This is a genomic window from Qipengyuania proteolytica (assembly GCF_019711565.1).
Taxonomy (GTDB): domain Bacteria; phylum Pseudomonadota; class Alphaproteobacteria; order Sphingomonadales; family Sphingomonadaceae; genus Qipengyuania; species Qipengyuania proteolytica.
This window is the reverse complement of record NZ_JAIGNN010000002.1, coordinates 952,079-1,008,017: the sequence shown is the minus strand read 5'-3', so window position 1 is coordinate 1,008,017 and position 55,939 is coordinate 952,079. Positions and strand designations below refer to the sequence as shown.

The window sequence follows — 55,939 nt, the reverse complement described above, 5'->3', positions numbered from 1 at the left end:
CGGCTTCTGGCCCTGCGCGCGCGACGGCGACGACGTGACTCTCCACCTTGCCGACCGCGAGGAGCGGGTGATCCTGCCTTTCCTGCGCCAGCAGGTAAAGAAGAGCCGCGAGCGGGCGAACATGTGCCTCGCCGATTTCATCGATCCGGCGGGCGACTGGATCGGCGGCTTTGCCGTCGGCATCCACGGCATCGAGGAGCATTCGAAGCGTTTCCTTGCCGACAAGGACGATTATTCGGACATCCTGCTGAAGGCGCTCGCCGACCGCTTTGCCGAGGCCTTCGCCGAACGGCTCCACCAGCATGTCCGCACCGATCTGTGGGGCTATGCCCCGCAGGAACAGCTGACCAACGAGGCGCTGATCAGGGAAGAGTACCGCGGCATCCGCCCGGCGCCGGGCTATCCTGCCTGCCCCGATCACAGCCTCAAGCCGATCCTGTTCGACCTGCTCGACGCGCCGAGGAATGCTGGTCTTACCCTGACCGAGAACTTCGCCATGTATCCTACCGCAGCGGTGAGCGGCTTCTACTTCGGCCATCCCGAAGCGCAGTATTTCGGTGTCGCGCGCATCGGGCGTGACCAGCTGGAGGACTATGCGCGGCGGCGCGGCGTGGATATGGCGACCGCCGAACGATGGCTGAGACCCAATCTGGATTGAGCGCGCTGCCGCAAGGACTGCTGGTGTGGATCGGCGGCGGCATCTTGCTGCTGGCCTTTGCCGCGCTCTGGGCGCTGGTGCCTTACGATGCGGAGCTGCTGTCCCGCCTGTGGTTCCTGCCGGGGATCGGGGTCGTCGGCGCGATCATCGCCAACACCTCGGGGACCGGCGGCGGGGTGGTCTTCGTGCCGGTCTTCAATGCCTTGCGCGAATGGGGCGTGATGGATCTCCAGCCGCTGCAGGTGGTCGGCGTATCGATGGGCATCCAGAGCTTCGGCATGACGATGGGCGCGCTGCGCTGGACCGACCGGCTGTATCACCAGCCGCCGCCCGAGCCCTTGCATGCCGCGGTGCGCCCACGCGATTTCTTCACCGTGGCCTTCGCGGTGCTGGCGCTGTCCCTGCCGGCCATGCTGGCGACCCAGCGCCTGACGGCCTTCGACCAGCATGCGGTGCTGATGGGCTACAAGGCGTTTTCCATCCTGCTCGGCATCGCGCTGATCGCATCGACCTGGACGGTAAATCTCGCCCGGCCCGAGAAAGCCAGGCTCGAGCGCGGCGACCTGGCCGTGCTGCTCCTGCTGGCGGTGCCCGGCGGCATATTGACCGCGCTGTTCTCCGTCGGGATCGGCGAGCTCGTCGCGCTCTATCTCTTCATCCGCCATTACCCGGTGCTGCTCTGCACGGGCGCCGCCTGCCTCATCTCCTCGATCAGCGTGATTGCCGGAGCATTCTGGCATGTCGAGGCAGGCACGATCCAGTGGGAGATCGTGTTGCTCGCAGGGCCCGCGGCGGCGCTGGGCGGCTTCCTCGCGCGGCCCATCGCGCTCTGGCTTGGCGCGCGGCGGCTGAAGACCCTCGACGGGAGCTGGATCGTGCTCTCGGCCCTTTACCTGCTGTGGCTCAACTGGCGCTGATTGACAGGTCTGCCCGGCGCGGCGATCTTTCGGCGATGCGCCCGATCCTCCTCGCACTGGCTTCGCTGGCGATGGCGTCATGCGCCACGCTGCGGCCTACCGCGGAGCCGCAACGCGCGGCTGTCGCCGTGGTCTTCGACCGCGAGACGATAACGCCGGTCATTGTCGAGGGCCTCGCCGACCGCGCCACGGGCAGGGCGGTCGAAGCGAACGACCCGGTGCGGATCGCCAGCATCTCCAAGCTCGTCATGGCGCTCGCGACGCTGCGCCTGGTCGATGAGGGTAAGGTCGACCTGGGCACCGACGTCTCGACCTATCTCGGCTGGTCGCTGCGCAATCCCGCCTATCCCGATGTGCCTGTCACGCTCGGGCAACTGCTCCGGCATCGCTCGGGCCTGCGCGATGATGCAGGCTACGTTATCCCGCTGGGCGAAAGCCTGCAGGCGAAGCTTTCCGATCCCGAGGCGTGGTACGCCGGCGCGCCGCCCGGCGATGCGCCGTTCGAATATGCCAATCTCGGCTCGCCGGTGGTGGCGACCGTGCTCGAAGCAGCGAGCGGCGAGCGCTACGACCGGCTGGTCGAGCGCGCTGTGTTTGGCCCGCTCGGCATCAAGGCCTGCCTCAACTGGATCGGCTGCTCGCAAGACCAGGCCGACCGCGCCGTGGTCCTCTACCGCAGCACCGGCGAAGTCGCGCGCGACGATGCCGCCGACCGCCCGCTCAATTGCACCCTCCCGGTTGCCGAGGACGTCGCCTGCTCGCTCGATGATTACGTGCCCGGCACCAATGCCTCGATCTTCTCGCCGCAGGGCGGGGTGCGCATCGGCATGATCGATCTTGCTAAGATCGGGCAGGCGATACTGGGTGAGGACAATAGATTGCTCAGCCCGCAAGGCTTCCGCCAGCTGAAGCGTAGGTTTCCGCCGGTCGAAGGCAGTGCGCCCAACTTCTGTTTCTACGGTTTTGGCGTGCACACGCTGTATCCTGGGCTGGTGGGCTGCAACGACGTTCTATTCCAACTGGGCGCGCGATGGTACGGGCATGCCGGCGAAGCTTACGGCCTCCGATCCGGCTTGTGGATGGAAGAGGACGAGCGGTCCGGCATCGCCTATTTCGTCACCGCCGTCCCCGACCGCAATGCACCCGACGAAGGCGGTTTCGCGCCCGAGGAGATCGAGCTCGTGGGACGCGCCATGCGGATGGTGGAATAACCCTTTTGGCAATTGACGGTTAGCGGGGAATGCCGCAGTGCAGCACCCGTCGGCCGCGGGAGCGATTCTGCGGCGGGCGCGCACGGGAGAGCGTGCGGGGCGCCGTCCCCGCACCGCCGAAGGAGCAACCGCCCCGGAAACTCTCAGGCCACCGGACCGTGCGGGCCATCGACACTCTGGAAAGCGTCGCGCGCACCTGCATGCGGCCACCGAAGGGGTAAGCCTGCCCATCCGCAGGCCAGTCTCTCAGGTTTCCCGACAGAGGGGGCATGGAATTCACAGCGCCTCGTCCGGGGCGGCCATGCTGTCGGGATTGTTGATGAGCGAAGACCACGAGATCGAAGAGACCGAAACCGGCACGCTGCCGCTCGATGCCTGGCATCGCGGCAAGGGCGGGCGGATGGTCGAATTCGCCGGCTACTGGATGCCGATCCAGTACGAAGGCATCGTCGCCGAACACGAATGGACGCGCACCAATGCGGGCCTGTTCGATGTGAGCCACATGGGCCAGCTGATGGTCACCGGCGAAAAGGCGGCGGAGGAGCTGGAGAAGCTGCTGCCGGGTGCCATTTCCACGCTGAAGCCGGGGCGAGTGCGCTATTCGCTGCTGCTGAGCGAAGAGGGCGGCATCCTCGACGACCTAATGGTCACCAACGCCACGCCGTGGATCGAGGGCGATGAGGAGGCCGGCACCGAAGGCCATTGGGGCGAGCCTGCCTATTACGTCGTCGTCAACGGTGCGATGAAGTGGGATGATATCGCCCACTTGCGCGAGTTCCTCGATGACGAGGTGACGCTGACCCACATGGACGAGCATGCGCTGGTCGCGCTTCAGGGCCCTAATGCGGCGACCGCGCTCAACCGCGTCATGCGCGGCGTGCCGGAACAGCTCGTCTTCATGCAGTCGATGGAATTCCAGTTCGGCGAATGGCCGCTGAGGATCACCCGCGCAGGCTACACCGGCGAGGACGGGTTCGAGATCTCGGTCCCTGCCGAGTACGCCGAGGCGCTGTGTGACCGGCTGTGTGCCGAAATCGAGGTGCGCCCCGCGGGCCTCGGCGCGCGCGACAGCTTGCGCCTCGAAGCGGGGCTCCCGCTCTACGGCCACGACATGACCGACGCCGTCGATCCGGTCAGTGCCGACCTTGCCTTTGCGCTCACCAAGAAGCGCCGCGAGACCGGCGGCTGGATGGGCTTCGAGGCGGTCAGCGCGGTGCTCGAATCCGGCCCGAAGGAACGCCGCGTCGGACTCGCTATCGAAGGCCGCATGCCGGCGCGCGAAGGCGCGGAAATCTTTGCCGGCGAGCGCAGGGTCGGGCGCGTCACCAGCGGCGGCTTCTCGCCCACGCTCGGCCGTCCGATCGCGATGGGTTACGTCGCAACGGAGCATGCAGCCGAGGGAACCGAACTGGAGATCGCGGTTCGTAACAAAAGACTTCCGGCGAAGGTGGTGAGCCTGCCTTTCGTCCCCCACAACTACTATCGAGGGAGCTGACCAGATGGCGCGTTATTTCACCGACGAACATGAATGGATCGACGTCGAAGGCGATACCGCCACCGTCGGCATCACCGATTACGCGCAGGGCCAGCTGGGTGACATCGTCTTCGTCGAACTGCCCGAAGTCGGCAGCGTGATCGACAAGGGCAAGGACGCCGCCGTGGTCGAAAGCGTCAAGGCGGCGAGCGACGTCTACGCCCCGATCAGCGGCGAGATCATGGAGACCAACGAGGCGCTCGAAGACGATCCGGCGCTGGTGAACACCTCGCCCGAGGAAGACGGCTGGTTCTTCAAGATGACCATCGGCGACAAGGGCGAGCTCGAGGGCCTGATGGACGACAAGGCTTACAAGAGCTTCTGCGACAGCCTCTGATGCGCGGCGCCCCGCGGGGCCTGAAGGGACTATTATGCGCTACCTACCCCTGACCGATGCCGACCGTTCGGCGATGCTCGCCAAGATCGGTGCGAGCGATATCGACGCGCTGTTCGTCGACGTGCCCGAAGAGGCGCGGCTGACCGGCCCGATCCATGGCCTACCGATGCATGCCAGCGAGATGGCGGTCGAAAGGCACATGCGACGGCTCTCGAAGAAGAACCTCGCGGCGGCCGATGCGGCGTTCTTCCTCGGGGCAGGGGCCTACAAGCATCACGTCCCGGCCAGCGTCGACCACATCATCCAGCGCGGTGAGTTCCTGACCGCCTACACGCCCTACCAGCCGGAAATCGCGCAGGGCACGCTGCAGATGCTGTTCGAGTTCCAGACGCAAGTCGCGCGGCTCTATGGCTGCGCGGTGGCCAATGCCTCGATGTACGACGGTTCGACCGCGTGCTGGGAAGCGGTGGCGATGGCGAGCCGGATCGCACGCGGCAAGAAGCGCAAGGTCGTGCTCTCGGGCGCGCTTCATCCGCATTACGCCGAGGTCGTGAAGACCATGGCCAAGTTCACCGATGACGAGATCGCCGGTGCGCCGCCGAGCCTTACTGCGATGCCCGACGACGATGGCCTGATCGCCCGGATCGACGACAACACCAGCTGCGTGGTGGTGCAGTATCCCGACATTCTCGGCCGCCTGCCCGACCTCGCGAAGATCGCCGATGCGGCGCATGCGCAGGGCGCGCTGCTGATCGCGGTCAACACCGAGCCGGTGGCGCTCGGCGCGGTAAAGTCGCCGGGCGAGCTCGGCGCGGATATCGTCGTGGGCGAAGGCCAGGCGATCGGCGTCGGCCTGCAGTTCGGCGGCCCCTACCTCGGCCTTTTCGCCGTGCGCGACGAGAAGCATGTCCGCATGATGCCCGGACGCCTGTGCGGCGAGACCGTGGATGCGGAAGGCAAGCGCGGCTTCGTCCTGACGCTGTCGACCCGCGAGCAGCATATCCGCCGCGAGAAGGCGACTTCGAACATCTGCACCAACTCGGGCCTCTGCGCGCTCGCCTTCAGCGTGCACATGACGCTGCTCGGCGAGGCGGGTCTCAGGCAGCTTGCGGCAGAGAACCACCGCCTCGCCTGCCTCGCTGCCGAGCGGCTGGCGAAAGTGCCCGGCGTGACGGTGCTCAACGACCAGTTCTTCAACGAGTTCACCGTGCTGCTCGACGGAGACGCGCGGGCGATCGTGCGCCAGCTGACCAGGCAGAACGTGCTCGCCGGCGTCTCGCTCGGCCGCCTGTTCCCGGGTGTGGAGGGGTTGGCCAACGGGCTGCTCGTCGCGGTCACCGAAACCACCACCGAGGAGGACATCGAAACGCTGGCCTCCGCACTCGAGGGAGTTCTCGCATGAACGCGCCGAACCAGTCCGGCTGGAAGCCCGGCACGCCCGTCGATGGGCACAACGCCATGAGCGGCCCCGATACTGCCACCGGCAACCGCGCGCTGATGCTGGAGGAGCCGCTGATCTTCGAGATCGGCTCGACCGAGACGACCGGGGTCGACTTCGACTTCGCCGCTAGGCTCGACCTTGCCGGCGTCGACCAGCCGGCCCCGCCGACGCCCGCGCCCGCCAGCCGCCTCGGCAGCTTCGCGCGGACCGAGGCGATCGGCCTGCCGGGCCTGACCGAGCCGGAGACGGTGCGGCACTACACGCGCCTCAGCCGCCAGAACTATGCCATCGACCTCGGCCTGTTCCCGCTCGGCAGCTGCACGATGAAGCACAACCCGCGCCTCAACGAGAAGGTCGCGCGGATGCCCGGCTTTGCCGACGTCCACCCGCTGCAGCCGGTCGATACGGTGCGCGGGGCGCTGGAGGTGATGAACGAACTCGCCTTCTGGCTGATCACGCTGACCGGCATGCACTCGGTCGCCATGAGCCCCAAGGCGGGCGCGCATGGCGAACTGTGCGGTATCCTGTGCATCCGCGCCGCGCTCGAAGCCCGGGGCGATGCGCGCAAGGTGATCCTCGTGCCCGAGAGCGCGCATGGTACCAACCCTGCCACTGCCGCCTTCGCAGGCTACGAGATCGAGGACATTCCGGCGAATGCTGATGGCCGCGTCGATCTCGATGCGCTGAAGGCCCGGCTCGGCCCGGACGTGGCGGGGGTGATGATCACCAATCCCTCGACCCTCGGCCTGTTCGAGCGCGACCTCAAGGCGATCTCCGATGCGGTCCATGCAGCGGGCGGCTTCGTCTATTGCGACGGGGCAAACTTCAACGCCATCGTCGGCAAGGTGCGCCCGGGCGACCTTGGTGTCGATGCGATGCACATCAACCTCCACAAGACCTTCTCCACCCCGCATGGCGGCGGTGGCCCGGGCTCGGGCCCGGTGGTCTTGTCCGAAGCGCTCAGCCCCTTTGCGCCGCTGCCCTATACTGCGCGGACGAAGGATGGCGTGGTGCATCTGATCGAGGAAGAGGGCGCCGACGCCTTCTCCGAAGAGTATTTCGGCGGGCGCATGGAGCACTTCGGCCGCATGACCGCCTTCCACGGGCAGATGGGTATGTTCAGCCGTGCGCTGACCTATATCCTCAGCCACGGCGCGGACGGATTGCGGCAGGTGGCCGAGGATGCGGTGCTCAACGCCAATTACGTCCTGCGCAGCCTCGAAGACGTGCTCGACGCGCCCTTCGGGCACAGCGGTCCGTGCATGCATGAGGCGCTGTTCAGCGACAAGGGCTTCGCGGAAGGGCTCTCGACGCTCGATCTCGCGAAGGGGCTGATCGACGAGGGTTACCACCCGATGACCATGTACTTCCCGCTGGTGGTGCATGGCGCGATGCTGGTCGAGCCGACCGAGACCGAGAGCAAGGCCGCGCTCGACCAGTTCATCACCGCGCTGCGCAGCGTGGCCGGCCGGGCGAAGGCAGGCGACGAGAGCCTCAGGACCGCGCCGCATTACGCCCCGCGCCGCCGCCTCGACGAGACGCTCGCGGCGCGGAAGCCGGTGCTGGCCTGGCAGGCGCCCGAAGCGCCCGCAGGAACGCCGGTCGCAAGCGAGATCGGCGGGGCCTAGGCTTCGCTTTCGGGCTTGGGCTTCACGGTGATGGTGATCTGGCTGAGCGAGATCACCGCCACCCAGAAGCCGATCACCGACAGCGCGCTAGACCCGAGCACGGTGAAGGCCGCGCCCTTCAGGCCGTTCCAGTCCATCGCGACCTGCAGCAGCGAAAGGCCGATGACGGTCGGTACCGCGCGCATCACGAAGGCCGTGCCCGCACGCCCTGCGCTCACCAGCAGCGATTCGAGGCTGGCGCCGACGAGCTCGATCGCACCGGCGATGGCGAGGATGACCATCGCCCAATAGACCACGCGAAACTCCGGTCCGGCAATGAGCACGAGGCCCGGGCGACCGAGGAAGATCGCCACCAGCACCGCCAGTGCCCCGCCGACGAGCGCGATATTCGCCATGCGGCGCGCCATGTCGTGCGCGTCGTCGCGCGCGTGGACGAGTTCGGGGTAGATCGCCTTGGACACGGTTTGCGCGAGGCTGACGAGCGCCTGTCCGAGCTGGCTGGCGACACGGAAGCCGCCAGCGAAGGCTTCGCCCCCGATCGCCCCGACCAGCAGGATCAGCACCTGCTTCGATCCGACATTGAGGCTGCCCGTAAGATTGGTGGACCAGACGAACCGCCAGGCGCCCGAATGGTCGCGCGGCAGGCGCAAGAGGCTGATCTGCGACAGGTCGATCCGCTCCGTTCGTCCGGCGGCGAACCACAGCGCCGCCGCCACGGCGACCTCGGCGGCGGCCCAGGCGAGAATGAAGCCGGTAACCGTCGGCATGAACACGGCGGCGAGGACCGCGCCGGCCGCGCGGACGATCGGCTGGACCGCTTCGGCTGCGGTGGCCCGACCGTATTCGAAGCGCAAGCGCAACAGGCCGGTCGGCGTGGTGCGGATCGCCAGCAGCGAGACCATGCAGTAGCCGAAGGCGAGCCAGAGCAGGTCGTCCGGCAGCGGAAGCCAGAACTGGGCCGACCAGCACAGTGCTGCTGCCAACACTGTCCCGAGTGCGATGGAAAGCATGTCGAGCGCGATGGCGAAGCCCGTCGCCTCGGCAGGGCCGTCCTTGCCGGCGCCCCAGCGGACCACGAATTGCCAGGTCTGGAAGTTGGCGAGACCGGTGACGGTCTGTCCCAGTGCCACGATCAGCGCGAAATAGCCGAAGCCGTCAAGCCCCAGCGTGCGGGTGGCGAGCGCGAGGTAGACGAGGCTGAGCACGGCATTGACGCCGCGACCGCTGAGCAGCCAACCGATATTGCGGATAAGGCGTCCCATCGCGCAGTTCGCCGCCTCAGGCGGCGGCACCCTCGCGCCTGGCGAGAAGCTTTTCGGTGATCCTGAAGGAGCGCTCCTCGTCGACGTCGATCGCGAACTCGCCGTTCGACAGGACGATGGGGACCAGCTTGTAGCCGAACCGCTTCGAGATCTGTGCGAACAGCTGCTCCTTGTCGCCCCAGCCGAAATAGAAGCGGATGAGGTTCATCAGGCCGAAGGCCTTGGCGATGCGCGAGGGGTATTTCACGAACTGGCCGCCGCTGCGCAGGATCTCCGCCGCGCCGAGCGCGTCGCGGCTGCCGATCCAGTAGGTATTGCAGTTCGAATAGCCGCCATCGGTGAATTCGTAGAACTTCTTCTGGCCTTCGGGATCGGCTGCAATCACGTCCTCCTTGCGGGCCAGCGCGGCGGCCGCGCCCGCCTGTTCGGCCAAGGCCTTCTCGACGAATTCGGCATAGCCTTCTGCGGTCACCAGGCAATTGTCGGAGGTGGTGATGAGAACGGGAAAGTCGGCGTTCTCGGTACCCGCGAATACGCTGTCGACCAGATTGTGGCGGCCCTCTGCGAAGCGCAGCCGTCCCTCCGCGGAGAGCTGGGCGACCAGCGGAATGGCGGCGATTTCGTCCGGTTCGTGAGCGACAATGCGAATCTCGCCGATCCGGTCGCACGCGGCGAGCGCGGCGACCACGTGTTCGATCATCGGCTTGCCATGGACCGGCACGACGCTTTTCTGCGCGACCCCTGCCCGCTCGGCAAGCGGGTCGAGCTGGCCGGAACGCTTGCCGGCCATGATCAGGGCGGTGACTTTTGCTTGGGTCTGGGTAGCCATGGCGCGCCATGTAGGCAGGATGACGGGACTTGTCACGATGCACCCGCGCGGGCAGCGGGGCGTGCATGCGGATTATCTTCAGTCGCAAGGGCTTCGACAGCGCGGCGGGCGGCGGCCCGTCCCCGATCGTCGGGGGGAGGCCGGTGAGCCTGCCGATCCCGGCCGGTGCCGCCTCGCGCACCCGATACGGCGATCTGGGGCTGGGCGAGCATGCTGCCGCGGCGAGCCGAGGCAGGCTGGGCGGCGATGCGCTCTGCCATCACGATCCGATGTTCGTGGAGGACGGGCGGTGCCTGTTCGGCCAGGTCGGCGCGGCACAGACCCATTTGTCGAACCGGGGTGTCGGCAGGGGGGACGTGTTCCTGTTCTTCGGCCTGTTCCGCGAAGCGGGCGGCGATCCGCACCACCGGATTTTCGGCTATCTCGAAGTCGAGGACATCATTCCGCTGGCAAGTGGCGCGCCCCAATGGCTGGTTGAGCGCGGCCACCCGCATGCGCTGGCGATGCACGGCACGAACGACACCATCTACGCCGGCCCGGGCCGCACCGCGAACAAGGCCTGCGACGCGTTGCGGCTGACGGTGCCCGGAGGCCCGGCGAGCCTGTGGCGACGGCCCGCGTGGCTGAGCCCGGGCGGGCTGAGCTACCACGACCGCGCGGATCGCTGGCTTCCCGCCAAGCGCCTGCGCAGCGTGGCGCGCGGGCAGGAATTCGTTGCCGATATCGGCCGGCGGCAGGCCCCGCGCGCCTGGCTCGCACGGATCGTCGAGGAAATCAGAGCGTCTTGATGATCGCGCTGAAGTCCAGCCCGCCGTTCTCCTCGGCGAACTTCTCGTAAAGCTCGGCCGCGGTCGAACCCAGCACGGTGGTCGCATCGACGCTGCCCGCCGCTTCCATCGCCAGCCGCAGGTCCTTGAGCATCAGCGCAGTCGCGAAACCGCCCTGGTAGTCGTTGTCGGCAGGACTTTGTACGCCAACGCCGGGCAGCGGCGTATAAGCATTGAGCGACCAGTTGTAGCCGCTCGACACGCTGGAAATCTCGTAGAATTTCTGCGGATCGAGGCCGAGCTTCTGCGCCATCGTCATCGCCTCTGCCGTGCCGATCATGGTGATGGCGAGCAGCATGTTGTTGCAGATTTTGGCCGTCTGCCCCGCGCCCGCATCGCCCGCATGGATCACCGCCTTGCCCATCGGATCGAGCACCTCGCTGGCCCGCGCGAACGCTTTGTCGGTCCCGCCGACCATGAAGGTCAGCGTGCCGCCGTTGGCCGCCGCGATCCCGCCGGAGACGGGCGCATCGACCATGTCGTATCCGGCGGCCTCGGCCCTGGCGATCACCTCCTTGGCGGTGGCGACGTCGATGGTCGAGCAGTCGAGCAATACCGCGCCAGCCGGGGCCTTGCCGATCACGCTGCCTTCGTAGACCGACTTCACGATCGCGCCATTGGGCAGCATGGTGACCACGCCGTCGACTCCCTCGACCGCCTCGGCGGCATCGGTGAAAGTCGCGCAGCCGTTCGTTTTGGCCGCCGCGAGCGCCTCTTCGCTGAGGTCGAAGGCATTCACCTCATACCCCGCCTTGACGAGGTTCGCGGCCATTCCGCCACCCATATTGCCGAGGCCGATGAAGGCGATTTTCATATGTTCATCCTCTCACTGTCGCTCAGGGCGACGTTCCATAAGGCGACAAGGCGACAAAGGCGACTCGGTGTCGCTTTCATGTTTCTCTTTATGTTTCAGTGCCTTGCTGCGTGTTTCGCGCCGCAAGGCGACACTCGGGCCGGTTTCGGAAAAAATCCCGCATATTGGCTGCGTTCGATCCGCTCCTCCCGTCCCTAGCGACTGTCAGCACCTGTAGGAAAGGCCGCTTGCGCTGCCCCAAGCACGCCCGTCAGCACAAGGCGCGTATCGCCATCGTGTTTCCATGCGAGCCAGGTCAGATACGGCAGCAGGAAGCCTGCCCCTCCAAGGAAGGCGAGGAGAGCCAGCCCGATACCCGCTGGCGAAAAGCCGTTGCGCCAGGCCGTCCAGCTGGCGGACAGGAACAGCATCATCAGGAAATCGAGGTTGAACTGGCCCGGCCAGGTCCAGCTTGCGATGTCGCCCAAGAATATCTCCAACAGGCCCATGCCATGATTGCTGATCACATGACCGGTGTAGAACGCCAGCGCGCCCCACAGGACCATCAGCAGAAGGTAGAACGCCTTCACCTCAGCGTCCCTTCCACTTGCCTTCGCGCTTTTCGACGAAAGCGGCCATGCCTTCCTTCTTGTCCTCGCTCGCGGTGAGGATCTGGAAGATGCGGCGTTCGACGATCAGGCCCTGATCCAGCGAGGTCTCGAAGGCGGCGTTGACCATCTCCTTGTTCGCGATGGCGGCCATCGGCGGCATGCTGGCGATCTGCGCGGCGGTCTTCATCGCCTCGTCGAGCAGGCTGTCATGCGGCACCACGCGCGCGACGAGGTTGCTGCGCTCGGCTTCCTCCGCGCCCATCATGCGGCCCGTCAGGCACATTTCCATTGCCTTCGACTTGCCGATGGCCTTGGTCAGGCGCTGCGATCCGCCCATGCCGGGCGCCACGCCCAGCTTGATCTCGGGCTGGCCGAACTTGGCGTTCTCCGAAGCGATGATGAAGTCGGCCATCATGGCGAGTTCGCACCCGCCACCCAGTGCGAAGCCGTTGACCGCGGCGATCCACGGCTTGCGGGTCTTCTTGACGATCTCGCTGGTCCAGGGGCTGAAGAAATCGTCGAGATAGAAGTCCGCTGCGGCCTTTTCGCTCATTTCCTTGATGTCGGCGCCGGCGGCGAAAGCCTTGTTGCCCGATCCGGTGATCACGGCGCACAGCTGGCTGCCGTCGGCCTGATAGGCGGCGAAGGCCTCGATCAGTTCCTCGAGCACTGTGCTGTTCAGCGCATTCAAGGCCTGCGGGCGGTTGAGCGTGATCAGCGTAACCGCATCGCGGGTTTCGACGGTGATGGTTTCGTATGAACTCACTTCAATTCTCCGGTTTGTCGCCATCGCTCGGACTATCGACATAAATGGGTTCGCCATCCAGGATTACGCCCCATCCATAGGCATACCTGCGATCGCATTTCACGTCGGCGGGATTCTCGAAACTGGCTCGCCCGAGCAATGGCAAGTCCGCGCGCTCTTGGCTGAGCGCGGTGCCCCTGACCATCACCCGTGATGGCGTGGAAAGGCCATCCGTGCGATCGAGACCTTCAAGCTGGTAGACCGTATCCACACTCTTTCGGCGGATACGATAAATTCCCATGTCGTCCCTCACGACGATCGGCCGGGAGCGGCGGGAGCGCTGGTCGCGAGAAATTTCCCCATCGGTGAAATCGACATAGGTGCCATCCGCGAGGGTGAGGCGAAGCGTGCCGCTATGGATGCCCGAATAGATCAACTGCACCGACTGGCCTTCGAGGGGCCGCAATACCAGTTCCCTCATGCAGACGGTTGCCGGTCCGAAACTGGTAAACTGGTCCTCGGTGCCGAGTTCAATCCCGTTCACGGTTGTCGGTGTATCAGCATGTGCGCCAGACGCCAGACACAAGCAGAGCGGCGCAAGAAGGCTCGCATGCCTGACAGGCTTGCGCGTCCGCCGGTTCACAGCGGTTTCCATTCCTCATCGGCGGGAAGCGGGGCGAAGATGGCGTCGAGCAACTCATCGCTCACGCCCTCGGGCGTAGCCGGGTCCCATTTGGGGTCGTTGGTCTTGTCGACGATCACCGCGCGCACGCCCTCGGCGAAGTCGGGGCGGGTCAGGACGCGCGATGCGATGCGGTATTCCATCACCATGTTGTCGGCGAAATCGTCCAGCTTCGCGCTCGTCGCCAGCTGCCGCAGCGCGACCTTGCAGGTCTGCGGGCTCTTGGTGCGCAGGGTGGCGAGTTCCTTGGCCGCCCACTCGCTGTCCTCGGCTTCGAGGCTGGCGAGGATGTCCTCGTAGCGGTCCGATGCGAAATGCCGCGCGATCTTCTCGGCATTGGCCTCGATCCGCGCTTCGGGCGGGGTGACCGAGAGTTCGGAGAGGATGCCCGCAATCCGGTCGGGATGTTCGGCGATGCGCGCCTTGGCTTCGGCGAGCTTTTCGGACGGCAGGTAATGCGTGGCGATGCCCGCCCAGAGGGATTCCGCCCCGTCGAGCCGCGCCCCGGTGAGCGCGAGGAACTGGCCGAGCCTGCCGCCAAGGCGCGCAAGGTGCCAGCCGCCGCCCACGTCGGGGAACAGGCCGATGCCGGTCTCGGGCATGGCGAAGCGCGTGTGCTCGGTCGCCACGCGGAACCTGCACGGCATGGCGATGCCCACGCCGCCGCCCATGGTGATGCCGTCCATGAAGGCCACGATGGGCTTGGCATAGGTCATCATCTGGTGGTTGAGCTGGTATTCGTCGTGGAAGAAGGCGCGGCCCGATGCGCCGCCGTCGGTCAGCGCCGAGTTGCGGAGGAGGTTGATGTCGCCGCCGGCGCAGAACCCGCGGCCTTCCGCATGGTCGAGGATCACGGCCGCGACCGCGTCGTCGCCGGCCCAATCGGTCAGCGCCGCGCTCATCGCGTGGCACATGTCGAGCGTCAGCGCGTGGAGCGCCTTGGGCCGGTTGAGCGAGATATGGCCGGTGCGGCCGTGGGTGTGGATGAGGACCTCTTCGGTCATGCTGCTTTCCTGTGTTCGATCAGGTCCCACGGGTTCCCCCAGGGATCTCTGAAGACCGCCACCGTGCCATAGCTTTCGTGGCGGGGTTCTTCGGTGAATGTGACGCCCCAGGATACCATGCGCTGGTGGTCGGCGGCGAAATCGTCGGACACGAGAAACCAGCCGACGCGCCCGCCCGCCTGATTGCCGATGGCCGCCTGCTGTTGTTCGTTCGCCGCGCGGGCGAGGAGCAGCTTGCCGCCGCTCGTTCCCGCAACCACGACCCAGCGCTTGCCGCCACCAAGGTCGCTGTCTTCGAGCAGTGCGAAATCCAGCGCGCCGCGGAAGAAGGCGATGGCCTCGTCGTAATCGGGGACGAGGAAGGTGGTGAGGGCAAGCCCGCTCACTGCCGCAGCAGGTCCCGGCCCACGATCATGCGCATGACCTGGTTGGTGCCTTCGAGGATCGAATGCACGCGCAGGTCGCGCCAGAAGCGTTCGATCGGGTATTCGCGCAGGTAGCCGTATCCGCCGAACAGCTGGAGCGCGTCGTTCACGATCTTGCTGCCGCTGTCGGTCGCGAGGCGCTTGGCCATGGCGGAGAAGCGGCTCTTGTCGGGCGCGTTGTCGGTGACCTTGGCCGCCGCGAGGTAGAGCAGCGCGCGCGCGGCCTCCAGCTCGGTCGCCATGTCGGCGAGCATGAACTGCGTGTTCTGGAAGTCAGCGATGGGCGTGTCGAACTGCTTGCGGTCCTTGGTATAGGCGATGGCCTCGTCGAGGCAGCGCTGCGCCCCGCCAAGCGAGCAGGCACCGATATTGAGGCGGCCGCCGTCAAGGCCCATCATGGCAAAGCGAAAGCCTTCGCCCTCGTCGCCGACCCGATTGGCCACCGGCACGCGGGCATCCTCGAAGATCACCTGCGCGGTGGGCGAGGCGTTCCAGCCGAGCTTCTTCTCCGGCTTGCCGAAGGAGACGCCAGGCGTGTCTTTGTCGATCACGAGGCAGGTGATGCCCTTGGTCTTGTGTTCGCCGGTGCGGACCATGGTGACATAGACGTCGTTGAAGCCGCCGCCCGAGATGAATTGCTTGGTGCCGTTGAGCACGTAATGATCGCCGTCCAGCACCGCATTGGTCTTGAGGCCCGCCGCGTCCGAACCGCTGCCCGGCTCGGTCAGCGCATAGCTGGCGATCTTCTCCATCGTCACGAGGTCGGGCAGATATTTCGCCTTAACCTCGGCGCCGCCGAACTGGTCGATCATCCAGGCGGCCATGTTGTGGATCGAGATATAGGCGCTGGTCGCAGGGCAACCATAGGCCATCGCTTCCATGATCAGCGCGGCCTCGAGCCGGCCGAGGCCGATCCCGCCGCTTTCTTCGGAGACGTAGATCGCCCCGAAGCCGAGCTCGGCGCTCTGCTTGATCACGTCGCGCGGGAAGTGGCTCTTCTCGTCCCACTCGGCGGCGTGCGGGGTGATGGCGTCGGCAGTGAAGCGCTGCGCCATTTCCTGGATCGCGAGCTGCTCTTCGGTAAGCTGGAATTGTCCGGTCATGGCGCGGGCTCTAGCGCCGCTGGTGACGCTAGGGAAGAGGGTGGGGAGGTCAGCCGCGAACGATTGCCTCGGCCTCGATTTCGACTTTCCATTCCGGTCGGCAGAGCCATGCCGCGCCTACCATTGTTGCGGCGGGGCTCGCGTCGCCGAAGAAGCGGGCGTGCACCTCGCCCAATGCGTCCTGGTCCGCCGGATCGGTCAGGAACATGCGGGTGCGCACGACGTCGCTGGCCGCGCCACCCAGTTCTTCGATCGCCCGCAGGATCAGCGTGCAGCAGCGTGCCGCCTGCTCGGCCGCGCCGCCTTGCGTCGAACTGGCGTCGTCCTCCACCGGGCCCGTGCCGGCGACGATGATCCGGTTGCCCTCGCGCACCGCGCGCGCGAAGCCGAATTGCGCCTCGTAGGGCGAGCCGGTGAAGGCACGGCGGCGCTCGCTCATCCGCAGGTGACTTCGGTGATCTTCATCGCCTCGTCATAGCGCACGTTCACGCGGTCCTGCCGGTAATCCATCGTCCAGGCCGAGTTGGGCGGACCCCAGCGCAGCGTTGCGGCTCCGCTGTCCTTGAGGATGGCGGCGCCCATCGCCGCGGTCGCGTCGTGGCCGATATGGCCCTGCGCTGCGGCGGCATCGCACAGGCCGCCCGAGGGAGCCTCGGCAACCTCGTCGGCTCCATAGGTGGTGGCGCAGGCGGCAAGCGGCAGTGCCGCCGCAATCGTCAGTATCTTACGCATCGTCGGCATCCTCCATTCCACACTTGGTATAGACCAGCGGTTCGGCCAGGGCATCCTCGCCATATTCGGTCCGCGTCAGCGCGCTGCCGTCATCGGAGACGGCGAGCTGCATGTCGCGGCGCCATTCCTGCCCTTCGCCGGTGAAGGCATAGGTGGCGCGGAAGGTGCCGGGATCGCGCTCGCCCTCGGCCAGCGTGTCGAGCGTGCCGGTCGCTTCGTAGAACCGGATCGCCTCGCCCGTGATTTCGATCAACCCCTTGGCGTCGCCGCGGGTCGAGGTGCAATCTGCGGGCACCAGGCCCCAGCGGCCCTGCATTTCCTCGGGGATCGCCAGCACCGCAGCGGGCAGGGGTTCCGCACCATCGCCGATGCCGGCATCGGGCTCGACGGGGAGGATTTCCTCCTCATTGGTGGCCGAGCGGTCGATCGGCTCGGCGCAGGCCGAAAGCAGGAACAGTACGGCGGTCGCGGTTATCATATTGCGCATGGGTCTACTCCGGGCAGCGGCGGTATTGGGTCACGTTCATCGCACCATCGCCATCATCGGCGTTGACCGCAAGCGTGCCGTCGGCTTGCAAGGCAAAGTCGCGGCGTTCGCTGGTGGGCGTATCGGCATAGGTCGTGTCGAAGGTGGCGTCGATCATGTCGTCGGTACGTGCATGCACCTCCATAATGCGGCCGCCGGTTTCGAAATTGCTGTAACCGGTCTCGCGCACGGTCAGAACCTTGCCGAAATTCCGGTTGGTCGATGAGGTCTGGTTGCAATCTTCCGCGGTCGGAGGCCGGCCAAGGTCGTCCTGCCGCCAGGCCCCGTGCAAGGCCGCCGGCATGGTGCTGGCGAGGGACGGCTGCCCTTCGCCCGCCGGAGTGGGGGCGGGCAATTCGTCGGCCTCGAGCGGCGCCTGGTCCGGCAGCCGGCTGGCGACCTCCTCGCTCGCGCGATCGGAGGCGGACCCGCAGGCGGCGAGCAGCACGGGCAGGGTCAGGAGAGCGAAGCGGGGGAGCGATGTGTTTCTCATACGCCCCCAAACGCTTCGCAATTCCATCCTATCCCATCGTCGGGATGACGAAGGCGTTCGACCCGTCGCCGCCGCCGTCGGGCCAGCGCTGGGTAACCTTCTTGGCCTTCGTCCAGAACTTGAGGCCTTCCATACCGTACTGGTCGATGTCGCCGAAGCCCGAGCGCTTCCAGCCGCCGAAGCTGTGATAGCTGACGGGTACTGGGATCGGCACGTTGATGCCGACCATGCCGACGTTGACGCGGCTCGCGAACTCGCGCGCGGCGTGGCCGTTGCGGGTGAAGATGGCGACGCCGTTGCCGTACTGGTGCTCGCTCGGCAGGCGGACCGCATCCTCGAAATCCTTCGCGCGCACGATTTGGAGCACCGGGCCGAAGATCTCTTCCTTGTAGCTTTCCATGTCGGTGGTGACCCGGTCGAGCAGGGTCGGGCCGACGAAGAAGCCGTCCTCGTGGCCCTGCAGGCTGAACCCGCGGCCATCGATCACGACCTCCGCGCCTTCCTTCTCGGCGGTGTCGATCCAGCCTTCGACGCGCGCCTTGTGTTCGGGCGTGACGACCGGGCCGTAATGCGCATCGGGGTCGTTCGAGACGCCGACGCGCAGCGCGTTGATCGCAGGGATGAGCTTTTCGCGCAGCTTGTCGGCCGTATCCTCGCCCACCGGCACCACGACGGGCAGCGCCATGCAGCGCTCGCCCGCCGAGCCGAAGGCGGCCCCGGCAAGGTCGTTCACCACTTGGTCGAGATCGGCGTCGGGCATCACGATGCCGTGGTTCTTCGCGCCGCCAAAGGCCTGCACGCGCTTCGCATTCGCGCTCCCACGCGAATAGATATAGTGCGCGATGTCGGAGGAACCGACGAAGCTGATCGCGGGAATGTCGGGGTGGTCGAGGATCGCATCGACCATTTCCTTGTCGCCGTGGACGACCTGCAGCAGCCCTTCGGGTGCGCCCGCTTCGAGGAAAAGCTCCGCAAGGCGCACCGGCACGCTCGGATCGCGTTCGGAGGGCTTGAGGATGAAGGCGTTGCCCGCCGCGATCGCCATGCCGAACATCCACATCGGGATCATCGCCGGGAAGTTGAACGGCGTGATGCCCGCCCCGATGCCGAGCGGCTGGCGCATCGAATACACGTCGATGCCGGGACCCGCGCCTTGGGTATATTCACCCTTCAGCGCCTGCGGAATGCCGCAGGCGAACTCGATTACCTCCAGCCCGCGCTGCACGTCGCCATGCGCGTCTTCCACGACCTTGCCGTGTTCGCTCGACAGCAGTTCGGCGAGCTCCTGCTTGTGCGCTTCGACCAGCCGCTTGAATTCGAACATCACGCGGGCGCGTCGCTGCGGGTTGGTCGCCGCCCATTCGGGCTGAACCTTCTTCGCCGCATCGACCGCCTGCTGCAGAAGCGCCGCATCGCCCAGCGCGACCTCGGCCTGGACTTCGCCGGTCGAGGGGTTCCAGATCTTGTGCTTGCGGGTGGGCGTCGGGCTCGTGCCGACGATGAAATGGTCAACCTGACGCATGGGAAAATCCTCTCTTTTCTTGCCAACAGCCTTGGCAAGCGGAGGCTCCGAAATCAACCGGTATCAAATGAAACCGGCCCCGATTGCGCCTAGCCGACCGCTGCCATCATCTGTGCGCACAGGATCGCGCCGTATGTACCCAGGGCATAGCCCAGAACGGCGAGCAGCACACCCACCGGCGCGAGCGCCGGGTGGAACGCCGCTGCCACCACCGGCGCCGACGCCGCGCCGCCCACGTTCGCCTTGCTGCCGACTGCCACGAAAAAGAACGGCGCCCTGATCAGCTTGGCCACCGCCAGCAGCAGGATGGCATGAAACAGCATCCAGATTAGACCGACGGCCATGAAACCGGGCGCTTCGCCCAACTGGGTCACGTCCATCTTCGTACCGATGACTGCAACGAGCAGGAAGATGAACAGCGTGCCGAACTTGCTCGCGCCGACGCCTTCGAGTTCGCGGGCGCGGGTAAAGCTGGCGGCAAGGCCGAACGTGGTCGCAATGACCACGACCCAGAAGAACCCGCTGGCCAGAGTCGCATCCTCGCCCTGCAAATCGGCGAAGAAGCCGCCCAGCGCATTGCCGACGAGGTGGCACAGGCCGACGACGGCCAGGGTCACGCCGAACAGCAGGACATAGTCGTTGGCCTTGGCCACCCGTTCCACCGAACTGGTGTAATCGGCCATCTTGTCGCGCAGCGCGTCGATCGCGCTGCTGTCCGCGCCCAGCCAGCGGTCGACCTTGTCGCTCGCGCCGGCGCCGTAGAGCAGGAACACCATCCAGATATTGGCGACGATGATGTCGACCGCGATGAGCGCCGAGTAGCGTTCGATATTGTAACCGTAGACTTCCAGCATGGCGGTCTGGTTGGCGCCGCCGCCTATCCAGCTGCCGGCCAGCGTCGCAAGGCCGCGCCAGGCGGCGTCGTCTCCCGCACCGATGATCGAAGGGTCGAACTGCGCGACGATGAACAGTGCGACCGGGCCGCCAAGCACGATGCCGAGCGTGGCGGTCAGGAACATGATGATCGCCTTGCTGCCGAGGCCGAGGATGCCCTTGAGGTCGATGCTCAGCGTCATCAGGAACAGCGCGGCGGGCAGGAAGAAGTCCTTGGCCACGGTCCACAGATTGCTCTCGGTGACGTCGATCAGGCCGAAGGTGACCATGAGCGACGGGACGAGGTAGCAGACGAGGATGATCGGCACGAAGGTGTAGAATTTCTGCCAGCCGGGCCTGTCGCGCGTGGCGAAGACGAATGCCAGGACGAGGCCCAGCAAGCCCAGGATGATCCGGTCGTCGGTAATCACGTAATGCTCTCCTCGGGGGCGGCAGGCTATCCGGCGGCGAAGGTGCCGGTTTCGAAGAAATGCGCGATCTTCTTGCGCTGCGGCGTCACGTCGAAGCCCTTCTGCGCCAGCCAGCCCTCGTCGAAGATCGTGTCGGCATAGCGCGCGCCGTCGTCGCACAGGATGGAGACGATCGAGCCCTTAAGCCCGCGCTCCGCCATGTCGGCTGCGATCTTGGCGCAAGCCCAGACATTGGTGCCGGTCGACCCGCCGCAGCGCCTTCCCAGGCGTTCGCTCACCTCGTGCGCTGCGGCGATGGAGCAGGCGTCGGGTACCGCCTCCATCCGGTCGACCACGTCGGGCAGGAAGCTCGGCTCGACCCGTTGGCGGCCGATACCCTCAATGCAGCCCGCGGAATGCTCGACCCGGCTGATCGAGCGGTCGGCCCAGTGGCGGTGGAAGACCGAGCCTTCCGGATCGGCCACGCAAATCCTTGTGTCGTGGCGGTTGTAGCGCGCGAAGCGGCCGATGGTGGCGGAGGTCCCGCCCGTGCCCGCGCCGCAGACGATCCACTTGGGCACCGGGTGCGGTTCGCGCGCCATCTGGGCGAAGATCGATTCGGCGATATTGTTGTTCGCCCGCCAGTCGGTCGCGCGTTCGGCAAAGGTGAACTGGTCGACGTAATGGCCACCGAGATCGTCGGCGAGCGATTGCGCGGCCTCGTACATCTCGGCCGGGGTGTCGACGAAGTGGCACTCGCCGCCGTGGAAGGCGATGGCGTCGACCTTGGCCTGCGCGGTCGATTTCGGGACCACGGCGATGAAGCGCAGGCCGAGCATGCGCGCGAAATAGGCCTCGGACACAGCGGTCGACCCGCTAGAGGCCTCGATGATCGGCGTGCCTTCGCAGATCCAGCCGTTGCACAGGCCATAGAGGAACAGCGAGCGCGCGAGGCGGTGCTTGAGGCTGCCGGTGGGGTGGCTCGATTCGTCCTTCAGGTAGATCGCGATGTCGGGCAGCGCGGGGACGGGCAGGGGCATGAGATGCGTATCGGCCGAGCGGGTGAAGTCCGCTTCGATCCGCCCGATCGCCCAGTTCACCCATTCGCGCTTGGTCGCCATGGCGCCCGTTCTATCGCGCTGGCGGGCAAGGGGAAGCCTCGGGGCGAGGCTTTTCCTCTCCTGTCGATTGCGCCGTCGCCGGAATGTATTGACCGCCGCGCGCCAACCGTGGCAAGCGCCCGCTTCCTCGCGCGGGTGTAGCTCAATGGTAGAGCAGCAGCTTCCCAAGCTGACGACGAGGGTTCGATTCCCTTCACCCGCTCCAGCTTCTCCGCAGATACGCTTGCAAAGCGCCTGTCCCTCGCCAATGGTAGCAGAATGCAACCGGGTTTGGGGACAGCTTGAGCACTATCGCATCACCGGGCCCGGATTTCGACGGCACCTTGCTGGGGCGCTTCGGTGGTGCAAGGCCGCCGGCGGAGCCATGGTTCCTGGCGGCTATCGCGCAGGCGCCCGAGCGCAGCTTCTTCACCGTCGAGGGAGCAAGCATCGAGCTGCTGACGTGGGGTGAGGTCGGCAAGCCCGGCCTGCTGTTCCTCCATGGCAATGCGGCGCATGCCGACTGGTGGAGCTTCCTCGCACCGCACTTCGCCGGTGACTATCGCTGCGCGGCGATTTCGTGGTCGGGTATGGGCAAGTCGGACTGGCGCGAGGCCTACGACATCCCGCTGTTCGCGGCGGAAATCCTCGGGGCGATCACGACGGCGGGGCTCGCCGCATCGGGCGCCCCGCCGGTGGTGATCGCGCATTCCTTCGGCGGCTATCCGGCCCGTTTTGTGAGCGCGTACCACCCCGATGCCATCGCGGGCGCCATCCTCGTCGATTCGGCGCCGCCGCAGCCCGAGGGCGGGCCGCCGCCGCGACTGGCGCAGGGGCGGAGCCGCAACCCGCGCTATCCCTCGCTCGCCGAGGCCTTGCGGCGGTTCCGCTTCCTTCCCGAACAAGACGCCGGCCTGCCCGAGATCATCGACTGGATGGCCCGCGGTGCACTCCACCAGTTGCCCAAGAGCGACGACGATCCGGGCGGCTGGACCTGGCGCTTCGACCCGCAGTTCTGGACCAAGTTCGAGCGCCGCGAATTCGACGCCCGCCCGCAAACCCCGGTCGGGGTCATCTATGGCGAGCACTCCAAGCTGTTTCCGGAAGGCCGCATCGAACAGCTCGTCGCCGGGGTCGAGGACTGCCGCTTCGTCACGCAAATCGCCGGCGCGCACCACCATATCCTCGTCGACCACCCGCTCGAGTTGGTGGCCGCGATCCGTGAGGGCCTGCCGAAGCTGGCGTGATCCTATTTCGGCGGCATCCGGATCGCCCCGTCGAGGCGGAACTGGTGGCCATTGATGTAGCTGTTGCGCGCGATCTCGCAGATCAGCGAGGCGAATTCCTCCGGATGGCCGAGCCGCTTGGGGAAGGGGACGCTGGCATTGAGCTGGTCCCACATCTGCGGGTTGCGGTCCTTCATCCCCAGCATCAGCGGGGTCGCGAAGATGCCCGGCATGACCGAGTTCACGCGGATGCCGATGTCCATCAGGTCGCGCGCCATCGGCAGGACGAGGCCGTTCACGCCCGCCTTGCAGCTGCCGTAAATCACCTGGCCAATCTGCCCGTCCTGCGCAGCGACGCTGGCGGTTAGCGTGATACAGCCGCGCTCGCCGTCCTCGTTCAGCGGCTCGCTGTTCGCCATGCCGAGCGCCGAGTGGCTGGCGATGCGATAGGAGGAGACGAGGACGCCCTCCGCCCCGAAGGCATAGTCCTCGGTGGCGAGGCGCTTGTAGCGGCCCGTCTCCTTGTCCCAGCCGAGTGTCTTGCCGCGGCGGCTGGTCATCGCGCAGTGGACGGTGACGCGCTCCTGCCCGTGCGCGTCGCGGGCACGGTCGAAGCCTTCGACCACCGACATCTCGTCGGTGATGTCGACCCGTGCGAAGGTGCCGCCGATGGCCGCGGCGTGCGCCTTGCCGCCCTCCTCGTCGATATCGAAGATTGTCACCTTCAGGCCGAGATCGGCCAACGCCTGCGCGCTCGCCTTGCCGAGACCCGATGCGCCGCCGGTGACGACGGCCGCCATGCCTTCGCAAAGTTCCATGATGCTCTCCCACGCTTTGCTTGTCTGCAAGCCGTGCTATCGCATGCCGCAGCCGCAAGCCAGAGGAGCCGGTTTTCGCGTGACGCCTTTCCTGTTCGCCATGGTCGCCAGTTTTGTTGCCGCGACGGGCTCGCGCGACCAGTTGCTGGTTGCGGGGCTGAGGGCGCGGCTCGGGCCGTCGCTGCCGTTGCTATTGATCGCTGTGGCTAGCGCCGCCATGACGGCGTTTATCGCGGCGTGGTTCGGCGGGCGGCTGGCGCAGGACCTGTCGCGCGATGCCTCGACCATGTTCGTCGCCATCGCGATGCTGCTGGCCGTGTTCGAGTGTGCCTGGCCCAATCGCGAGACGACCCCGGTCGAGCCGACCCGTTCGCTGTTTGCGGTCGCCCTCGTGCTGTTCCTGCGCCAGCTGACCGATGCCTCGCGCTTCCTCGTCGCCGCCTTTGCGGTGGCCTTGGCCTCACCCATGCTGGCCGGGGCGGGGGGCGCATTGGGGGGTGCGGCGGCTGTCGCGGTCGGCTGGGCGCTGGGCGGCGCGCTATCGAGCCGCCTGCCGCTGCGCGCGTTGCGGCTCGGCCTTGCTGCGATCCTGTTCCTGCTCGCGATCTGGCTCGCCCTGACCGCGCGGGGACTGATCGGATAAGGCGATCACGGCGACAGGCTTTCGTCGGGAAACCTGAGGGCGTCCCTCTCGTTGTTGCAGTGCACACATATTCGAAAAAGGGAAATCATCATGGCCGAACTCGGCAACAACGCAAAAGCCGGTCTCGTGACCGCTCTCAATGGCGCGCTCGCGGATACGCTGGCGCTCTACATGAAGACCAAGAACTTCCATTGGCACGTCGCAGGCCCGCGCTTTCGCGATCTTCACTTGCTGTTCGACGAACAGGCCGCGCAGCTTATCGGCACGGTCGATGCGATCGGCGAGCGCGTGCGCAAGAACGACGAATACACGCTGACTTCGATCGGCACGATCGCGTCCCAAACCCGGATCAAGGACCAGGACGACGTGACGATCACCGCCGACGTGATGGTCGCCGAACTGCGCGACGGCAACATGCTGCTCCACAAGCGCCTCGGCGAGGTGAAGGAGGCCGCGGAAGAGGTGGGCGACAACGCCACTAGCGGTATCGTCGACGACTGGATCGACCAGACCGAAGAGCGGATCTGGTTCCTCAACCAGACCTCGAAGTAAGCGAATAGCTATGCGTCAGGCCGCCTTCGCTCTTGGGCGCGGGCGGCCTTCGTGTATCAGGGCGGCATGGCTGACGTAACGATCATCGAGAACGCGAGCGACGCCGACATCGCCGCATGGTTTGCAGAGCGGCTCGGCGCCGCCATGGCCGCGCGCGAGGGGCCGGTGACGATCACCGTGCCCGGCGGATCGACGCCGTTCCCGATCATGGAGAAATTGCTCGAGGCCGATCTCGACTGGTCGCGGCTTGTGGTCTGGCCGGGGGACGACCGGATCGTGCCCGAGGATCACGAGGCCTCCAACACCGGCAAGCTGCGGGCGCTGTTCGAACCGGCGGGGGCGGAAGTGGTGACGCTGAGCGTGATGGAGGCGGTTCCGCATTTCGACCTCGCCTGGCTCGGCATGGGCGCCGATGGGCATATCGCCTCGCTGTTCCCGAACACCGACCCGCAGGTCGACGATCCGCGCGCGATCCTGCGCCTCACGCCCGACCCGCTGCCGCCCGAAGCACCGTTCGACCGCATCAGCCTGACCATCCCCGCGCTGCTCGACAGCGACGGGATCGTCTTCGTCATGCGCGGGGCCGACAAGCGGGCCGTGTTCGATGCAGCACTTGCCGGAGACAGCGACCTTCCGGTTGCGCGCCTGCTGGGCGCGGCCAGTCAGCCGGTGACATGCTTCGCCTGATCCCCGCGCCGCTCTATCGGACGGCGCTCAGGATCGCCCATCGCCTGCGCCATCACTGGCGCAAGTGGCGCGGCGTGACGGGGGAGGGCGTCAGCGTGATCGCGCGCGACCTGGACGGCCAGATCCTGTTGGTGAGGCACAGCTACGGCCCGGCCGGCTGGTATTTCCCCGGTGGCGGTATCGGCCGCAAGGAAACGCCCGAAGACGCCGCCCGCCGTGAACTGCGCGAGGAGACCGATTGCGCCGTCGAGGGGCTGCGACTGCTCGGTGTGATCGAGGAGGAGCTTTCCGGCGCTCCGCACCGCGCGCATATTTTCGACGGCGTGGTCGATGATATGCCCCGGCCCGACGGTCGCGAGGTGATTGAGGCGCGCTTTTTTCCCGTGCATTCGCTGCCCGAACCGCTCGGCCCGCGCACCAGGGCGAGGCTCGCGCTGTGGCAGGCGCGAAGGACCTAGAGCAGCGAAAGCTGTGCGTCGGGTCGCCGCTCGTCCCGCTCGTTCGCGCCTTCCAGCTTCGACAGGGTCAGCCCCATCAGCCGGATCGGCATGGGGAGAGGCAATACGTCTTCCAGCAATCCGCGGCCGATAGCGGCGAATTCGGCCTTGTCTGCGATCAGCCGGTCGACCGTCTTCGCGCGGCTGAAAATCTGGAAATCGGTGTATTTCATCTTCAGCGTGACCGTGCGCCCCCTGGCTTCGGCCCGCTCGATATATCCCCACACGATGTCGATGATGTCCTCCATCGTCTCGCGAAGCTCGCTGCCCGACGAAAGGTCGCGGCTGAAGGTGCGCTCCCCGCCGACGGACTTGCGGATGCGGCTCGATCGCACGGGTCTGAGGTCGATGCCGCGCGCTGCGCGGTAGAGGTAATCTGCAAAGCTGCCGAAATGGGCGCGCAGCCACTCGATGTCCTTCTGCGCGAGGTCGCCGCCGGTCTCGATCCCCAGCCGCGCCATCTTCTCCGCGCCCTTCGGTCCGACGCCGTGGAACCGCCGGATGGGAAGTCCCGCCACGAACTCCGCGCCTTCGCCCGGCCGAATCACGCACAGGCCGTCGGGCTTGTTCTGGTCGCTGGCGATCTTGGCGAGGAACTTGTTGTAGCTCACCCCGGCGCTGGCGGTGAGCTTCGTCTTGGCGCGGATTTCCTGCCGGATCAGCTCGGCGATGCGGGTTGCGCTGCCGATGCCGAGCTTGTCCTCGGTCACGTCGAGATACGCCTCGTCGAGGCTGAGCGGTTCGACGAGGTCGGTGTGGTGGCGGAAAATCGCGCGGATCTGCTGGCTGACCTCGCGATAGGCATCGAACCGGCTCTTCACGAAGATCAGGTCCGGGCACAGCCGTTTGGCGGTGACCGAGGGCATGGCGCTGCGCACGCCGAACTTGCGTGCCTCGTAACTGGCGGCGGCCACTACGCCGCGCCCGCTCGACCCGCCGACGGCGACGGGCTTGCCCTTCAGGTCCGGATTGTCGCGCTGCTCGACGCTGGCGAAGAAGGCGTCCATGTCGACATGGATGATCTTGCGCAGGCCGTCCGCCTCGCCTTCGTCATCGCTCTCGACCCGGTCTGTCATGCATGAAAGATAGGCGAACGGGTTGCAAAGCGGAACCTTGTGCGGCACCCGGCATTTTGTGCAGGTGCGAAATGACCATTACGCTTCCGGCGAAGCCATGCGGGCGCCTTCCAGCGCGGCCAGTCGTACGCCCATCGGAGAGCGCGAGCTGATCTGGATGATGGCGCTGCTGATGGCGTGCAACGCCTTCGGGATCGATGCCATCCTCCCGGCGCTGGACGTCCTTGCGGGCGATCTCGGCGCGCAGGGTAACAACCGCCAGTTCGTGGTCGGGGCCTATCTTCTGGCCGCCGGTATCGGCACGCTGGTGCCCGGCGCCTTTGCCGACCGCTACGGACGCCGGCCGGTCCTCTTCACCGCGCTGTTCTTCTACATCACGCTGTCGATCGCCTGCGCTCTGGCGACGAGTTTCGACATGTTGATCGTGCTGCGGGCGTTGCAGGGGTTCTTTGCCGCCGGCATCATCGCATTGCCGCCGGCGATCATCCGCGACCGTGTGGGCGGCGACAAGATGGCGCGGCTGATGAGCCTGATCTTCGTCATCTTCCTGCTGGTGCCTGCGGTCGCGCCGAGCATCGGGCAGGGCGTACTGATCCTGTTCGGCGACTGGCGCCATATCTTCGGGGCCATGGCGGTGGCCGGCGTGGCGATGACCGCGTGGGTCTATGTCCGCCTGCCCGAGACCCTGCATGAAGAAGACAAGCAGGAGATCCGCATCCCCGTGATCGCGCGCAACATGAAGGCGGCGATCACCCTGCGCGAGACGATCGGCTACACGCTCGGCAGCGCGCTGGTCTTCGGGGGGCTGTTCGGTTTCATCAATTCCTCGCAGCAGCTGATCGGCGAGGCCTTCGGCGCGGGCGACCGCTTCCCGCTGATTTTCGCGATCTGCGCTGGCTGCATGGCAATCGCCAACTGGTCGAACAGCCGTATAGTCGAGCGCTTCGGCGCCCGCCGCGTCAGCCATGTGGCGCTCTTCGCTTTCATCGCCGTGGCGGCAGCGCAACTCTATTACGCCAACCAGCCCGACGAGACGCTGTGGACCTTCGTGCCGCTCATGGCCGCGAACATGAGCCTGCTCGGTTTCATCGGTGCGAATTTCGGCTCGATCGCGCTTCAGCCGTTCAAGCACATCGCGGGCGCGGCCTCTTCCGCGCAGGGCTTCCTGCGAATGACCAGTGGCGCGGCGCTGGGTGCCTACGTCGGCTATCTCTACGACGGGACCGCCCGCCCGCTGGCGACGGCGCTGCTGGCCACCGCCGTGCTCAGCCTGGTCTTCGTGCTGTTCAGCGAACGCGGATCGCTGTTCGGCCCGCCCGAGCCCGAAGAGGCTTAGTTCTCGCTCTCCAGTCTGCGCCAGGCCAGCCCGGCGAATTCGCACAGAAGCGGGCGAGTGTCGCGCGGGTCGATGATGTCCTCGACATTGAAGCGTTCCGCGCTGCGGAAGGGTGAGGTGACCTTGTCGAGCCGTTCGCGGATGGCGGCCAGTTGGGCAGCGGGGTCCTCTGCGGCTTCGAGTTCGGACTTGTAGGCGACCTCCAGCCCGCCCGCGATCGGCAGGCTCCCCCAATCGCCCGATGGCCAGCAATAGCGGTACTGGTAAGTTTCGGCATTGCTCATCGCGCTGCCGGCGATCCCGTACGCACGGCGCAACACGATGGACGCGAGCGGCACACTCGCCTTGTAGATCGCGTTCATCGCCTGCACGCCATAACGGATCGTGCCCGCCATCTCCGCCTTGCGCCCGATCATGAAGCCGGGGTTGTCGACGAGGTGGACGATCGGCAGGCGGAACTGATCTGCCAGCTTGACGAAGCGTTCGACCTTCTCGCTGGTCTTGGCGTCCCAACTGCCGCCGAGATAGCTCGGGTCGCTCGCCAGCACCATCACCGGCCAGCCGTCGAGCCGGGCGAGCGCGGTGATGCAGGTGCGGCCCCACATGCGGCCGATCTCGAACACGGTGCCCTGGTCGAACACCATGTCGAGGCAACGGCGCATCGAATAGACCTGCTTCTCGTCGCGCGGGACGAGGCTGAGCAGCGCCTCCTCGCGCCGGTGGACCGGATCGGTGCAGAGTGAGCGGCGGGCGAGCTGGCCGACATGCTCGGGCATGAAGCTGAGGAAATGGCGCGCGCGGGCGAAGGCCTCGGCCTCGCTGCCGACCTCGTCGTCGACCACGCCGTTGCGTGTGTGGATGCCGCTGCCGCCGAGATCCTCCTTCGCTTGCTGGTGGTCTTCGGGACCCCTGTAGGCCTCGCCAAGGCCATCGACCACGGCGGGCCCGGCGGCGAAGATCTGGCTGAGGCCCTTGACCATGATCGAGTAATGGCTCGCCACCGTCCGCGCCGCGCCGAGGCCCGCGGTCGGGCCGAGTGCGAGCGCAACGACCGGTACGGTGTCGAGGTTTTTCACCACGTCCGACCAGCCGGGGACCGCGGGAATATAGGTCGCGCCGATCATCTCCAGCGTCTTGACCGAACCGCCGCCGCCGGTGCCGTCGATCATGCGGATGATGGGCAGCTTGAGCTCATGCGCCATCTTTTCCGCCTGCACCATCTTGCGGCTGATCCCGGCGTCTGCCGCGCCGCCGCGAATGGTGAAATCGTCGGCAGTGGCCACCACCGGGCGGCCATTGATCAGGGCCTTGCCGAACAGGAAGGGGGCGGGCAGAACGCTTTCGAGATTGCCGTCCTCGTCATAGGAGCCGCGCCCGGCGATCTTGCCGATCTCGCGGAAGGAGCCTTCGTCGACCAGCGCCGCGAGCCGCGCGCGGGCATCCATCTTACCGCGCGAATGCTGGCGCCCGACCTTGTCCGGCCCGCCCATCTGCTCCGCCAGCGCCTCGCGGCGGCGCAGTTCCTCGAGTTCTTTTTCCCAGCTCATGCCTGCCGTCATAGCACCGCGCTATCGCGACGGAAGGGGAGTGGCGATGTCAGAGGACGAAGTCGCCCGCAGTGAGCGAGATCGCGCCGGTCAGGAAGAACTGGAAGTCGCCGTTCCCGCCGTAGTTCGGATTGTCGTAGCCGAGTACGTCGATCTCGATCACGGTCTCGCCGCCAATGTTGACGAAACGCACCTCCCCGCCATTGCCGGAGAAGGGCGCGCTGCCGATGAAGGTCAGCGGGGTATCCGGATGGCCGCCCAGTCGGTTGAGAGCGGACAAATCTATTAGATCGCCCTCGGCTTGCGAGAAATCGGTGACGAGATCGGCCCAGTCGCCCGCGAACCTGACGTCCTTTTCGACGAACACGAACACGTCCGCTCCGGCTCCACCAGTGAGATAATCGGCATAGGCACCGCCGATCAGAACGTCGTCACCCGCGCCTCCGATGAGCGTATCGAGCCCGAAGCCGCCGACCAGCACGTCGTTCCCCCATCCGCCAATGAGAGTATCGTGCCCGTCGCCGCCATAGAGTCGATCGTGACCGTCGCCGCCCCAGATCAGGTCGTCGCCATTATAGCCGTACAGGGCATCGCGCCCTTCGCCGCCGAACAGCGTATCGTTGCCCTTGCCGCCGTAGAGGCGGTCATGTCCCTTGCCGCCATAGAGAACGTCGTCGCCGTCACGGCCGTAAATGACGTCGTCGCCGTCGAGGCCGCGAATTTCATCGGGGTCCGAAGTGCCGTAAAGAACGTCGTCACGATAAGTCGCCAGGGCCGTCATCGAGTCTCTCCTCAATGCGTTCTTTTCACTGCGACTCGATACTCTCTAACCGGCCGGATTGATTGTAACGGAACGACCGGAGTGTACTTCGAGGCGGCAAGCCATCAGTCTTCGGAAGACGGCTCGACCACGCACAGCACCGCCTCGACCTGCACCTGCCCGCCTTCGCTGGCGGAAAGCTCGGTCACGGTCCCGTCGAACGGCGCGGTCAGTGCGTGTTCCATCTTCATCGCCTCGAGCACCATCAACCGCTGGCCCGCGGTGACCGCATCGCCCTCGGCCACATCGACCGCGATGACCTTGCCCGGCATGGGGGCGAGGATGGCGCCGTCTGCGGCGGAGGCTGCACTCCCTGCTCTATAGGCCAGCGATAGCAGGAAACCCTGGCCGCGATCGAAAACTACCATACCGCTATCATCGCGTGCAAAGCGATTGCCGAATTCCTCGTCGGTCGCGAAATCTGCAAAGGTCATGTCGGGTAGCGGCGCTTTCTGGGGTTCCCCATCGACGAACAACGTCGCTTCTTCTTCCGCTTGCCTATTTACACGGAAACCGCGCAAGCCATTGCCAATCGGCCATGTGTTGCCGCCATATCCAGCGGTCTGAACAAGCAGCATCAAGCCTGCTTCAGCCCATCGGTCGCCCAGGGTCGACGGAGCGGTTAAGTCTTCCAAATGTTCGCCGATAAAGTCCGTTGTGACGTCGCCGGAAATAAAAGCATCCTCTTCGAGCAAGCGAGCGAGGAATGACGCGTTGGTCTTGACCGGCCAGACTTCGACTTCGCCACATGTCTTGGCGAGGCTCTGCCGCGCAGCATCGCGAGTGTGCCCATGCGATACTAGCTTGGCAATCATGGGATCATAGAACGGCGAAACATCGGCATTTTGCTCGACGCCAGTGTCCACCCGGATTGGAGCGTCGGGTAGCCAGCCCGGTCCGTTGCCCTCGAAACCGCCTTCCGCCATCGCGAGGAGTACTTGCTGGGGACTAGGCAGGCCGTTGCTCAGGCAAAAGTGAAGCAACCGCCCCGTGCTCGGCAAAAACCCCTTCGCCGGGTCTTCGGCATAGAGCCGCGCCTCGATGGCCCAGCCTTCGATGCTCAACTCTTCCTGCTTTAGCGGGATCGGCTCGCCTGACGCAACGCGCAGCTGCCACTCCACCAGGTCCACCCCGGTGATTTCTTCGGTCACCGGGTGCTCGACCTGCAGGCGCGTGTTCATCTCCATGAAGAAGATGCGGTCGGCGCGCAGGCCGTCGCTGGCGTCGGCGATGAATTCGATCGTGCCTGCGCCTTCGTAATCGACCGCCTTGGCCGCGCGCACGGCGGCGGCGCAGATTTCCTCGCGGGTGGCCTCGTCCATGCCGGGGGCGGGAGCTTCCTCGATCACCTTCTGGTGGCGGCGCTGCAATGAGCAGTCGCGTTCGAACAGGTGGACGACATTGCCGTGGCTGTCGCCGAACACCTGCACCTCGATATGGCGGGGCGAGGTGATCCACTTTTCGAGCAGCACCTCGTCATTGGAGAAGCTCGCCTTGGCCTCGCGCCGGCAGCTTTCGAGCGCGGCTTCGAAGTCCGCCGCCGCGTCGACCTTGCGCATGCCCTTGCCGCCGCCGCCCGCGACAGCCTTGATCAGAACGGGATAGCCGATGGCGTCGGCCTCGGCCTTGAGGCGTTCGACCGACTGGTCCTCGCCCTCGTAACCCGGCGTCACCGGCACGCCCGCCGCACGCATCAGCTTCTTTGCGGCGTCCTTCAGGCCCATCGCCTCGATGCTGCTCGGCTTGGGACCGACCCAGATCAGCCCGGCGTCTATCACAGCCTGCGCGAAGCCGGCGTTCTCGGAGAGGAACCCGTAGCCCGGATGGATCGCCTCGGCCCCGGTTTCCTTTGCGGCGGCGATGATCTTCTCGCCGACCAGATAGCTTTCGGCAGCGGGCGAGGGGCCGATATGCACCGCCTCATCGGCGTGGCGCACATGTAGCGCCTTGGCATCGGCATCCGAATAGACCGCCACGGTGGCGATCCCCATCGCGCGCGCGGTGCGGATGATGCGGCAGGCAATTTCGCCGCGATTGGCGATGAGGAGCTTTGAGATCATGGACGCTCGCTAGCCGCCCCGTCGCGGGCGTTCAAGCTACCAGCCCGCGACGGGGCGGAAATCGTGGCGGCTCCACAGGATCGGTTCGGCGGGCGGGGTCGGGCGGTTCCACAGCGCCTCGAAGAAGGCGGTCGTGACGTGCCAACTCTTCTCCAACCCGTTCACCCGTACGCGCCGGTCCCATGCGAGCTGCCCGCGGGTCAGCACCTTGCGCCCGATTGCGCCATAGATATTGGCCGCCGCCAGCACCGCCCAGCGCTGGCGGAAGCGCAGCTTCTTCGCGCCCAGTTTCGAGGCCTGTTCGTGTTTTTCCATCAGCGCGATAAGGCGGGGCATCATGCCGGCGAGCCTGAAGCGGTTTTCCGGCAGCGCGTGTTCGCCGGCTTCCCACCCCATTGCGTCGAGCCAGCTCTTGGGCAGGTAGCAGCGTCCGGCCTCGGCATCTTCCACGATGTCGCGCGCGATATTGGCGATCTGGAAGGCGAGGCCGAGGTCGCAGGCGCGGTCGAGCGTCTCGCCGTCTTCCTTGCTTACCCCCATGACCACCGCCATCATGATCCCGACCGATCCGGCGACGTGATAGCAATAGCGCATCATGTCGCTTTCGGTCGCCGGCGACCAGCGCGTGGCGTCGAGCGCGAAGCCGCCGATCATGTCCTTGGCCATGTCCCAGTCGATGCCAGTCTCGTCGGCGACGAGACCGAAGGCGTCGAAGGCGAAATCGGCGGTGGGTTGCTCGTCGAGCGCGCGCTTGGTCAGCACGCGGATCGCCTGAACACGGTCCTCGGCGTTCTTGAGGTCGCCCTGGTCGCCCAGCGGGCCGCCCTTGTCCTGGTTGTCGGCGATGTCGTCGCAGCGGCGGCACCAGGCGTAGAGCAGCCAGGCGCGCTCGCGGGTGTCGCGGTCGAACAGCTTCGACGCAGCGGCAAAGCTGTGCGACCCCTCGGCGATCGCCGCGCGCGCCTTTTCGACGAGGAAGTGCCGCTCGCGCCCGCCGCCCGCGCGGGCAGGGGTGGCGCGCAAATTCTGGGTCGTCAGGGGGCGCGGGGTGCTCAGAGGTCGTCGGCCTTCATCTGGAAGATCGGCGTATGCGGCTCGTAAGCTTGCATTTTCTCTAACAGGCTGCCGAGATTGTCGTCGGCGATCAGGATGCCCTGGTGCACGGGGCGCACGAAGCCGACCTCGGCCATCTTGCGGTTGAAGGCGATAAGCTCGTCATAGAAACCGAAGGCGTTGAGCAGGCCGACGGGCTTCTGGTGATAGCCGAGCTGCGCCCAGCTCATCGCTTCCCACAATTCGTCCATCGTGCCGACGCCGCCTGGGATGGTAACGAACCCGTCGGACAAGTCGGTGAAGCGCTGCTTGCGCTCGTGCATGCCCGAAACGGTGTAGAGCTCGGTACAATCGTGGTTGGCTACTTCCGAATTCGCAAGCGCATCGGGGATGACGCCGATCACCTCGCCGCCTGCCTCCAGCGCGCCGCGCGCAGTCGCGCCCATCAGGCCGAGCCGCCCACCACCATAGACGACGCCGATCCCGCGTTCCGCAAGGCCCGCGCCGACGTCGTAGGCCAGCTGGATATAGCGCGGATCCTCGGGCGAGGCCGATCCGCAATAGACAGCGAGACGCTTCATTGGGCCAGCAAATCCTCGAGCATGAGCCCCGCTGTGGCCTTGGCGCTGCCGACGACGCCGGGGATGCCGGCGCCCGGGTGCGTGCCTGCGCCCACGAGGTAGAAATTGTCGATCACGTCGTCGCGATTGTGGCCGCGGAAGAAGGCGCTCTGGGTCAGCACCGGCTCGAGGCTGAAGGCGCTACCCATATGGGCATTCAGATCCATCGCGAAATCGCGCGGGGCGTAGTGGAACTTGGTCACGATACGCGAATGGATATCGGGGATAAGGCGGCGTTCGATCTCGTCGAGGATGCGCTTTTCGAGAATCGGGCCCATCTCCGCCCAGTCGACCGCCAGCTTGCCCATGTGGGCGACGGGCACGAGAGCGTAGAAGGTGCTCTTGCCCTCGGGCGCCATCGAGGGGTCGGTGACGCTGGGGTGGTGGAGGTAGATCGAGAAATCCTGCGGCAGCACGCCGTGATAGTAAATGTCCTCCAGCAGGCCTTTGTAGCGCGGGCCGAACAGGATCATGTGGTGCGGGATGCCGGGCCAGGTGCCCTCGATCCCGAAGTGGACCACGAACAGGCTCGGGCTGAAGCTCTTGCGCGACAGGCTGCGGGCATAGTCCTTGCCGCGTTTCGAGCCTGCCAGCAGGTCCTTGTAGCTGTGCATGATGTCGGCATTGCTTGCCACCGCGTCGAAACGCTGGCGCCAGCCCGAATGCGTCTCGACCTCGGTCGCCTGCGTGCCCAGCGTGTGGACCTGCGTCACCGGATCATGAAGTCGCACGGTGCCGCCCAGCCGCTCGAAATGGCGGATCATGCCGGCGACCAGCCGGTTGGTGCCGCCCTTGGCCCACCACACGCCGCCGTCTTTCTCCAGCTTGTGGATCAGGGCGTAGATGCTGCTGGTCTTCATCGGGTTCCCGCCGACGAGCAGCGTGTGGAAGCTCAGCGCCTCGCGCAGCTTTTCGTTTTCGACATAGCTCGAAACCATCGAATAGACGCTGCGCCAGGCCTGCTGCTTGGCCAGCGCGGGCGCGGCCTTGAGCATCGACTTGAAGTCGAGGAACGGCTTGTGGCCGAGCTTGACGTACCCTTCCTGGTAAACGGCTTCGGAATATTCGAGGAAGCGCTGGTAGCCCGCGACATCCGCCGGGTTGAGCGCCGCGATTTCCGCGAAGAGCTGTTCCTCGTCGTTCGAATAGTCGAAATTCGTGCCATCGGGCCAGTTGAGCCGGTAGAACGGCATGACCGGTTCGATCTCGACGTCATCGGCCATGTCATGACCGGTCAGCGCCCAGAGCTCCTTCAGGCAGTCGGGATCGGTGATGACGGTCGGCCCGGCATCGAAGGTGAAGCCGTCCTTCTCCCAATAGTAGGCGCGCCCCCCCGGCTTGTCGCGCGCCTCGACGATGGTCGTCGCGATCCCGGCGCTTTGCAGACGGATGGCAAGCGCGAGCCCGCCGAAACCGCTGCCGATCACGCAGGCGGTCTTTCCGGTGACCGGGGTTTCGGGGATCGAGGCCTCGCCAGAGACGGTAGGGGGAGTGGTGGTTTCGGCGTTCATCGGGGGCCCTCATGGACGAGCGGCGCGCCCTTGCCAAGCAATGCGCGCACCGCTGCCGGTATCGGTATCGGCGGCTTGCCGATCAGCACCCGTGCCTTGTCCGACAGGGTCGAACGGGCGGCATAGAAGCGCTCGATCAGCGGTTCGGGAAGACGGTAGAAATGCTCGAAGATACGGTAACGTTCCTCGGGCGCCGCGCCCTGGAAGAGCATCCGGCCGAGACTGCGGTAGAAATCGGTCCGCTTCCAGTGGTCCTGCGCACGCTTTTCGAACAGCGCTGCGAGTTGCTCGCCCGGCAGCTTCGCCTCGCGCGCGATCACGAGCGCGTTCTCGACCGCGAAGGGCAGGGTGTAGCTGGTAAGCGGATGGACGAAGCCGCCCCGAGCGCCCGCCCGCACGACGCCCGGCGGGCCGAGCTCGCGCCGATAGGCGGCAAAGTCCCCCCCGGTTATGACCGGCAGGACGCCGGTTTCCCCGCCGACGATCTCGCCCTGCCAGCCCATCTGCTCGCAATAGTCGTCGATCCGCCGCGACAAGGCGCTGCGATCGAGCACCGGGCTGTCGGCATAGTAGGTGTCCTCGACGAAGAGATCGTGCGCGCCCAGCGGCAGGGTGTAGACGAAGCGATAGGCGCCTTCCTGCGCGACCCGGGCGTCCATGACGATCGGCCGCGCCATGCCGTGCGGTGCGTCGGTGCGCAAATGGCGGCCCATGAAGACCTGCCAACCGCCGCGCAGGTGCGGGGAGGGCGCGACATTGCGGCAATCGATCACCACGCGCGCGGGGATGTGGTCGCCACCGTCGAGCGTCAGCCCGTCGGGTGCCAGTTCGGAGACACGGGCGCGCAGCCGCAGCGCTTCCTGCGGCAGGAGCCGGCGCAGCGTGGCGTCGAAATCGCGGCTGCCGAGTGAACGATAGGAGGAGGCGAGCGTGCGCGCCTGGCCGGGGAACAGGACCTCGTAGCCCTTGTCCCACTCCGTCTTGCGGAATTGCGCGATCAGCGCCTCGCCGTCAGGGTCGAGATCGGTCGCGAACCAGCTCCAGCGGTGGTTGCCGCCGAAATCCTCGCCCGCCTCGAATACGGCAAGACGCAAGTCGGGATGCGCGCGATGCACCGCCAGCGCGGTCAGCCCGCCGGCCAGCCCGCCGCCCACGATTGCGATGTCGATCATGCGCCCTGTCATCGGGGGACGGGCTTAGGCAGGAACGGCGCCTGCGGCAATCGCCAGCTTCGCGCGATGGCGGCGAACCACGCCTATTCGGCGTAACAGCTTTCGAAATGGCCCGTCATCGCCTTCTCGACCACATGCTCCAGCGCGGCGTCCTCATCGGGCGTGAAATCGTCGTTGTTCAGCGCGAACTGGAGCGCGTGCATCTGCTCGCGCATCCCGAGGAAGGTGATGAACCAATCGCTGGCGGCGAGTTTCATACCGACTTCCGCAATCCGCTCGCGATGTTCACTGTTGCGCAGGGCCTCGCGTTGCGCGGCCTTGTCCGCATCATAGGCCTCGCGCGAGATCGAACTGTCCTCGTTCGCGCGAATGTCGGCCAGCGAACGGGTCGCCACCTCGCTCTCCTCGGCGAGCGCAATCATGAAGCGGCCGTCCTCCGAAGCATAGAATTCCGCCGCCTGCGCCGCCTGCTCCGCGGTCATCCGCTCGCTGACGAGCGCCAGCAAACCCGCGCGGTAGGTGTCCACGGCCCGCCCGTGCGACTTCGTCATCACCGGCATCGACGCACTGGCCATCAGCTTGAGCGCGCCGGGGCACTCGGCCTCCATCTCGACCAACTCGGGATCGCGCCGGGTTTCTTCGATCATGCTCTGTTCGGCGTTGTCCGTGAAAGCGACCATCATGCGCTCGCGGCTCGCGAATGCGTCGACGAAAGCCTGGTGGGGGTTGCCGTCCTGCGCGGTAGCAGGCGCGGCCAGTGCGATACTTGCGCAAAGGCACAGGTATTTGATTCTTTTCAGCCGATCCATCTTTTTGAATTACCCCGATACTGCGGGTTTTCAAGTGATGAGATCTGGGACGGGGGAACGCGTGGCGCTGCGGTGTGTTATAGGGCCGAAACGGGGAACCCATTATGACCACATCTCTTCGCGCCCTCGCGATCGTCGCGACCGGCCTGATCGCCACGCCGCTTGCCGCGCAGGACGCCGCCGCGCCCGCCGGCCCGCCCTCTGGCGAGGATACGGTGTTCGACGACACCTGGCTCAGCGTCGGCATCGGCGGGATCTATACGCCCAGCTACGACGGGTCGGACGATTATACCTTCTCGGTCATCCCGATCGTGCAGGGTCGTCTGGGCCCGGTCGGCATCGATCCGCGGCCGGCCGGCCTCGCGCTCGATTTCCTGCCCGATGCCGAAAATGGCGTCGACATCTCCGCCGGTGTCGCTGCACGCATTCGCCGCAACCGCGCGAGCGACATCAAGGACCCGGTGGTCGAGCAATATGGCGAGCTCGACACCGCGATCGAGGTCGGGCCGACTTTGGGTGTGAGCTTTCCCGGCGTGCTCCACCAGTACGACAGCCTCAGCTTCAATGCGGACCTTCTGTTCGACGTCGCGGGTGCGCATGGCGGGATGACCGTGAGCCCCAGCGTCACCTATTTCACGCCGCTCAGCCGCGCGGCAATCGTCTCGCTGACGCTGAGCGCCAATTACGCGAACGATGATTATGCCGATTATTATTACACCGTCCCTGCCGCGCCCGATATCGATCCGGCGGACCGCCTGCCGACCTTCCAGGCGGACGGCGGGTTCGACAAGGCGGGCGTGAACCTGCTGTTCGGCTACGATCTCGACGGCAATGCGCTCAACGGCGGTCTCGCGCTGATCGGCCTCGCCGGCTATTCGCGCCTGCTGGGCGATGCGAAGGACACGCCCTTCACCAGCATTCGCGGCAGCGCGGATCAGTGGATGGTGGCAGCCGGAGTGGGCTACACCTTCTGAACTGCCATCGCTGAAATAAAGAGGGGCGGCCCCGCTGGACCGCCCCTTCTCGCGTCACTCTTCCTCGCTCGAAAGGGCGAGGGTGGGCCGGGCATCGGGCATTGCCGCATCGCGATCGCCGGTCTTCAGGTAGGTGTCGAACCAGCGCATCATCCGCAGATTGTAGTCGTAACGCGCGGCCGCCTTCTGGTTGCCGTGACCTTCGCCCGGGTAGAGCACGAGGCGGACCGGCACCTCCGGCTTGCGCACCTTGATCGCGCGGTAGAGCTCGTAGCTCTGGCTCGGTGAGACGCGCGTGTCTTCCTCGCCATGCAGGATCAGCAGCGGCGTGTTCGCCTTATCGACATGGTAGATCGGCGAGACTTCCAGCATTTTCTGCCAGTCGTCCCACGGCCAGGCGCGGCTGTGGACGTTGTACATCTCGTAGGGGATGTCGGTCGTGCCGAACTTCGAGATCTGGTTGGAGATGCCGACGAACATGACCCCGGCGGCGAATTCATCCGACAGTGCGGTGGATGACCACGCGGTAGCATAGCCGCCGTAGGACCCGCCGGTCACGCCGACGCGGTCGGCATCGGCAATGCCCGCCTCGACCAATGCCCGTTTGGCATCGACGAGGTCGGTGAATTCGGGATCGGTGTAGCGTCCCTGGTGCTGCTTTGAAAAGGCCGTGCCGTAGGCGGTCGAGCCGCGATAGTTCGGGAGGAAGACCGCATAGCCCTTGCCCGCCGCAACCTGGCCGGGCGCGCTGTAGCCCGTGTTCCAGCCATCGCTTTCGTGCGCTTCTGGTCCGCCGTGCACGTCGAGGATCAGCGGAGCGCCACCCCTGGGTACGCCGCCGACGGGTTCGATCAGGATGCCTTCGACCTGCTGGCCGTCGCGCGCGGTATAGGTCATGGTACGCTGGGCGCCGAAGGTGATTTCGGACAGCCACGGGTTGTGCGTCGTCCAGCGCTGGAATGTCCCGCCTCCCGCAGCAGGCGCCCAGACGAACAGCTCGCCCGGATGTTTGGCGCTGTCGGCGCGCACGGCAATCTTGCCGCCGCCGCTTTCGACCGCGGTCAGCAGCAGGTCGCCGCCCGCGTGCTCTTCCGCCACGCTGCCGTCGGCATTGTAGATCCGCAGCGCGCTTTCCGCCCCCTTGTGGATCACCGCCGCCAGCCGCCCGTCGGCGAGCCATTCGGCGTCGACGGCCGCCTCGGGCGCGCCAGCATTGAGCGCGCGGTAGGTGCCGCTCGCCACATCGACGAGGTGAAGGGTGGTATCGGCCGGATCGTTCATGTCCACACCGGCAATCATCGATAGCTGCGTGCCATCGGGCGAGATTTCGATGTCACCCAGCTTGCCGGGCGTTTCAACCACGGCGCGGACCTTGCCCGAGGCGAGGTCGATCACATGCGCGCGCTTGGAGGTATATTCGTCGTCGATCTGCGGGGTCGGGGCGCTCTGCACGATGCCGGTCCGCCCGTCCGGCGCCACGGCGAAACCGCTCACATAGCCCGGGATGGTCACCGCGCGCGGATCGCCGTCGACTTCGGCACCGACGCTCGCGGCGAACAGGCGATTGAGCTTCGCCTCTTCTTCGTAGACGATGGCGTTGAAGCCCGCCTTGGATTGCTTCTCGCGCGCCTTGTCCTTCTCTGCAGCGGCGAGCATCCAGATCGTCGATCCGTCCGCCGACCATGCGTAGGAGCGCACGTCCGCACCGGCGACCGCCGCCAGCTTGCGCTGGGCACCGCCGTCGACCGGGATGCCCCAGACCGCGCGGTCTTCCTCGCCGTCCTTCCATACGAAGCTCACCATCCGGCCATCGGGCGAGAAAGCGATCGAGGAGGCGCTGATATCGTCGGGCAGGAACTCGCGCACGTTGCCCGGGCCATAGGCCATCTTGAGCTGCAGCGTGGTCGACCCGTTATCCTCGCCCTCGGTCACGTCGGGCAGGCTGGCGGTCGTGTAGGCCACCCGACTGCCGTCGGGCGAAACGGCCATGGTGCCGACGCTTTCCAGCTTGGCGACATCTTCCGGCGTCATCGGGCGGGCCTGCGCCTGCGCGGCGAGCGAGGCGGTGGCAAGGAGCGTTGCGGCAAAAGTCGCGGCGCGAAGGGTCATCTGTGGTCCTCTCTGTTGTCTTGCGTGGCGCCCTCATAGCGATGCGGGCGGCGAGGGCAAACCGGGGCTTGCCGGCGACGGGGCGAGCGGGCACACACGGCGCCAAGAGGAGAGTCCCAGATGCGTAAACTTGCCCTGTTCGCCGCCAGCCTGCTGACCGCGGCCGCCGCCCCGGCGATGGCCCAGACCACGGTCATCCATGCCGAGCGCGTGCTGGCCGATGCTGCGAGCGAGCCGACCGGCCGTGCGACCATTACCGTGACCGACGGGCGCATCGTCAGCATCGTCGACGGCTGGCAGGCAGTGCCCGAAGGCGCGACGATGGTGCATCTCGAAGGCAAGACCGTGTTGCCGGGCCTGATCGACCTGCACACCCATCTCACCGGCGATCCGGGCGGGGATTTCTGGAAGGAGGCGACCGAGCCCGACGAGTGGGGCGTGGTCGTCGGCGCAAAAAACGCCGCGCTGACTTTGCGGGCGGGCTTCACCACCGTGCGCGAAGCGGGCAGCGCGCCGCACACCGCCTTCTCGCTTCGGCGCGGCACGGAGGAGGGCATGGTCCTTGGCCCGCGCATCGTTGCGGCAGGCCCCCCGCTCGCAATTGTCGGCGGACATGGCGACGTCTCGGGCTTCCGGCCGGAGGTGAACGAAATCCTCGACAGTGGCTTCACCTGCACCGGCGCGGTCGAATGTGCCGAGAAGGTCCGCCTCGCCAGCCAGAACGGATCGGACGTCATCAAGATCACTGCCACCGGAGGGGTGCTGAGCCAGCAGGGACGCGGGCTCGAGGCGCATTTCAGCGATGCGGAAATGAAGAGCATTGCCGACACCGCCCACTCGCTAGGCCTGAAGGTCATGGCGCATGCGCACGGTGCGCGCGGGATCGAGGCGGCGGCCAGGGCGGGCATCGATACGATCGAGCATGGCACCTATATCGACGCCGCTGCGGCCAGGGCGATGCGCGACAACGGCACCGTGCTCGTGCCCACGCTGATGGCGTTCCAGGGGATCAGCGAGCGGCTGGGCAAGGGCATCTACACCCCCGTGGTCGAAGACAAGGTCCGTGCGGTGGCGCAGCAGGCGGGCGTGTTCATGGGGCAGGCCTTGGACTGGGGCGTCACCATCGCCTTCGGGACCGATGCGGGCGTGTTCGACCATGGTCGCAACGCGCGCGAATTCCGGCTGATGCGCGCGCAGGGCATGACCGACCGGCAGGCGCTCGCCAGCGCCACCACGGTCGCGGCGCGCGTGCTCGGCATGGAGGGCGAGATCGGCCGCCTCGCGCCCGGCTACTCGGCGGACATCATCGCGGTGGACGGCGATCCGACGAAGGACGTGACCGCGCTGGAGCAGGTCGACTGGGTGATGGTGCGCGGCCGCGTCGCGGATTGAGGAGTCTGCCGTTCGTCGAGCCGCACAGGTCCGTCGTCCTGAATCGCTTTGAGGGCGGGGGCCATGTGTCCTAGCCGGGCAACACACGAATCCAGGGGAATATCATGACGTCACTCCGCCTCGCCCTTGCCGGCGCCACCGCCCTTTCCTTCGCCACGATCGCCGTGCCGTCCGTTGCCGTCGCGCAGGATGCGACCACCGCCGCGCAGGAGCAGAGCGAGCACGACAAGCTGTTCGCCTTGTTCGAGGAATCGGACAAGCGCGCGCTCGAACTGAACCCGCTGGGCCGTCTGTTCCGCGGCGACGACAAGGATGCCGACCGCCTCGGCGATTTCCTGACCGACTCGAGCTTCTACGCGAACCGGCTCGACACGCAGCTCAACCTCGCGCTGCTTGCGCAAATCGACCGCAGCAAGCTGAGCGAGACCGACCAGCTCGCCTATGACGTGTTCAAATATACGCAGGACGATGCGCTGCGCGGCCAGACCGACGAAATCCGCGCGCTGACCGAAGTGCGTCCGATCAACCACTTCTTCGGCTTCCACACCTTCTATCCCAACTTCGCCAGCGGCAACGGCGCCGCGCCATTCAAGACCCTCGCGAATTACGAGGACAACCTCAGCCGCCACGACGATTACATCGCCATCACCGACCGCGCGATCGCCAAGTCGCGCGAAGGCATGGAAAGCGGGGTGCTCGAAACCAAGCTGACCATCGGGCGGGTGATCGAACAGCTCGACACGCTGCTGGCGGTGCCGGTCGCGGATTCGCAGTTCATGGGGCCGACCAAGGCCTTCCCCGAGGATTTCTCCGCTGCAGACAAGACGCGGCTGACGGCGGCCTACGAAGCCAAGACGAAGGAACTCAACGCGGTGCACGAGCGGCTGCGGAATTTCCTGCGCGACGAATACCTGCCCGCCGCGCGCGATAGCATCGGGCTGAGTGAGATGAAGGGCGGTGCAACGCTTTACGAACAGCTGATCGAGAGCACGACCACGTTGCCGCTCAAGGCGGACGACATCCACCGGCTGGGCCTGAGCGAAGTGGAGCGGATCAAGGGCTCGCTCGAAACGCTCAAGGGCGAAGTCGGCTTCGAGGGCACGCTCAACGACTTCTTCGACTATGTCCGCACCGATCCCAAGTTCCAGCCGGAAAGCCGCGATGCGCTGACGCAGGATTACTACCGGATCGGCAAGCTGGTCGACGCGAAGATCGGCGACTATTTCTCGCTGCTGCCCAAGTCGGAACTCAGGATCGAACCCTATGACGTCTCGATCGAGCGGTTCCAGGCCGGCGGGTCCTACCAGCAGGGCACGCCCGACGGTTCGCGCCCCGGCACCTTCTATTTCAACGCCTACGACCTGCCGAGCCGCCTGACGACCGGGAACGTGACGCTCTACCTCCACGAAGGTGCGCCGGGGCATCACTTCCAGATCAGCCTCGCGCAGGAGAATACCGAGCTGCCGGCCTTCATGCGCTTCGGCGGGACGACCTCCTTCGTGGAAGGCTGGGCGCTCTATGCCGAGACGCTAGGCTACGACATGGGCCTGTTCGACGATCCCTGGGCGCGCTACGGCACACTGCAGGACGAACAGCTGCGCGCCATGCGGCTGGTGGTCGACACCGGCATCCATTCCAAGGGCTGGACGCGCGACCAGGCGATCGCCTTCATGCTCGACAATTCTGGCATGACCCGCACCGAGGTCGAGAACGAGGTCGATCGCTACATCGCCATTCCCAGCCAGGCGCTCGCCTACAAGATCGGCGCGCTCAAGATCCAGGAATTGCGCACGCGCGCGCAGGAGAAGCTGGGCGATCGCTTCGACATCAAGGCCTTCCACGCGCAGGTGCTCAACACCGGCGGCCTGCCGCTGCCGGTGCTCGAGGCGAAGATCGACCGCTGGATTGCTGCCGGCGGGAAATAGGCAGGTCATAGCGAGGCCATAGACGGGGCGGTGGCTGCGGCTCCCGCCCCGTCTTGATTGTGCGCCTCGCGGGTGACAGCTGTGCCGCCCCTCTTGGCAGCGCCTCGCACTCGCCCCTAGACGGGCGGGAACGGGGTCCGGGGAGGCTGCATGCTCGATTTCCTTCGCAAGGCTGACTGGCTCACGCGCGAGCGGGTGCGGGGCTACGCACTGCTGGTGGGGCTCGCTTCGCTGGCCCTGCTGGCCAACAGCTACATGAAGGCGATGGGGCCGGAGGGCACCGATTTCCTCGCCTTCTGGGGCGCGGGCCATGTGACCGCCGCCGGCGATCCGGTGGCCGCCTACGACCTGGCGGTACAGGAACGCGTGCAGACCGGCACCGGCAGCACCGGCTGGTTCGCCTATGTGAACCCGCCGCCCTTCCTCTTCGCCGTCAGGCCCTTCGGCGCTTTGCCTTTTCCGGTGGCGTGGATCGCCTGGGTGCTGGTGACCTATGCGCTGTGGGCCTGGGCGTCGATCCGGGCATTCCCACGCCTGTGGCCGCTCGTTCTCGCCTATCCGGGCGCGCTGATAGCGGCGGGCCATGCGCAGACCGGGCTGCTGACCGGCGCGCTGCTGGTCTTGGCAGCGCATGAGGTCGCGCGCCGCCCCGCGCTGTCCGGCGCGGCCATCGGCGCCTTCGTCATCAAGCCGCATCTCGCCGTCCTTGCGCCATTCTGGTTTGCGAGCGGCGGACACTGGCGTGCATTCTTCGCCGCCGGTGCCACCGCCATCGGCCTCGTCATCGCGTCCTGGCTAGCATTCGGCAGCGAAACGCTGCTCGCCTACACTACGAGCTGGCAGGCGAGCGGGGCATTGATGGAGGGGATCAACGCCGATTTCCTCCTCCGCATGACGACCTTCTTTGCGCAGGCCCGGCTGATCTTCGGCGATACCGCGGCGCTGATCGCCGGCGGGCTCTCGGCCCTGACGGCGCTCGTGGCGGCGCTGCTCGCCCACCGCAAGTTCGCCGGCGACACGCGGGCCGTCGCGGCAGCGGTGCTGGCGGCGACCGCGCTCGCCTCGCCCTACCAGTTCAATTACGACCTGCCGTTTCTGATCTTCCCGACGCTGTGGCTGGTCGAGCGCGGATTCGCCAAGGGGTTCCGGGCTTACGAGAAGCTCGGCCTCGCGCTGCTGTGGTTGGCGCCCTATGCGACGCGGGCCGCCGCGCTGCCGCTCGGCATCAATCTCATGCCGCTGGCCGCGCTCGCCATCCTCATCCTCGTCTGGACCCGCGGAACCGCCAGGGCGGGAACCGAAACGATTACATAGGGTTTGTACTCATCAGGACGGAGGCAAAGCATTTCATGAGGTTGGCCCATGTCGAGCATGTCCTTCCACAGTAGCCGCCCCGATCGGTGGACAAAACCCAAGTCTTATAGTGACAGTTCGCTGCGTTATCAGGCACATGGGAAAATACTTCCGATGGAGGAGCCCGGGTTCCTGGCCCGTTTGTTCGGGCGGCGCTGAGGGTTCAGTCAAAGGATAAGGGGCCGGAGGGTGGCATTCCCCTCCGGCCCCTTTCTCGTTTTGCGTGGGTCCGGCTCTTTCTGTCCGCGCCCGGGTGGACGACCTAGTATTCGTCCGGTTCTTCTGCCGTATCGGCGTGGTAATCCCTGCCTGCCGTGCGGTCTCCGCGGGCGAGCTTGAACACCACGCCGCTCAGCAGGGCGAGCGCCAACAGGTTCGGCAGTGCCATCGCGGCATTGGAGATGTCGCCGAGACGCCAGACCAGTTCGCTCGGCTGCGCCGCGCCGATGAAGATCACCACGCACCACAACACGCGCCAGGCCATGTGGAGTTTCTTCTCGCCACCGCGGGTCGAGCCCTTGAACCGATCGTAGATGAAGGTAATCGCCCGCTCGCCGTAATAGCTCCACGTCAACAGCGTGGTAAAGACGAACAGGATCAGGGCGATCGAGGCGATCAGCGTGCCTATCGGGATCGATGCGATCTCGAAGGGGAAGGCCGCCGCAAAGGCACCGCTGGTCATTTCGAAGCCGACACGGTCCGATTGCCAGGCATGCGGGACGGACTGTCCCCCAGCCGTGAAATCGCCACGCACGGTCAGGATCACCAGCGCTGTCATGGTGCAGATCACGATGGTGTCGATGAAGGTGCCCAGCATCGCCATGCGGCCCTGCTGCTCGGGATCGTCGGTCTGCGCCACCGCATGGGCGATCGGGGTCGAACCCTGCCCGGCCTCGTTCGAAAACAGGCCGCGCGCCACGCCGGCCCGGATCGCCATGATGATGGCGGCACCGGTAAAGCCGCCCACGGCGCTCTGCGGGTTGAATGCGCCGTTGAAGATCAGCGCGAAGGTCTCGCCAAGGTCGCCGAAGTTCAGGATGAGGGCGATGAGGGCCATCACGATATAAGCGGCCGCCATGAACGGGACCACCTTCTCGGCCACGTTGCCGATCGACTTGATCCCGCCGATGATGACGATGAACACGATGACCGCGGTCAGCAGGCCGCCCAGCCATTCGGGCAAGCCGAACAGTTCGTTCATGCCGTCCGCCATGGCATTGGCCTGGATCGAATTCCCGGTGACGAGCGCGGAGAACAGCGTGCCGAGGCAGAAGACCACCGCCAGCCAGGTCCATTTTGGGCCGAGGCCCATCATGATATAGCTCATCGGCCCGCCGCGCTTGACGCCGTCGCTGGTGGTCTCGCGGTATCGGATCGCCAGCGATCCTTCGGCGAAGGCCAGCGCCATGCCGAACAGGGCGGTAATCCACATCCAGAAGATCGCGCCCGGCCCGCCGAGCGCGATCGCGGTCGCGACGCCGGCCAGGTTCCCGGTGCCGACCTGGCCCGAAAGCGCGGTCGAAAGGGCTGCGAAGGGCGAAATCTCGCCTGCGCCTTCACCCTTGCGGCCGGCGAACAGGCCCTTGATCGCCGCGCCGAACCTGGTGATCGGATAGAAGCGCAGGCCCACCATGAACCACAGGCCGACGCCCAGCAGGATGACCGCCAGCGGCGGGATCGGAATGACGCTCTCGCCATTCCAGGTGCCGCCCCAGATGAAATCGGATATGTTGGTGACCGGCTCGATCAGCCGCTCGCCCAGACTTGGTGCCTGGCTTGGTGCCATTGCGAAAATTCCCCTCATGCGACCCGGATGGGCAAAGCCCGGACGCTAGGGGCCGTGGGCGCGCTTGAAAAGGGCGGATTTGCCGGGAGTCCACCGCTTGCCTTTTCGCGTGCCAGCGCCTAGATGCGCTTCCGTCTTCCGACATTGGGAATCACGAATGCCCCTCCCGGACCTTGAACCGGGGTGGCGAGAAACCCTACCTGAAAGGGACGTGACGGAAGCGAAGACGATTTTTTGAGCGAGAGTGCGTGAGCATGGCAGATCAGAAGAAGACCAGCCCCGCGGAATTCATCCGCCAGGTCCAGGCCGAGGGCAAGAAGGTCGTGTGGCCGACGCGCGAGGAAACCGTGCGCACCGCGATCTTCGTGGGCATCCTCACGCTGATCCTCTCGCTGTTCTTCCTCGGCGTCGATTCGCTGTTCAGCACCGTTGTGCGCTGGCTGCTGACGCTCGCCTGACACCGCCACTTTCCGACAGGGTAATCCAAACATGGCACGCTGGTACATCATCCACGCCTATTCCGGCTTCGAGAACAAGGTCCGCGATTCGATCATCGCCGAGGCCGAGCGCCTTGGCCTGTCCGAAGGCGTCGAAGAGGTCGAAGTCCCGACCGAGACCGTGACCGAAGTGAAGCGCGGCAAGAAGGTCCAGGTCGAACGCAAGTTCATGCCCGGCTACGTGCTGGCCAAGCTGAACATGACCGACGATGTGTACCACCTCGTCAAGAATACCCCCAAGGTGACCGGCTTCCTCGGCACCAACAACAAGCCGCAGCCGATTTCCGACAAGGAAGCCGCGCGCTATTTCGGCGGGGTGGAAGAAGCCAAGGCCGCGCCCAAGACTCAGGTCAGTGTCGATTACGAGATCGGCGACCAGGTCAAGGTGCTCGACGGCCCCTTCGCCAGCTTCAACGGCCTCGTCGAGGAACTCGATTTCGACAAGCAGAAGGTCAAGGTCTCGGTCTCGATCTTCGGCCGCGCGACGCCGGTCGAACTCGACTTCGAACAGGTCGAACTGGTCAAGTAAGGCGCGCCTTACCCGCCTGTAATTTTTTCACAATTCGATGCTAGCGTGGCGGGATGGAAAGTCCCGCCACATTGCTGTTCGGTGCCTATCGCGGCACTGCTGACGATCTCGAACTGGTGGCGACCGGGCAAAGGCTGACGCTCGCCCGGCGTGACGGCGATTTCCTTCACTGCACCTATTCGGATGGCGAACTCGACCTGGCGTCCCGCGCCCGCGAAACGCTGCGCAATCCCGACCCGGGCAGGGTCAGCGCGGAGCTCACGGTCGGCTTCGGGCCTGAAAATGCCGGCGCCGTTTTGCAGGAATACGGGCTGTGGCGGCGGCTCTCGTGGTTCCTGCTTGAAGCCTTGCTCGTCCGGCTCGCTATCGAGCACGAAGGTCGGCATTTTTCGCAGCTCGAGGTCCGCCTCGACGGCGGGTGGCTGTCCACGGGGTGGAGCGACAGGGTCAGGCTGCAGATCCATGCTTTCAACCTTCATGAAAGCTCGCGACTTGTCGGACCGCAGCCCTCCGGCCTGCTGACCCCGCGCGACCGGCCGGTGCCGTCGGCCCGCTTGCTGCGCGGCACGTCACCCACGGCGGAGGTGACGCGCGAGATGGCTGTGAGCGCGGGCGCGGACGGGATCGCTGGACTGCTGGAACACGTGCCGCGATACGAGCTGTCGGACGGAACGGTCCTGTTCTTCTCGCAGGTCAATCCCCATTCCGGCCCCGAGTATGCGCCCAGCCTGACGGTCGGGATGTTTACCGATGGGGCCCTGCTGTGCGCCGCTTACGTCCATGGCACATATTCGGGCGTTCCCGTCGCGCTGGCAGGCGACCCGGCGGCCTTGGTGCGAACGGCTGAGGGCAGGAGCTATGGGCCCGAGGGGGGGATGATACCCACTCGCGTCCCGCTGGCCTCGCTAATCGAACAGCAGTTCTACGCGCGCCTCGCCGCCGCCGAAGTGACGCGTCCCGCCGACTATCGTGCGCGTCCGCAGATGACCCATCCCGAATTTCCCGACCAGACAATCGCCTTCGGCATCGGTCAGGCGACCTGCGGCTGCCTGCCTTACGCCATCGGCCTGGGAAACGGACCGCGCGGTTTCGTTCTGAACGAGAACGTCCAGGACAACCCCGACACCGTTGGAAATCGCGCGCGTCCCGTGCCCGATCGCTTGCTCGACCTCGACGAATTGCTCGGGAAGCACGGTATCGAACTAGGCACCAGTCCACCGCGAAAGTCACCACGGCCCGGTTTGCTCGACCGCCTCGCTCCATACTCGGCGCTGATCTTTTTCAGCTTGCTGCTGTTCTTCATCTTCGACGATGCGCTCGACAGCACCCCACTCGCCTTGCTCTTCACCGCACTTGCGGCCCCGCTGCTCTACGCGAAGCTCAAGATCGACGAAGCTGTCGTGCGCCGGATCGCCCGGCGTTAGCCCCGACCGGCCGAGCGAGCCAGGCGCGAGCCACCAGCCTGTCAGGGCGTCGCGCCGCCGTCGGGGTTGAGATACCCTTCGAACTTCGGGACCGGGCGGCCCGCCGCTGCTTCCTCGGTCGTCGCCGTGCCGTTCTTCGCAATATCTTCGATCAGCCACTTCATCTCGGCGATTTCCTTGCGCTGGGCCTTGATGATGCCATTGGCCAGTTCCTGCACGCGCTTGTCCTCGATATGCGCACGCTCGCTGGTCATGACCGCGATCGAGTGGTGCGGGATCATGGCCGACATCCATTCGCTGTCGTCCACAGTCGCCTGACTGCGGACGAGGAACAGTGCGAGCGCAAAGGTCACCACCGACACGCCGATGATGATCCAGTTCTTTGCCTTATTCTTGTACATGCCCCACATGAATAAGAGCATCACCACCGCCATCACCGCGCCCATGACGAAGGTCATCCAGAAGCGCGTCTCGCTCCACATCACGTGATCGAGCGCGTAGGTGTTGAGATACATCAGCGCGAACATGATTGCGGTCGACGTGCCGACCATCGCCATGAACCGCTTGTAGTTTCCTTCGTGGTGCTGGTGCGTGCCTGCCATGCATTCGGCCCCTGTTCGATTGTACCTTGTCTACCCCGTCAAATGCCCGACCGCAGAGAAAGTGCCTTCGTGCACCCTTGGCATCCGCCGATCCCATCACATATGGGCGCGGTATGACGGGTCGTTTTACACGCCGACGCTTTATCGCAGGCAGCGCCGCCCTCGGCGGGCTCGCCGCCATGCCCGCTTGGGCGCGCGCCATGCCGCACGGGCCGGTGCGGCAGGGGTTCGACGAGGTCTCCGGTCGCTCGATCGACCTGATGGTCGCCGAAACCAGCTTCGCCACCGGCGGCAGGCGCGGCCATGCGATCGCGGTGAACGGCAGCATTCCCGGCCCGCTGATCCGCCTGAAGGAAGGCGAGCCGGTGAGGCTCAACGTCACCAACCACCTGGCCGAGGATACCTCGATCCACTGGCACGGCCTGCTGCTGCCGTTCCAGTTCGACGGCGTTCCGGGCGTCAGCTTCCCCGGCATCGCTCCGGGGCAGACCTTCACCTACGATATCCCCGCGCTGCGCCAGTCGGGCACCTACTGGTGGCACAGCCACTCGGGCTTGCAGGAACAGGCGGGCCATTACGGACCGATCATCGTCGACCCTGCCGGTGCCGATCCGGTGCAGGCCGACCGCGATTACGTGCTGCTGCTGAGCGAGTTCACCCCCATGCATCCGCATGCGATCATGGCGAAGCTCAAGAAGGGCGAGGAATATTTCAACCGCCAGAAGACCACGGCCACAGACGATTACCCGCTGACCGGTGAGGAACGGCGCATGTGGGCGGGCATGCGGATGATGCCGACCGACATCGCCGACGTGACCGGTTCGACCTACACCTACCTCATCAACGGGCACGGGCCGGACGACGGTCTCGAATATCTGTTCAATCCCGGCGAGCGGGTGCGGCTGCGCGTCATCAACGGCAGCGCGATGAGCTTCTTCAACATCCGCATTCCGGGCGTGAAGATGACCGTGGTGGCGGCGGACGGGCTCAACGTGCGCCCGGTCGAGGTGGACGAATTCCAGATCGGCACGGCGGAGACCTACGACGTGGTGGTCGAACCGACCGGCGCGGCGCATACGATCGTGGCCGAAGCGATGGACCGGTCGGGCATGGGCGTCGCCACGCTGGCCTCTCGCCCCGGCGCCCGCGCGCCGGTGCCGCCGCTGCGCGATCCCGTCCTGCTGACCATGACCGATATGGGCCACGGCGGGATGGACCACGGCTCCGGCGGTCATGACGGCATGGACCATGGCGCGATGGATCACGGCTCGATGGACCACGGCGCCATGGATCATGCCGGCATGGATCACGGCAAGCCTGCCGATCCGGCACTCGCCATGGACCATGGCGACATGAAGATGCGCGATACCTCGCTCCTGCCGCCCGATGTCGAGGCGGGGCCGGGTGTGGACATGGTGGCGGCGATGCCGATGGACCGCACCGGCTTCCCCGGCCTCGGCCTCGACACGGTCGAGCACAAGGTCCTGACCTATCGCGATCTCGCTGCGCTCGCGCCGAACGACGATCCGCGCCGGCCCAGCCGCTCGATGGAGATCCACCTGACCGGCAACATGGAACGCTACATGTGGTCGTTCGACGGGAAGAAATTCTCCGCCGTCTCCGACCAGCCGATCCGCTTCGCCTATAACGAGCGGGTGCGGGTCAAGCTCGTCAACGACACGATGATGGCGCATCCGATCCACCTGCACGGGCACTTCTTCGAGCTGGTCAACGGTGCGGAACCCATGCACCAGCCGCAAAAGCACACGGTGATCGTCCAGCCGGGCAGCACGGTGACCTTCGACCTCACCGCCGACGAGCCGGGCGACTGGGCTTTCCACTGCCACCTGCTCTATCACATGCACGCCGGCATGTTTCAGGTGGTCAGCGTGGCCTTTCCGGGGGGCGCGCAATGAAGTTCGCCCTGACGCTGCTGCTGGCCTGCACCGCAGCCCCTGCGCTGGCGCAGCACGAGGGGCATGCTCCCGCTCCGCAGCCGGCCGGGCCAAAGCAGGAAGAGGCTGCCGATCCGCATGCCGGGCACGAGATGGGCGACCCGGCACCGGTCGATCATTCCCAGATGGACCATTCACAGATGGACCATTCGCAGCACACCCCCCCGAATTCGGGCGACGTTCTTCAGGGCCTCAAGCTCGACATTCCGCCGCCGCCGGAACGCCCAGCGCCCGCGTCGGCCGGTTCAGGCCCGCCGCGCGCCGCTGACGCGATCTGGGGTGCCGAGGCGATGCGCGCGAGCCGCGCCGCGCTAAAAGACAATCACGGGGGCCAGTCGCTGGTCTGGTTCCAGGGCGACCGGCTCGAATATCGCGCGCGCGACGGCGCGGACGGGTACCTGTGGGACGTCCAGGGCTGGTACGGCGGCGATATCGACAAGTTCTGGTTCAAGTCCGAAGGCGAGGGCGCTTTCGGAGAAGACGTCGAGGATGCCGAAGTGCAGGGCCTCTGGAGCCATGCCATCGGCCCCTGGTGGGACCTGCAGGCCGGCGTCCGGCAGGACCTGACCGGGCCGGAGCGCACCCATGCCGTGATCGGCTTGCAGGGACTTGCGCCCTACCTGTTCGAGATCGATGCGGCGGCGTTCGTGTCCACCAAGGGCGACGTCACCGCGCGGATCGAGGCCGAGCTGGACCAGCGTATCACCCAGCGGCTGATCCTCCAGCCGCGTGTCGAAGTCGCGCTGTCGGCGCAGGACATCCCGGAGCTGGGCGTGGGTGCCGGGCTCGACCATCTCGAGGCGGGCTTGCGCCTGCGCTACGAGATCGTCCCCGAGTTCGCCCCCTACATCGGCGTCGACCAAGAGTGGAAGGTCGGCCAGAGCGCCGATTACGCGCGGCTCGACGGCGAGGACACCGCCACGACCAGCTTCGTCGCCGGGGTCCGCTTCTGGTTCTGATCGCCAGCGCTTAGCGCTTGCAGGCGCGCTCGTCGTCCGACCGGATGCGGGTCGCGCTGGTCCCGGTGCGCAGGACCATCCCTGCATGCTCGCACTTGCGGAGCTGGAACCGCACCTTGCGGTCGCGGAAGTCGAGCGAGACGCGGCGAAAGCTTTCCATGAGGTCCGTGCCGAGCAGGAGCGACGGCGTGTCGCTCATCCCGAACACCGCGAACGGGGGAATGTCGGCAAAGGCGATCGGCACGTTCTGTAAGGTGATCGGCCCGATCTTCAGAGACTTGATCACGGTGAATTCCAGTTCCGCCGACGCCCCCGTCACGCCATAGACCGTGATGGTTTCGAAACCGCGCACGCGACGGCGCAGCAGCTTGTCGCGCAGGGCCAGGTTGCCGATGGTAATCTCCGAGCCGGTATCGACCACAGCCTCGACCTTCTGCCGCTGGGCTGCCACTTCGGTCAGGATCAGCTGCCCCCGCTGCAACCGCCCGGTGACGACGATGATCCCGTCTTCCCTCATGGCCGGTTCCAGTTGCTCGTCGACGGTAATGACCCGGTCCTCGAAGTCGAGCATGAGCCGCTGGTTGACCAGCGCGTCGAGCCCGATCATGCCGTCCCCGCCCATGTCGCGCTCGTCGAGCATGGGTACTTCGATATCGGTCGTGACGGTGGCGCCGAGCTGCAATTCGTCGACCCACACCCGGTCCACCATGGTGCTTTCGGTCACGCCGTGGAGCAGTGCCCGGTCCGCCATGGGCAGGGCGAGCTTGCCGGCCAAGGCCGATCCGACGGCGGAGGTGTCCGCGCCGCTATCCACCACGAACTTGTACGGCCCCCTGCCGTTGACCTTCACGTCCACGGTCATGCGGCTGCGCAGCTTGCGGGCCTCGATCGCCTCGCCACCGATGGCGAGATCATTGTCGATATCGGCCGGCGGCAGGACCGGCATGCGGGTGGTGCCGGTTTCCGCGGCGGGCTCTTCCTGCGCGCTCGCGCCGGTGGCCGCGCATAGGGCGAGCGCAAGCGCTGCCGATAGCGTTCCTCTCCTCATTCCGAGGCCATAGGGCAGCGAGCGGCGGGACCGAAGTCCCGCTCGATAGAAGGCCCATGTCGCCCGACCGGCGGGCGTGAGGTGTTACTTCGCCTTGCGGGTAGCGGGTTTTGCGCTGCCGGCCTGCGCCTTCATCGCAGCCAGCTCGGCCGCAAGCGCGGCATCGCGGCGGAGCGCGGCGATTTCGGCATCGACGCTGGCCGGTGCGGGTTCCGCCCGCGCTTCGCTGGTCAGGTCGACGCGGCGCTCCATGCGCTCGATCCGGTCGAGATGGCGTTCGGCCTTGCTGTCACCCGTGGCAGCAGCGCCGGCGCCTTGCGGTTCCCTGGGCAAGTCCTTGAGCTTGGCAATCGCCTCGGTGCGCTTGGCTTCGAGCCGCTCGATCGCGTCGGCCAGTTCCTTGACCGTTTCGGACGCGTCGCGCGCCGCATCGCGCAGCCGTTCGGCCTGGGCGCGCTCGTCCTCGCGCGCCAGCAGGGCGGAGCGGGCAAGGTCTTCGCGCTTGTGGTCCATCGCGGTCCTGGCCTTGGCCGTCCATTCCTCCGCGCGGGCCGCAGTCGCTTCGGCCTGGGCGAGCAGGCGCTCGTGCTGGCGCTTCGCCTTCGACAGGTCGCCATGCAGGGTGATGAGGCTCTCCTCGATCTCGGTCCGCAGCAGCTTGAGCATCTTGGCCGGATCGCCGGCGCTTCCGATCATGCTGTCGACATTGCTGGAAACGAGCTCGCGGATGCGAACGGCGATATGAATCATTGCAGTGGGCCCCCTTGACGACCGGTGGGGTCGTTTTGACTTGGGTGTCTTAAGAAATGGTGGCCTGAAAGCAAGAATTGCCGTGTTTGCAAGTCCCTATTGCCTTTGTGGCACTCCTGTCGCAGCGATTTTCCTACTCTCCCGCGACTTGCTATTCCGCCGCCCGATGAAGCGCCCGAAGAACTTCCCTTTTGGTCCCTGCCGTCAAAGCGCCGACCGATGCCCGGATTTTTCCGCTATGGACCGTGTAACAGGCGGTCCATGTCATGGGTCTTGCCGGGGGGGGCTCCTACATTCGTCCTACAAGGCAGCAAGCGGCAGAATCGCTTGCAATCGGCGCGTGAAACGCTATGTGCGCGCCTTCCCAAGCCAGCTTCGGGAAACCCGCGCGGGAGGTTCGCAAACACGGACCGCTTGACCGCTTACCATGAGCTTCGACTGGAGACAGGCGGAGCGAAAGTGAGAAAGGAAGCCAATTATGGCCAAGAAGATCGACGGCTATATCAAGCTGCAGGTGCCCGCCGGCACCGCCAACCCCTCGCCGCC

General features: G+C 66.0%; 55 protein-coding genes, 1 tRNA gene and 1 riboswitch (2 of these 57 cut by a window edge). Of the genes, 25 read left to right on the top strand and 31 right to left on the bottom strand.

What is annotated here, in order from left to right:
- The 7 genes from metH to gcvPB all read left to right on the top strand — a co-directional run.
- On the top strand, positions 1-658 hold the 3' portion of the coding sequence (metH, locus tag K3172_RS13965) for a methionine synthase (protein ID WP_221591043.1). 1,955 nt of this gene lie to the left of the window's left edge; only the last 658 of its 2,613 coding nucleotides appear in the window; its start codon lies beyond the left edge, outside the window; it ends in the stop codon at positions 656-658.
- The gene (locus K3172_RS13960; protein WP_221591042.1) at positions 634-1,575 is read left to right on the top strand and encodes a sulfite exporter TauE/SafE family protein; all 942 of its coding nucleotides are present in this window, start codon (positions 634-636) and stop codon (positions 1,573-1,575) included. The genes metH and K3172_RS13960 overlap by 25 nt, the downstream gene beginning before the upstream one ends.
- Before the next feature lie 35 nt (positions 1,576-1,610).
- A complete protein-coding gene (locus tag K3172_RS13955; RefSeq protein WP_221591040.1) occupies positions 1,611-2,786 on the top strand; it encodes a serine hydrolase domain-containing protein in 1,176 nt (391 codons plus the stop codon).
- A gap of 166 nt (positions 2,787-2,952) precedes the next feature.
- Positions 2,953-3,058: riboswitch (glycine riboswitch) on the top strand.
- Between the two features lie 47 nt (positions 3,059-3,105).
- Positions 3,106-4,281 (top strand): glycine cleavage system aminomethyltransferase GcvT, encoded by a 1,176-nt coding sequence (gene gcvT, locus K3172_RS13950; RefSeq protein ID WP_221591038.1) that lies wholly within the window; start codon positions 3,106-3,108, stop codon positions 4,279-4,281.
- 4 nt (positions 4,282-4,285) lie between these two features.
- Complete coding sequence (gcvH, locus tag K3172_RS13945; protein WP_221591036.1) at positions 4,286-4,657, top strand: glycine cleavage system protein GcvH; 372 nt, start codon at positions 4,286-4,288, stop codon at positions 4,655-4,657.
- Positions 4,658-4,691: 34 nt separating this feature from the next.
- Complete coding sequence (gene gcvPA, locus K3172_RS13940; RefSeq protein WP_221591034.1) at positions 4,692-6,059, top strand: aminomethyl-transferring glycine dehydrogenase subunit GcvPA; 1,368 nt, start codon at positions 4,692-4,694, stop codon at positions 6,057-6,059.
- Positions 6,060-6,115: 56 nt separating this feature from the next.
- Positions 6,116-7,726: an aminomethyl-transferring glycine dehydrogenase subunit GcvPB gene (gcvPB, locus tag K3172_RS13935; protein WP_425594712.1), complete on the top strand. Its 1,611-nt coding sequence runs from the start codon at positions 6,116-6,118 to the stop codon at positions 7,724-7,726.
- Here the strand turns inward: gcvPB and K3172_RS13930 are convergent.
- Both K3172_RS13930 and K3172_RS13925 read right to left on the bottom strand, forming a co-directional pair.
- Positions 7,723-8,988, bottom strand: a complete 1,266-nt coding sequence (locus K3172_RS13930) for a lipopolysaccharide biosynthesis protein (RefSeq protein WP_221591031.1) — start codon at positions 8,986-8,988, stop codon at positions 7,723-7,725. The two genes, gcvPB and K3172_RS13930, sit on opposite strands and share 4 nt — an antisense overlap.
- A 16-nt stretch (positions 8,989-9,004) precedes the next feature.
- Entirely contained in the window at positions 9,005-9,817 is an 813-nt protein-coding gene (locus K3172_RS13925) for an NTP transferase domain-containing protein (RefSeq protein WP_221591029.1), read from the bottom strand.
- Positions 9,818-9,882: 65 nt separating this feature from the next.
- Here K3172_RS13925 and K3172_RS13920 point away from each other — a divergent pair, with 65 nt between their 5' ends.
- On the top strand, positions 9,883-10,605 hold the full coding sequence (locus K3172_RS13920) for an Nmad3 family putative nucleotide modification protein (protein WP_221591027.1): 723 nt from the start codon (positions 9,883-9,885) through the stop codon (positions 10,603-10,605).
- Here K3172_RS13920 and mmsB read toward each other — a convergent pair.
- From mmsB to K3172_RS13850, 14 genes are all read right to left on the bottom strand, one after another.
- Positions 10,592-11,458 (bottom strand): 3-hydroxyisobutyrate dehydrogenase, encoded by an 867-nt coding sequence (mmsB, locus tag K3172_RS13915; protein ID WP_221591025.1) that lies wholly within the window; start codon positions 11,456-11,458, stop codon positions 10,592-10,594. The genes K3172_RS13920 and mmsB overlap by 14 nt on opposite strands.
- 194 nt (positions 11,459-11,652) lie before the next feature.
- Positions 11,653-12,027 carry a hypothetical protein gene (locus tag K3172_RS13910; protein ID WP_221591023.1) on the bottom strand — a complete coding sequence of 125 codons (375 nt, stop codon included), beginning with the start codon at positions 12,025-12,027 and terminating at the stop codon, positions 11,653-11,655.
- A gap of 1 nt (position 12,028) precedes the next feature.
- Positions 12,029-12,838 carry an enoyl-CoA hydratase-related protein gene (locus K3172_RS13905; protein WP_221591021.1) on the bottom strand — a complete coding sequence of 270 codons (810 nt, stop codon included), beginning with the start codon at positions 12,836-12,838 and terminating at the stop codon, positions 12,029-12,031.
- Positions 12,816-13,337, bottom strand: coding sequence for a hypothetical protein (locus tag K3172_RS13900; RefSeq protein ID WP_221591019.1), 522 nt, complete (start codon positions 13,335-13,337; stop codon positions 12,816-12,818). The genes K3172_RS13905 and K3172_RS13900 overlap by 23 nt, the downstream gene beginning before the upstream one ends.
- A 95-nt stretch (positions 13,338-13,432) precedes the next feature.
- A complete protein-coding gene (locus K3172_RS13895) occupies positions 13,433-14,479 on the bottom strand; it encodes an enoyl-CoA hydratase/isomerase family protein (RefSeq protein ID WP_221591017.1) in 1,047 nt (348 codons plus the stop codon).
- Positions 14,476-14,865: a VOC family protein gene (locus K3172_RS13890; RefSeq protein WP_221591016.1), complete on the bottom strand. Its 390-nt coding sequence runs from the start codon at positions 14,863-14,865 to the stop codon at positions 14,476-14,478. The genes K3172_RS13895 and K3172_RS13890 overlap by 4 nt, the downstream gene beginning before the upstream one ends.
- Positions 14,862-16,007, bottom strand: a complete 1,146-nt coding sequence (locus K3172_RS13885) for an acyl-CoA dehydrogenase family protein (protein ID WP_221591014.1) — start codon at positions 16,005-16,007, stop codon at positions 14,862-14,864. The genes K3172_RS13890 and K3172_RS13885 overlap by 4 nt, the downstream gene beginning before the upstream one ends.
- Before the next feature lie 49 nt (positions 16,008-16,056).
- Positions 16,057-16,446: a RidA family protein gene (locus K3172_RS13880; protein ID WP_221591011.1), complete on the bottom strand. Its 390-nt coding sequence runs from the start codon at positions 16,444-16,446 to the stop codon at positions 16,057-16,059.
- Complete coding sequence (locus K3172_RS13875) at positions 16,443-16,739, bottom strand: I78 family peptidase inhibitor (protein ID WP_221591010.1); 297 nt, start codon at positions 16,737-16,739, stop codon at positions 16,443-16,445. Before K3172_RS13875 ends, K3172_RS13880 begins: the two co-directional genes overlap by 4 nt.
- Positions 16,732-17,226: a hypothetical protein gene (locus K3172_RS13870; protein WP_221591008.1), complete on the bottom strand. Its 495-nt coding sequence runs from the start codon at positions 17,224-17,226 to the stop codon at positions 16,732-16,734. Before K3172_RS13870 ends, K3172_RS13875 begins: the two co-directional genes overlap by 8 nt.
- Before the next feature lie 4 nt (positions 17,227-17,230).
- A complete protein-coding gene (locus K3172_RS13865) occupies positions 17,231-17,758 on the bottom strand; it encodes a hypothetical protein (RefSeq protein WP_221591006.1) in 528 nt (175 codons plus the stop codon).
- Between the two features lie 28 nt (positions 17,759-17,786).
- Positions 17,787-19,280: a CoA-acylating methylmalonate-semialdehyde dehydrogenase gene (locus K3172_RS13860; protein WP_221591004.1), complete on the bottom strand. Its 1,494-nt coding sequence runs from the start codon at positions 19,278-19,280 to the stop codon at positions 17,787-17,789.
- Positions 19,281-19,369: 89 nt separating this feature from the next.
- On the bottom strand, positions 19,370-20,584 hold the full coding sequence (locus K3172_RS13855) for a DUF819 family protein (RefSeq protein ID WP_221591001.1): 1,215 nt from the start codon (positions 20,582-20,584) through the stop codon (positions 19,370-19,372).
- Positions 20,585-20,610: 26 nt separating this feature from the next.
- Positions 20,611-21,684, bottom strand: a complete 1,074-nt coding sequence (locus K3172_RS13850; RefSeq protein WP_221590999.1) for a PLP-dependent cysteine synthase family protein — start codon at positions 21,682-21,684, stop codon at positions 20,611-20,613.
- Between the two features lie 131 nt (positions 21,685-21,815).
- Here K3172_RS13850 and K3172_RS13845 point away from each other — a divergent pair.
- Positions 21,816-21,889, top strand: a tRNA-Gly gene (locus K3172_RS13845).
- Between the two features lie 76 nt (positions 21,890-21,965).
- Entirely contained in the window at positions 21,966-22,910 is a 945-nt protein-coding gene (locus K3172_RS13840) for an alpha/beta fold hydrolase (RefSeq protein ID WP_221590997.1), read from the top strand.
- A gap of 2 nt (positions 22,911-22,912) precedes the next feature.
- On the opposite strand, the gene K3172_RS13835 is transcribed toward K3172_RS13840, so the two are convergent.
- The gene (locus K3172_RS13835) at positions 22,913-23,707 is read right to left on the bottom strand and encodes an SDR family oxidoreductase (RefSeq protein WP_221591218.1); all 795 of its coding nucleotides are present in this window, start codon (positions 23,705-23,707) and stop codon (positions 22,913-22,915) included.
- A gap of 79 nt (positions 23,708-23,786) precedes the next feature.
- Between K3172_RS13835 and K3172_RS13830 the strand changes: the two genes are divergently transcribed.
- The 4 genes from K3172_RS13830 (at position 23,787) to K3172_RS13815 (ending at position 26,047) form a co-directional block, all read left to right on the top strand.
- A complete protein-coding gene (locus tag K3172_RS13830; protein WP_345725660.1) occupies positions 23,787-24,350 on the top strand; it encodes a TMEM165/GDT1 family protein in 564 nt (187 codons plus the stop codon).
- Between the two features lie 90 nt (positions 24,351-24,440).
- Entirely contained in the window at positions 24,441-24,902 is a 462-nt protein-coding gene (locus K3172_RS13825; protein WP_221590995.1) for a Dps family protein, read from the top strand.
- Between the two features lie 66 nt (positions 24,903-24,968).
- Entirely contained in the window at positions 24,969-25,589 is a 621-nt protein-coding gene (locus K3172_RS13820) for a 6-phosphogluconolactonase (protein ID WP_221590993.1), read from the top strand.
- Positions 25,577-26,047, top strand: coding sequence for an NUDIX domain-containing protein (locus tag K3172_RS13815; RefSeq protein WP_221590979.1), 471 nt, complete (start codon positions 25,577-25,579; stop codon positions 26,045-26,047). Before K3172_RS13820 ends, K3172_RS13815 begins: the two co-directional genes overlap by 13 nt.
- Here the strand turns inward: K3172_RS13815 and dinB are convergent.
- The gene (gene dinB, locus K3172_RS13810) at positions 26,044-27,162 is read right to left on the bottom strand and encodes a DNA polymerase IV (protein ID WP_221590978.1); all 1,119 of its coding nucleotides are present in this window, start codon (positions 27,160-27,162) and stop codon (positions 26,044-26,046) included. The two genes, K3172_RS13815 and dinB, sit on opposite strands and share 4 nt — an antisense overlap.
- Before the next feature lie 97 nt (positions 27,163-27,259).
- On the opposite strand from dinB, the gene K3172_RS13805 reads away from it, so the two are divergent.
- A complete protein-coding gene (locus K3172_RS13805) occupies positions 27,260-28,498 on the top strand; it encodes a multidrug effflux MFS transporter (RefSeq protein ID WP_221591216.1) in 1,239 nt (412 codons plus the stop codon).
- Here the strand turns inward: K3172_RS13805 and K3172_RS13800 are convergent.
- The 8 genes from K3172_RS13800 to K3172_RS13765 form a co-directional block, all read right to left on the bottom strand.
- On the bottom strand, positions 28,495-30,045 hold the full coding sequence (locus tag K3172_RS13800; RefSeq protein WP_221590976.1) for an acyl-CoA carboxylase subunit beta: 1,551 nt from the start codon (positions 30,043-30,045) through the stop codon (positions 28,495-28,497). The two genes, K3172_RS13805 and K3172_RS13800, sit on opposite strands and share 4 nt — an antisense overlap.
- A 49-nt stretch (positions 30,046-30,094) precedes the next feature.
- Positions 30,095-30,826 carry a calcium-binding protein gene (locus K3172_RS13795; protein WP_221590974.1) on the bottom strand — a complete coding sequence of 244 codons (732 nt, stop codon included), beginning with the start codon at positions 30,824-30,826 and terminating at the stop codon, positions 30,095-30,097.
- 104 nt (positions 30,827-30,930) lie between these two features.
- Positions 30,931-32,925, bottom strand: a complete 1,995-nt coding sequence (locus K3172_RS13790; RefSeq protein ID WP_221590972.1) for an acetyl/propionyl/methylcrotonyl-CoA carboxylase subunit alpha — start codon at positions 32,923-32,925, stop codon at positions 30,931-30,933.
- A 36-nt stretch (positions 32,926-32,961) separates the two neighbouring features.
- Positions 32,962-33,948 carry a phytoene/squalene synthase family protein gene (locus K3172_RS13785; RefSeq protein ID WP_247718175.1) on the bottom strand — a complete coding sequence of 329 codons (987 nt, stop codon included), beginning with the start codon at positions 33,946-33,948 and terminating at the stop codon, positions 32,962-32,964.
- 29 nt (positions 33,949-33,977) lie between these two features.
- Positions 33,978-34,559: an LOG family protein gene (locus K3172_RS13780; RefSeq protein ID WP_221590969.1), complete on the bottom strand. Its 582-nt coding sequence runs from the start codon at positions 34,557-34,559 to the stop codon at positions 33,978-33,980.
- Positions 34,556-36,109 carry a phytoene desaturase gene (locus tag K3172_RS13775; protein ID WP_221590967.1) on the bottom strand — a complete coding sequence of 518 codons (1,554 nt, stop codon included), beginning with the start codon at positions 36,107-36,109 and terminating at the stop codon, positions 34,556-34,558. The genes K3172_RS13780 and K3172_RS13775 overlap by 4 nt, the downstream gene beginning before the upstream one ends.
- Positions 36,106-37,293 carry a lycopene beta-cyclase CrtY gene (gene crtY / locus K3172_RS13770; RefSeq protein WP_221590965.1) on the bottom strand — a complete coding sequence of 396 codons (1,188 nt, stop codon included), beginning with the start codon at positions 37,291-37,293 and terminating at the stop codon, positions 36,106-36,108. The genes K3172_RS13775 and crtY overlap by 4 nt, the downstream gene beginning before the upstream one ends.
- 71 nt (positions 37,294-37,364) lie before the next feature.
- Positions 37,365-38,090, bottom strand: coding sequence for a hypothetical protein (locus K3172_RS13765; RefSeq protein WP_221590963.1), 726 nt, complete (start codon positions 38,088-38,090; stop codon positions 37,365-37,367).
- A gap of 104 nt (positions 38,091-38,194) precedes the next feature.
- On the opposite strand from K3172_RS13765, the gene K3172_RS13760 reads away from it, so the two are divergent.
- Positions 38,195-39,064 carry a MipA/OmpV family protein gene (locus K3172_RS13760; RefSeq protein ID WP_221590961.1) on the top strand — a complete coding sequence of 290 codons (870 nt, stop codon included), beginning with the start codon at positions 38,195-38,197 and terminating at the stop codon, positions 39,062-39,064.
- 54 nt (positions 39,065-39,118) lie between these two features.
- Here the strand turns inward: K3172_RS13760 and K3172_RS13755 are convergent, their stop codons facing one another.
- Positions 39,119-41,173 carry a S9 family peptidase gene (locus K3172_RS13755; protein WP_221590959.1) on the bottom strand — a complete coding sequence of 685 codons (2,055 nt, stop codon included), beginning with the start codon at positions 41,171-41,173 and terminating at the stop codon, positions 39,119-39,121.
- 120 nt (positions 41,174-41,293) lie between these two features.
- Here K3172_RS13755 and K3172_RS13750 point away from each other — a divergent pair, with 120 nt between their 5' ends.
- The 3 genes from K3172_RS13750 to K3172_RS13740 all read left to right on the top strand — a co-directional run bounded on the left by K3172_RS13750 (position 41,294) and on the right by K3172_RS13740 (position 45,804).
- Complete coding sequence (locus K3172_RS13750) at positions 41,294-42,565, top strand: metal-dependent hydrolase family protein (protein WP_221590957.1); 1,272 nt, start codon at positions 41,294-41,296, stop codon at positions 42,563-42,565.
- Positions 42,566-42,669: 104 nt separating this feature from the next.
- Positions 42,670-44,490, top strand: coding sequence for a DUF885 domain-containing protein (locus K3172_RS13745; protein WP_221590956.1), 1,821 nt, complete (start codon positions 42,670-42,672; stop codon positions 44,488-44,490).
- Between the two features lie 150 nt (positions 44,491-44,640).
- Complete coding sequence (locus tag K3172_RS13740) at positions 44,641-45,804, top strand: glycosyltransferase family 87 protein (protein WP_221590954.1); 1,164 nt, start codon at positions 44,641-44,643, stop codon at positions 45,802-45,804.
- Between the two features lie 301 nt (positions 45,805-46,105).
- On the opposite strand, the gene K3172_RS13735 is transcribed toward K3172_RS13740, so the two are convergent.
- Complete coding sequence (locus K3172_RS13735) at positions 46,106-47,629, bottom strand: alanine/glycine:cation symporter family protein (RefSeq protein WP_221590952.1); 1,524 nt, start codon at positions 47,627-47,629, stop codon at positions 46,106-46,108.
- A 254-nt stretch (positions 47,630-47,883) separates the two neighbouring features.
- Here K3172_RS13735 and secE point away from each other — a divergent pair, with 254 nt between their 5' ends.
- From secE to K3172_RS13720, 3 genes are read left to right on the top strand one after another with little or no spacing between them, the layout of a single operon-like run.
- A complete protein-coding gene (gene secE / locus K3172_RS13730) occupies positions 47,884-48,087 on the top strand; it encodes a preprotein translocase subunit SecE (RefSeq protein ID WP_221590950.1) in 204 nt (67 codons plus the stop codon).
- A gap of 31 nt (positions 48,088-48,118) precedes the next feature.
- Positions 48,119-48,655: a transcription termination/antitermination protein NusG gene (gene nusG, locus K3172_RS13725; protein ID WP_221590948.1), complete on the top strand. Its 537-nt coding sequence runs from the start codon at positions 48,119-48,121 to the stop codon at positions 48,653-48,655.
- A 53-nt stretch (positions 48,656-48,708) separates the two neighbouring features.
- On the top strand, positions 48,709-50,079 hold the full coding sequence (locus tag K3172_RS13720) for a hypothetical protein (RefSeq protein ID WP_221590945.1): 1,371 nt from the start codon (positions 48,709-48,711) through the stop codon (positions 50,077-50,079).
- A gap of 41 nt (positions 50,080-50,120) precedes the next feature.
- On the opposite strand, the gene K3172_RS13715 is transcribed toward K3172_RS13720, so the two are convergent.
- On the bottom strand, positions 50,121-50,681 hold the full coding sequence (locus tag K3172_RS13715) for a DUF305 domain-containing protein (protein ID WP_247718174.1): 561 nt from the start codon (positions 50,679-50,681) through the stop codon (positions 50,121-50,123).
- Positions 50,682-50,794: 113 nt separating this feature from the next.
- Here K3172_RS13715 and K3172_RS13710 point away from each other — a divergent pair, with 113 nt between their 5' ends.
- Complete coding sequence (locus K3172_RS13710) at positions 50,795-52,597, top strand: copper resistance system multicopper oxidase (protein ID WP_221590943.1); 1,803 nt, start codon at positions 50,795-50,797, stop codon at positions 52,595-52,597.
- Complete coding sequence (locus K3172_RS13705; protein ID WP_221590941.1) at positions 52,594-53,595, top strand: copper resistance protein B; 1,002 nt, start codon at positions 52,594-52,596, stop codon at positions 53,593-53,595. The genes K3172_RS13710 and K3172_RS13705 overlap by 4 nt, the downstream gene beginning before the upstream one ends.
- 10 nt (positions 53,596-53,605) lie before the next feature.
- Here the strand turns inward: K3172_RS13705 and K3172_RS13700 are convergent, their stop codons facing one another.
- The gene (locus tag K3172_RS13700) at positions 53,606-54,643 is read right to left on the bottom strand and encodes a retroviral-like aspartic protease family protein (RefSeq protein WP_221590939.1); all 1,038 of its coding nucleotides are present in this window, start codon (positions 54,641-54,643) and stop codon (positions 53,606-53,608) included.
- Between the two features lie 84 nt (positions 54,644-54,727).
- On the bottom strand, positions 54,728-55,393 hold the full coding sequence (locus tag K3172_RS13695; RefSeq protein ID WP_221590937.1) for a PspA/IM30 family protein: 666 nt from the start codon (positions 55,391-55,393) through the stop codon (positions 54,728-54,730).
- Positions 55,394-55,871: 478 nt separating this feature from the next.
- Here K3172_RS13695 and rplK point away from each other — a divergent pair, with 478 nt between their 5' ends.
- Positions 55,872-55,939, top strand: partial view of a 50S ribosomal protein L11 gene (gene rplK / locus K3172_RS13690; RefSeq protein ID WP_200982369.1) — the 5' end (the start) only. It continues 364 nt past the right edge of the window; the window shows 68 of its 432 coding nt (coding positions 1-68); the start codon lies at positions 55,872-55,874; its stop codon lies off the right edge, out of view.

Excerpts from the sequence above, each read along its gene's own strand:
- K3172_RS13960 (WP_221591042.1), top strand. The coding sequence starts at position 634 with ATGGCTGAGACCCAATCTGGATTGAGCGCGCTGCCGCAAGGACTGCTG.
- K3172_RS13955 (WP_221591040.1), top strand. The coding sequence starts at position 1,611 with ATGCGCCCGATCCTCCTCGCACTGGCTTCGCTGGCGATGGCGTCATGC.
- gcvT (WP_221591038.1), top strand. The coding sequence starts at position 3,106 with ATGAGCGAAGACCACGAGATCGAAGAGACCGAAACCGGCACGCTGCCG.
- gcvH (WP_221591036.1), top strand. The coding sequence starts at position 4,286 with ATGGCGCGTTATTTCACCGACGAACATGAATGGATCGACGTCGAAGGC.
- gcvPA (WP_221591034.1), top strand. The coding sequence starts at position 4,692 with ATGCGCTACCTACCCCTGACCGATGCCGACCGTTCGGCGATGCTCGCC.
- gcvPB (WP_425594712.1), top strand. The coding sequence starts at position 6,116 with ATGAGCGGCCCCGATACTGCCACCGGCAACCGCGCGCTGATGCTGGAG.
- K3172_RS13930 (WP_221591031.1), bottom strand. The coding sequence starts at position 8,988 with ATGGGACGCCTTATCCGCAATATCGGTTGGCTGCTCAGCGGTCGCGGC.
- K3172_RS13925 (WP_221591029.1), bottom strand. The coding sequence starts at position 9,817 with ATGGCTACCCAGACCCAAGCAAAAGTCACCGCCCTGATCATGGCCGGC.
- K3172_RS13920 (WP_221591027.1), top strand. The coding sequence starts at position 9,883 with ATGCGGATTATCTTCAGTCGCAAGGGCTTCGACAGCGCGGCGGGCGGC.
- mmsB (WP_221591025.1), bottom strand. The coding sequence starts at position 11,458 with ATGAAAATCGCCTTCATCGGCCTCGGCAATATGGGTGGCGGAATGGCC.
- K3172_RS13905 (WP_221591021.1), bottom strand. The coding sequence starts at position 12,838 with ATGGCGACAAACCGGAGAATTGAAGTGAGTTCATACGAAACCATCACC.
- K3172_RS13895 (WP_221591017.1), bottom strand. The coding sequence starts at position 14,479 with ATGACCGAAGAGGTCCTCATCCACACCCACGGCCGCACCGGCCATATC.
- K3172_RS13885 (WP_221591014.1), bottom strand. The coding sequence starts at position 16,007 with ATGACCGGACAATTCCAGCTTACCGAAGAGCAGCTCGCGATCCAGGAA.
- K3172_RS13880 (WP_221591011.1), bottom strand. The coding sequence starts at position 16,446 with ATGAGCGAGCGCCGCCGTGCCTTCACCGGCTCGCCCTACGAGGCGCAA.
- K3172_RS13875 (WP_221591010.1), bottom strand. The coding sequence starts at position 16,739 with ATGCGTAAGATACTGACGATTGCGGCGGCACTGCCGCTTGCCGCCTGC.
- K3172_RS13870 (WP_221591008.1), bottom strand. The coding sequence starts at position 17,226 with ATGCGCAATATGATAACCGCGACCGCCGTACTGTTCCTGCTTTCGGCC.
- K3172_RS13865 (WP_221591006.1), bottom strand. The coding sequence starts at position 17,758 with ATGAGAAACACATCGCTCCCCCGCTTCGCTCTCCTGACCCTGCCCGTG.
- K3172_RS13860 (WP_221591004.1), bottom strand. The coding sequence starts at position 19,280 with ATGCGTCAGGTTGACCATTTCATCGTCGGCACGAGCCCGACGCCCACC.
- K3172_RS13850 (WP_221590999.1), bottom strand. The coding sequence starts at position 21,684 with ATGGCGACCAAGCGCGAATGGGTGAACTGGGCGATCGGGCGGATCGAA.
- K3172_RS13835 (WP_221591218.1), bottom strand. The coding sequence starts at position 23,707 with ATGGAACTTTGCGAAGGCATGGCGGCCGTCGTCACCGGCGGCGCATCG.
- K3172_RS13825 (WP_221590995.1), top strand. The coding sequence starts at position 24,441 with ATGGCCGAACTCGGCAACAACGCAAAAGCCGGTCTCGTGACCGCTCTC.
- K3172_RS13820 (WP_221590993.1), top strand. The coding sequence starts at position 24,969 with ATGGCTGACGTAACGATCATCGAGAACGCGAGCGACGCCGACATCGCC.
- K3172_RS13815 (WP_221590979.1), top strand. The coding sequence starts at position 25,577 with ATGCTTCGCCTGATCCCCGCGCCGCTCTATCGGACGGCGCTCAGGATC.
- dinB (WP_221590978.1), bottom strand. The coding sequence starts at position 27,162 with ATGACAGACCGGGTCGAGAGCGATGACGAAGGCGAGGCGGACGGCCTG.
- K3172_RS13805 (WP_221591216.1), top strand. The coding sequence starts at position 27,260 with ATGCGGGCGCCTTCCAGCGCGGCCAGTCGTACGCCCATCGGAGAGCGC.
- K3172_RS13800 (WP_221590976.1), bottom strand. The coding sequence starts at position 30,045 with ATGAGCTGGGAAAAAGAACTCGAGGAACTGCGCCGCCGCGAGGCGCTG.
- K3172_RS13795 (WP_221590974.1), bottom strand. The coding sequence starts at position 30,826 with ATGACGGCCCTGGCGACTTATCGTGACGACGTTCTTTACGGCACTTCG.
- K3172_RS13790 (WP_221590972.1), bottom strand. The coding sequence starts at position 32,925 with ATGATCTCAAAGCTCCTCATCGCCAATCGCGGCGAAATTGCCTGCCGC.
- K3172_RS13780 (WP_221590969.1), bottom strand. The coding sequence starts at position 34,559 with ATGAAGCGTCTCGCTGTCTATTGCGGATCGGCCTCGCCCGAGGATCCG.
- K3172_RS13775 (WP_221590967.1), bottom strand. The coding sequence starts at position 36,109 with ATGAACGCCGAAACCACCACTCCCCCTACCGTCTCTGGCGAGGCCTCG.
- crtY (WP_221590965.1), bottom strand. The coding sequence starts at position 37,293 with ATGACAGGGCGCATGATCGACATCGCAATCGTGGGCGGCGGGCTGGCC.
- K3172_RS13765 (WP_221590963.1), bottom strand. The coding sequence starts at position 38,090 with ATGGATCGGCTGAAAAGAATCAAATACCTGTGCCTTTGCGCAAGTATC.
- K3172_RS13760 (WP_221590961.1), top strand. The coding sequence starts at position 38,195 with ATGACCACATCTCTTCGCGCCCTCGCGATCGTCGCGACCGGCCTGATC.
- K3172_RS13755 (WP_221590959.1), bottom strand. The coding sequence starts at position 41,173 with ATGACCCTTCGCGCCGCGACTTTTGCCGCAACGCTCCTTGCCACCGCC.
- K3172_RS13750 (WP_221590957.1), top strand. The coding sequence starts at position 41,294 with ATGCGTAAACTTGCCCTGTTCGCCGCCAGCCTGCTGACCGCGGCCGCC.
- K3172_RS13745 (WP_221590956.1), top strand. The coding sequence starts at position 42,670 with ATGACGTCACTCCGCCTCGCCCTTGCCGGCGCCACCGCCCTTTCCTTC.
- K3172_RS13740 (WP_221590954.1), top strand. The coding sequence starts at position 44,641 with ATGCTCGATTTCCTTCGCAAGGCTGACTGGCTCACGCGCGAGCGGGTG.
- K3172_RS13735 (WP_221590952.1), bottom strand. The coding sequence starts at position 47,629 with ATGGCACCAAGCCAGGCACCAAGTCTGGGCGAGCGGCTGATCGAGCCG.
- secE (WP_221590950.1), top strand. The coding sequence starts at position 47,884 with ATGGCAGATCAGAAGAAGACCAGCCCCGCGGAATTCATCCGCCAGGTC.
- nusG (WP_221590948.1), top strand. The coding sequence starts at position 48,119 with ATGGCACGCTGGTACATCATCCACGCCTATTCCGGCTTCGAGAACAAG.
- K3172_RS13720 (WP_221590945.1), top strand. The coding sequence starts at position 48,709 with ATGGAAAGTCCCGCCACATTGCTGTTCGGTGCCTATCGCGGCACTGCT.
- K3172_RS13715 (WP_247718174.1), bottom strand. The coding sequence starts at position 50,681 with ATGGCAGGCACGCACCAGCACCACGAAGGAAACTACAAGCGGTTCATG.
- K3172_RS13710 (WP_221590943.1), top strand. The coding sequence starts at position 50,795 with ATGACGGGTCGTTTTACACGCCGACGCTTTATCGCAGGCAGCGCCGCC.
- K3172_RS13705 (WP_221590941.1), top strand. The coding sequence starts at position 52,594 with ATGAAGTTCGCCCTGACGCTGCTGCTGGCCTGCACCGCAGCCCCTGCG.
- K3172_RS13700 (WP_221590939.1), bottom strand. The coding sequence starts at position 54,643 with ATGAGGAGAGGAACGCTATCGGCAGCGCTTGCGCTCGCCCTATGCGCG.
- K3172_RS13695 (WP_221590937.1), bottom strand. The coding sequence starts at position 55,393 with ATGATTCATATCGCCGTTCGCATCCGCGAGCTCGTTTCCAGCAATGTC.